The organism is Salinivibrio sp. IB574, from assembly GCF_001996205.1.
Classification (GTDB): Bacteria; Pseudomonadota; Gammaproteobacteria; order Enterobacterales; family Vibrionaceae; genus Salinivibrio; species Salinivibrio proteolyticus.
Genome location: NZ_MUFN01000028.1, coordinates 1 through 46982, shown reverse-complemented (window position 1 = coordinate 46982; position 46982 = coordinate 1). Strand labels below are relative to the sequence as shown.

The following is a 46982-nucleotide window of genomic DNA, read 5'->3' as shown; positions in this document are numbered from 1 at the left end:
AATTTATCAAATACATCCTTGTATTTGACCCTGACGGGCCGCACTGAAGTGCATTAAATTTTGTTCCAGACAAAATTTTGCTTGGCGACCATAGCGCTTTGGACCCACCTGATTCCATGCCGAACTCAGTAGTGAAACGAAGCAGCGCCGATGGTAGTGTGGGGTCTCCCCATGTGAGAGTAGGACATCGCCAGGCTTGCTTTCTTGTTTTCAGATTTTTTGAAAAAATCTGAAGGCAAAAACGAATTGAAGTATCAAAGCAGATTGACGTAAGACTTTGGTAAAGCGTTTTCGCTGATATAGCTCAGTTGGTAGAGCGCACCCTTGGTAAGGGTGAGGTCGGCAGTTCAAATCTGCCTATCAGCACCAGTATTTTCTTGGCGGCCATAGCGTAACGGCACCACCTGAACCCATGCCGAACTCAGAAGTGAAACGTTGCTGCGCCGATGGTAGTGTGGGGTCTCCCCATGTGAGAGTAGGTCACTGCCAAGAGTTATTTTTAAGCCCTCCGCATTCGCGGAGGGCTTTTTCGTTTTTACGTATTGTCCTTCCATACCGATTCCTTTCTATTCTCAATAGAGTATTGCTTTATCCCACTTGATTATTGCTTGAGCTCCATAATGGGCTGCGTTATGTTATTAGATATCTGGACGTCTAAACATCTCTAGGAGGCAGTGATGCCGATTAAAATTCCGGACCAACTTCCCGCGACCAATATTCTGCGGCGTGAAAATATCTTTGTGATGACAGAAACGCGCGCGGTAAGCCAAAACATCCGTCCGCTGAAAGTCCTGCTTCTAAATCTGATGCCAAAGAAAATCGAGACAGAAACGCAATTTATGCGCCTGCTCTCTAATAGCCCTTTGCAAGTGGATGTTGAGCTTTTACGGATAGACAACCGACCAAGCAAGAACACGCCGACTGAACATCTTGATACCTTCTATCGCCAGTTTGAGGCTGTGCGGGGGCGTAACTTTGATGGTTTGATTGTGACAGGCGCGCCTCTCGGCTTAGTGCAATTTGAGGACGTGATTTACTGGGAGCATTTACAGGATGTGATGAATTGGGCACACCAACATGTCACCTCCACACTCTATATCTGTTGGGCAGCGCAAGCAGGATTAAAGCTACTTTACGATTTGCCTAAGAAAACCCGCAAAGAAAAGCTATCAGGTGTTTATCGCCATCAGGTAAATAGGGAGTTATCTAAGCATCCGCTATTACGCGGCTTTGATGATAGCTTCTTAGCGCCTCATTCACGTTATGCAGACTTTTCTCCCCATTATTTGGATGAACATACCGATCTGGATATCTTAGCCACCTCTAATGAGGCGGGTACGTATCTGGCCGCGACCAAAGATAAGCGCAATGTGTTTGTCACTGGGCATCCTGAGTATGATGCGCATACCTTGCATGATGAGTATCACCGTGATTTAGAGGAAGGGATGGAGCCGGTGATCCCCATTAACTATTATCCGGATGACGATCCTTCTCAGCCACCGTATGTGAGCTGGCGCAGTCACGGGCATCTGCTGTTTGCGAATTGGCTGAACTATTGTGTCTATCAGCAAACCCCCTTCGACTTGGATACATTTTCAGCGTCTAACTTTACGCTTGATGAATAATAAAGGCGCCATCTGGCGCCTTTATGATAGACAAAGGAGCGGAGTTCATTGAAGGCGCTTGTCCATCTCGTCTTGAGCTGCGTTTGCTTTATCAACCATGCCGGTCATGGTTGAGCCTTGTACCAAAATAGAAAACACCACCACCGCGTAAGTCATCACCAAAATCAGCTCTCTGACATCGATTTGTTTTTCTGGGACCACAATAATGCCGGCTGGTACCGCCATGGCCATGGCCAAGGCGAGGCCTCCACGCAATCCTCCCCATGTGAGAATGCGCACAGCCCACGGGTTATATTCGCGAAAGCATCGGAAACCGAGATAGCAGGCTTTGACACTCAAATAGCGAGCCGCTAGCACTAAAGGCACGACACAACCCATTACAATCCAGTCCTCTTCATGAAAGGTGATTTGCAACAAGCTTAAGCCGATGAGCAAGAACAGTAAGCTGTTAAGAAATTCATCGACCAGTTCCCAGAAATGGTCGAGGTGATCTTCACTCTCTTTGGAAAAGCCAATAAAGCGGGTCCAGTTACCGATCATGATCCCGGAGACGACCATTGCCAGTGGTCCGGAAACATGCAGCATATCGGCGAGCACATAGCCTGCACTGGGAATGGCTAAAGTGAGTAACAGCTCCATGGAGTGATCGTTAGTGGCACAAATCAAACGGTGAAAGGCATAGCCTAAAACTAGGCCGTAACATATGCCGCCAATCGCTTCTTGCGCAAACAGCGACAGGGTGCCCGCCAAGGTTGGGTTTTGGTGTCCGAATGCGAGGGTGAAAATAGTCACAAACACCACCAAGCCAAAACCATCGTTAAACAACGACTCGCCTTCGATTTGGGTGGTAATACGCATGGGGGCATGTAATTTTTTGACAATCGCAAGCACGGCAATGGGGTCCGTGGGTGAGATCAGGGCGCCGAAAAGTAAGCAGTAAATATAATCAAATTGTACCCCAATCAGTTGGAACACGCCCCACACACCAGATCCCACTAAAAACACGGAGATCAGTGTCGCACCGAGTGCAAGAGTGGTGATTTCCCATTTTTGGTCTGAAAACGAAGGCAGTTTGACGCCCAGCCCTCCAGCAAAAAGTAGAAAGCCAAGCACGCCCTCAAGGAGAAACTCCTCAAAATGAATATCCCCTAAGGTTTGCGCGGCAATCGCCTTTAGAGGCAGGGCTTGATACTGACCGGCAATCACTATCCCTAAAGACAGTAAAAGTGCACCCGCCGTGATTGCGATGGTGGTTTGGACGCGGCTAATTTTACTGTTAATAAACGCGATGATAATGGCGGCAGCGGCCATAAAGCTGAGGATAGCGTAGGTTGACATACATCATTCCTGATACGGCTAGGGAGTGGAAAAAAGAGTTACAAAATATTAATAGAAATCGCTTCCAAAACGAACAGCAGATTTGAAATAGATCAATATTAATTCATTTAAATAGACGTCTAGATTTCCATTTTCGCTGTGGTAGGATGAAATTATCGCAATGAGGAAGATGATAAGCGTAATGAGTATGGACCGACTGACACAGCAACTGCGCGAACGTATTTTGGTAATCGATGGTGGTATGGGCACCATGATTCAGGGGCTAGGGCTCAATGAGGCCGATTATCGTGGCGCGCGTTTTAAAGATTGGCACTGTGATGTAAAAGGTAACAATGACCTTTTGGTGCTGACTCAGCCCGATAAAATCGCTGCCCTACATAGTGATTATCTGGCTGCGGGCGCGGACATTATTGAAACCAATACCTTTAACGCCACCCAAATCGCGATGGCCGATTACGACATGCAAGCGCTGAGTGCGGAAATCAACTTAGCGGCCGCTCGGCTTGCGCGTGAGGTTGCTGATACGTGGACGGCGAAAACGCCAACTAAACCCCGCTTTGTCGCGGGTGTGTTAGGGCCCACTAACCGAACGTGCTCGATCTCACCGGATGTGAATGACCCGGGCTTTCGCAATGTCAGTTTTGATCAGTTAGTCGACGTGTATGCTGAGTCTACCGAAGCCCTCATTGAGGGCGGTGTAGATATCATCATGTTGGAGACCATCTTTGATACCTTGAATGCCAAAGCCTGTGCGTTTGCGGTGGAGAAGGTCTTTGATGCTCGTGGTTCACGCCTGCCCATTATGATCTCTGGCACTATCACTGATGCATCTGGGCGTACCTTATCCGGACAAACCACCGCCGCTTTTTATCACTCGTTGCGTCATGTCGAGCCACTGTCTTTTGGCTTGAACTGCGCGCTCGGGCCGGCGGAATTGCGCCAATACGTTAAAGAGCTGAGCGACATTTGTGAGGGCTTTGTCTCTGTCCACCCGAACGCGGGGTTGCCCAACGCCTTTGGCGAATATGATCTCTCTCCTGAACAGATGGCGACGCACATTGATGAGTGGGCGGCATCTGGCTTTATCAACTTGGTCGGTGGCTGTTGCGGGACCACCCCCGAACATATTCAAGCGATCAGTGATGTTGTTGCGACGCATCCTCCTCGCCCCTTGCCGGCTCATCCCGTCGCCTGTCGCTTATCTGGACTCGAGCCACTCACCATTAATGCCGATAGCTTGTTCGTTAATGTGGGTGAGCGCACCAATGTGACCGGCTCAGCACGCTTTAAACGTTTAATCGTTGAAGAGCAATATGACGAAGCGCTTGAAGTGGCATTGCAGCAAGTGGAAAACGGCGCCCAAATCATCGATATCAATATGGATGAGGGTATGTTGGATGCCGAAAAGGCCATGGTGCGATTTCTCAATCTTTGCGCGGCCGAGCCGGATATCGCCCGTGTGCCTGTGATGATTGACTCCTCCAAATGGGAGGTGATTGAAGCTGGCCTCAAGTGCATTCAAGGGAAAGGCATCGTCAACTCTATTTCGCTCAAAGAAGGAGAAGAAGCCTTTCTTCACCAAGCACGTTTGGTCCGTCGCTATGGTGCAGCGGTGATAGTGATGGCGTTTGATGAGCAAGGACAGGCCGATACTCAGGCACGAAAAGTAGAAATCTGTACGCGGGCCTATCATCTTCTGGTCGAGCAAGTCGGTTTTCCGCCGGAAGACATTATCTTCGATCCCAATATCTTTGCGGTTGCCACCGGCATTGATGAGCACAATAACTACGCGGTCGACTTCATCAACGCCGTGGCTGATATCAAGCAAACTTTACCGCATGCCATGATCTCGGGCGGGGTCTCAAATGTGTCGTTTTCGTTTCGAGGCAACAACCCCGTCCGTGAGGCTATTCATGCGGTGTTTTTGTATCACTGCATCAAAAATGGCATGGACATGGGGATCGTCAATGCGGGCCAGTTAGCCATCTATGATGATTTGCCTGAATCGCTTCGCTTGGCAGTAGAAGATGTGGTGCTCAACAAAGATGATGGCGCCACGGAGCGTTTATTGGAGATCGCCGACAGCTATCGTGATAGTGGTGAGAGCGAAGTCGCGGAAACCGCGGAGTGGCGCAGCTGGCCAGTGGAAAAGCGGCTGGAACATGCACTGGTCAAAGGCATTACAGAATTTATTGTTGAAGATACCGAGCTGGCTCGCGCGGCAGCGAGTAAACCCCTAGAAGTCATTGAAGGCCCGTTGATGGCAGGCATGAACGTGGTTGGGGACTTGTTTGGTGAAGGCAAGATGTTCCTGCCTCAGGTGGTGAAGTCGGCACGGGTGATGAAGCAAGCGGTGGCCTACCTTGAACCTTACATCAATGCAGAAAAGCAGCAAGGGCAGACCAATGGCAAGATCCTGCTCGCCACCGTCAAAGGCGATGTACACGACATTGGCAAAAACATTGTTGGCGTGGTGCTGCAGTGTAATAACTTTGAGATTATTGATCTCGGTGTGATGGTGCCGACCGATAAGATCCTGTCGGTGGCCCGAGAAGAAAACGTCGACATTATTGGTCTGTCGGGTCTGATCACCCCATCGTTAGATGAGATGGTGAACGTGGCGAAAGAGATGGAGCGACAAGGGTTTGATATTCCTCTGTTGATTGGCGGTGCGACCACCTCCAAAGCCCATACCGCGGTGAAAATTGAGCAGCATTACCATGCGCCCGTGGTCTATGTACCCAACGCGTCGCGTGCGGTTGGGGTGTGCTCCTCGTTATTATCCGAGACGCAGCGACCTGATTTTGTCGCGCGTTTGGCCAAAGAGTATGACACTGTGCGTGAGCAGCATCAGCGTAAAGCGCCCCGCACGCCACCGGTGACCTTGGAGCAGGCTCGCGATAACAAGTGGCAAACGGATTGGGCAAACTATATGCCTCCGCAACCGGCGAAGCCAGGCATCCATGTTTACGATGATGTCTCGATAGCGACCTTACGTCAGTATATCGACTGGACGCCTTTCTTTATGACGTGGTCTCTCAGTGGCAAATTCCCCGCGATTTTGGATCACGAGCTGGTGGGGGAGGAAGCCCGTCGCTTGTATCAAGACGCCAATGCTTGGCTCGATCGTTTCGAGGCAGAAGGCTTGGTAGCGGCAAAAGGGGTGTGTGGCCTCTTTCCTGCCAATAGCGTGGATGATGATATTGAAGTGTATACCGACTCGTCACGACAAACGGTGAGCACGATATTGAATCACTTGCGTCAGCAAACACAAAAGCCGCGTGGTGCGAACTATTGCTTATCAGACTTTATTGCGCCGAAAAGTAGCGGTCAGGCGGATTGGATTGGTGCGTTTGCGGTGACAGGCGGCATTGGTGAGTCTGCTTTGGCGGAAGAGTACAAAGCGAAAGGGGATGACTACAACGCGATCATGATCCAAGCGGTGGCGGATCGACTCGCAGAAGCCTTTGCGGAATATCTTCACCAGCAAATTCGGATCACCTTGTGGGGGTATGCGCCCGATGAGACGCTTGATAACGACGCCCTGATCCGCGAACAATACCAAGGGATCCGGCCAGCGCCAGGTTATGCCGCCTGTCCTGAACACAGTGAGAAAGGCAAGATTTGGCAATTGCTATCGGTAGAAGCGCATACGGGGATGACACTTACCGAAAGCTATGCCATGTGGCCGGGCGCGTCGGTTTCGGGTTGGTATTTTTCCCATCCAGAGTCACGTTACTTTGCGGTAGCGAAAATTCAAAACGATCAACGTGATAGCTACGCGGCACGTAAAGGCTGGTGTCTTGAGGAAGCTGAAAAGTGGCTAGGCCCTAATCTTAATGCCTAACCGAGAAAAGCCAGCGCGCGCTGGCTTTTCTTTTGGGTGTTACTCAAAAAGCTGTGTATGTAAACGCTGCACTACCTCGGTGGCACTGTCGTCATCAACCACCATACAGACATTGTGATTACTCGCGCCATAACAAATCATGCGCAAGGTGGCGGTATCTAAGGCGTTAAATACCGGCGTCACCGCCCCCGGAGTATGACGCATCTCATTACCAATTAAGGCGACCACGGCCAAGTGTTGGCAAACGTCAACATGGCACAAGGTCGAGAGTTCCTCCAAGGCGGCATCAGGCAAACGGGGCACCTCACCTTGTGTATTGGTTTGATCGAGCGTCAAAGACACACTGACTTCGGAGGTAGTGATCAGATCGACGGAGATCTGATAGCGCGCTAGGATCGCGAAGACGTTGGCAAGAAAGCCATACGCTTGGAACATCGTCAAACTGGTCAAGGTCACCATGGTTTGATTTCGGCGTAACGCAATGGCGCGGAATAGGGGGGATGATTCCGCGTGTTCTCGGATCCAAGTCCCGCCTTTTTCCGGCGCACAGGCCGCCCCGACAAAGACAGGAATATGCTGGCGTACCGCGGGTAATAGCGTGGACGGGTGGAGCACTTTGGCGCCAAACGTCGCCATCTCCGATGCTTCACTAAAGCTGATCTCAGCAATAGGACGTGCTTTGGCAGCGAGGCGTGGGTCGGTAGTATAAATGCCCGGTACATCGGTCCAAATCGCCAAGCTTGTTGCCCCGAGCGCTTCGGCAAACAAAGCGGCACTGTAGTCGCTGCCTCCTCGGCCAAGAGTGGTCGTTCGTCCTTCTTTGTCGGCACCGATAAATCCTTGGGTCACGAGAATGTGATTGTCTAGCTGCGCATTCAAGCGCTGACACTGTTGCTGAGTCAGGGCGATATCTGGAATAGCGTGACCAAATTGGCTATCCGTTTTCAAATATTCGCGGGCATCAATCCGAGCTGCTGGCAGGCCAAGGTGGACGAGCAAGCGAGTAAACAGGTGCGTAGAGGTAAGCTCGCCACAGGCAACCAAGGCATCGGTAAGCGCTTCGCTCGGGGCCTCACAGGCTTGCTCACTCAAGGAGATAATCTGCTGGTGGAGCGTTCGCACTGCTTCTTGGGTGTGATGACAAGCGGGCAAAGCTGCCAGTATTTGCTGGTGGATAGCGTCTATTGCATCCAGTGTGTTTTGGCGTAAGACATCGTTTTTTATGCCTTGGGCTAAGGCGACAAGATGGTTGGTGACGCCGGCACATGCGCTAATCACTACAAAACGGGTCTCGGGGTGGCGCATAATCACTGCGGCACTTTGTTGCATGGCGGCAAAGGTGCCAACACTGGTGCCGCCAAATTTAGCGACTGAAATAGATGGTAACGGGTTCACGTCCTTTTCCCCTTTTGAGCTCGTGCTCATTGATTCAACATATTTAAAAGTCAGTGGGGAACATCAGAAGTCACGTCGCAAACGCGAGCAAAAAGGAAGAGCAAACGGCAGGCATTCTGCCAGAAGCGCTCCACCTGTCTGTCCAAATGGATGACAAGTGACAGCCTGAAGGATTCAGCCTTCATGGCCGGCGGCTCCTTACCCTGTCGGAACCCCCTCGGCATCGCCTCCCCTGATTATCACGCCTTGGAGTAGGGCTCCGCGTGATAACTGCCTSAGTGATGCACCTCTTCTGTATGTTCGGCCATGTGTTGATCCACATGGTGAGTGGTTACATTACGGGCGCTGGTGAGTGGTTGTCAACCGCCAATTGAGTTGCAAAGCGACGATCAGGCACCTATGTCGCTGCTATCCGCCACCTGTTGAATATGCGCTCTAGCACGTAAGTTCGCAATGTGACAATGGGGCGATGAACACAAAGTATGCTATAACGGAAAGCGCAAATTTAGCAGACACAAGGATAGGTTATGGCAACTTCAATTTCCGATATCCGCTCATTTCAGCCGATAGAGCGCACCCTGATGGGCCCTGGCCCGTCTGATATTTCTCCGCAAGTGTTGCAGGCGTTGAGTCGTCCGACGTTGGGACACCTCGATCCCCTTTTTATTGCGATGATGGATGAGGTCAAACAGCTCTTACAATATGCCTTTCAGACCGAGAATCCGTTTACCATTGCGGTCTCTGCCCCCGGGAGTGCAGGAATGGAAGCGTGCTTCGTTAACCTTGTAGAGCCCGGTGATACCGTGATTGTCTGTCGCAATGGGGTGTTTGGCGACCGAATGCGAGAAAACGTTGAACGCTGTGGTGCACACGCGGTGATGGTTGACGATGCATGGGGCGAGCCTGTCAGCCCTGAAAAGGTGGAAGCGGCATTAAAAGCGCACCCAGAAGCTAGCATCGTCGCGTTTGTTCATGCTGAAACCTCCACGGGCGCTTGCTCAGATGCGCAAACACTGGCGACGCTGGCGCGCGAGCACGGCTGCCTTACCATTGTTGATGCCGTAACATCACTTGGCGGTGTACCCTTGAAAGTCGATGAATGGCAACTTGATGCGGTCTACTCTGGTAGTCAGAAATGCTTGTCATGTGTTCCGGGCCTATCGCCGGTCACCTTCTCAGCGCGTGCCGTTGAAAAAATGCAAGCGCGCACCCACAAGGTGCAAAGCTGGTTTCTCGATCAAAGCTTAGTGCTGGGCTATTGGAGCGGTGACGGCAAACGCAGTTATCACCATACTGCACCGGTCAATAGTCTGTATGCGTTACATGAATCATTGCTCAAGTTATATCAAGAGGGAATTGAGAACGCTTGGCAGCGTCATCGAACCATGCATCAACGCTTAAAAGCGGGGTTGGACGATTTAGGTATCCGCTTTGTGGTGGATGAGCCTTATCGCTTGCCGCAATTSAACGCGGTGTATATCCCGGATGGCGTCGATGATGGCGCGGTACGCCAACATTTGCTCAACACCTATAACCTCGAAATCGGTGCTGGCTTGGGCGATCTCGCTGGTAAGGCATGGCGAATTGGCTTGATGGGTTACAGTGCGCGTGAAGAAAACATCGCGCTATGCTTAAAAGCACTGGGCGACGCACTGCGCTAAGCGTACGTTATTCCGGCGGAGTGCGCATCGGTAAGGTGTGGCGAGTGGTCCACACCTTGGCGGCTTGCGGAAACAAATATCGCGCCTCTTGCTGAATATCGCGTGCCCGCTGCGTATCGCCAATTTGCAGTGCAATCTGGTAAGCATGCTGGTAACCCGTAAACGTGGGGTGTTGTGCCACATGCTGCAGCCATAGGTGCAGGTGCTGGTGGCGCTCGGCATCCGACAGTGTCTCTAGGGTGTGCTGAAAGTGCTGTTCCGCGAGCCCTTGGGTGAGTTTGCTTTGCCACCATGGATGTTGCTGGTAGAGCGCAATACGCTGAGAGGTTAATAAAGAGTCACGCAGGTAGCGATTGGCTAAATACACCGATGATAGGCACAACAATCCCACCAAGATCATTACAGTGACAATACTGCGTGTCGCGATACGCTGCCCATATTCGGCGGTAGAAAATGTGATTCGTTGGTATTTGCTGGTTAAATTATCCAGCCAGTACAGCCACATGAGCAGTAAAATACCGTTAAACCACTGCGTACCGCTGGCCGGATAGATAAGCAAGCCAGTGAGTGGCGGAAGCACGAGCGCAACGAGCATACGCCGCGTGCCTGAAGGGGCGCGGATAATGCGAAGCGCCAGTGGCAGTATCACCGCAAGATACGCCAGTGCTATCACAAGCCCACCTTCCAATAACCACAATGCTAGCGCGCTCGGCAATTTCACGGGGCCAGTGTGTCCCGGATGTGCCGCCGATGCGAGCAGTAGAGTCGTTTGTCCATGACCCATGCCAACGCCAAAAAAAGGCGTTTGTTGAAATTGCTGCCATGCAAGCCACAGTGCGCGTTTGTCTTGAGGCGTGAGCCATTGCCAGCTTTCTTGCCCGGTCAGTCCGAACACCGCGAGTAACGCACCGGCAGACATGGCGGCCAGCCACGCAAGATGCTGGCGCCGCGTCGCAAAGCGACTGAGATAAACTTGTTGCAAGGCAATGGCGCAAAGGGCAAACAGGAGCAGTAGCGGTCGTCCTTGCATGGCAAGCACGGGCAGGATAACCACTGGCGTGAACACCAACACGCTTTGCGTTATGGGATGGCGGTAGCGGTTACTTGGCTCTCGGGCGAGCAGATAAGCCGCCAAACTTAGGCCGGTGAGTAATAACGCATGGGTCACGGCAGCGGGTAAATGCGGCACCCAATGTTCAAACTTAAAAGGCGCTATGCCCGGTGGCGATTGGTTGCCTAAGACGGAAAGGATGGCCAACCAAGAGGCAAGCATCAAGACGGCCAGTAGCTTTTGTCGCTGGGCATGATTAAAAATAAACTGCTGTAAGCTGGAGAAAAAACCGAGGCTGAGAACCAATGCGGCGATGGCATAGCCGCTATTTAGCGTTGCCGCTTGCGGATAAAGATATGGCACACTGGCACAGAGCGTGGCGGCCACTAACGCCCAGGTTAAGTGAGTGACGCGCCATGTGTGCTGTCGCCACACTTCCAGTCCGGCAAACCCCAATACCAAGCTAAGCGTGAGTAACGACAGAGCGGCAGCAGGATGGCGAATACCCACCAACGGCAAGTCGACCGAATACAATGGCAAACAGATCAGCCATAACGCCGCCAGTGCCCCTAAAAAGGGCACCGTAAGCGGTTTTCGTTTCACTCGGTGGGTGGGTAACGCCTGTGTCATTATCGCTCCAACATGGGCTTCAAGAAGTGGGCCGTGTGGCTACCAACCACATTGACGATCTCTTCTGGCGTACCTTGAGCAATGATTTCACCGCCGCCGTTACCGCCTTCAGGTCCTAAATCGATGATCCAATCTGCGGTTTTAATCACATCTAGGTTATGCTCGATCACCACAATGGTGTTGCCCTGTTCGCGTAAGCGATGCAACACATTCAGCAACTGCTGAATATCATGGAAGTGCAAGCCGGTTGTCGGTTCATCAAGGATATATAGCGTTTTACCGGTATCGCGCTTAGATAGCTCACGGGCCAGTTTTACCCGCTGTGCTTCGCCGCCTGATAAGGTGGTGGCGGCTTGGCCTAGACGAATATAACTCAGACCGACATCCATCAACGTTTGTAGCTTACGCTTGATAGCGGGGACGGCGTCGAAAAATTCACGTGCGTCTTCGACGGTCATTTCCAAGACTTCATCGATAGTTTTGCCTTTATAGCGCACTTCGAGTGTTTCGCGGTTGTAGCGTTTCCCTTTACACACATCACAAGGCACATACACATCGGGCAAGAAGTGCATTTCTACTTTGATCACCCCATCGCCTTGGCAGGCTTCGCAGCGACCGCCGCGTACGTTAAAGCTAAAGCGACCCACTTTATACCCGCGTGCCCGAGCCTCTTGCGTGCCGGCGAAGAGCTCACGTATCGGCGTAAAGATCCCCGTATAGGTGGCTGGGTTTGAACGTGGAGTACGCCCAATGGGGCTTTGATCAATATCGATCACTTTGTCGAAATGTCCTAACCCGTCAATAGACTCGTAAGGCGCGGGTTCGGCGGTGGTGGCACCATTGAGTTGCTGGTGGGCCACTTTAAAGAAGGTATCGTTAATTAATGTCGACTTTCCTGACCCAGATACGCCGGTGACACAGGTGAATAAGCCTACGGGCAAGTGTAAATCGACATGTTTTAAGTTGTTCCCTGTTGCACCTTTAAGCACCAACATTTTGTCGGGATCTCGAGGGCGACGGGTCTCTGGAACGGCAATCGCCTGCTTGCCGCTGAGGTACTGTCCGGTTAGCGAGTTGTCATTGTTGAGAATATCGTCGAGGCTGCCCTCGGCCACGATTTGTCCGCCGTGAGCACCAGCGCCTGGACCAATATCAATCACATAGTCGGCGGCGCGAATGGCGTCTTCATCATGCTCGACCACAAGCACGGTGTTTCCGAGATCGCGTAAATGCTCCAGCGTATCGAGTAAGCGTGCGTTATCTCGTTGATGCAAACCAATGGAGGGTTCATCAAGCACGTACATTACTCCGACCAGGCCAGCCCCGATTTGACTCGCCAAGCGGATACGCTGTGCTTCCCCGCCAGAAAGCGTATCGGCGCTTCGTGACAAGTTAAGATAATTAAGCCCGACATTGACCAAAAAGCGTAATCTGTCATGGATCTCCTTCATGACTTTTTCGGCAATTTTGGCACGTTGACCCGATAAGGTTAGTTGTTCAAAAAAGTCGAGGGCTTGTTGAATGCTCAGCTCGCAAATTTCAGGTAAGTTGCGGCCATCAATAAAGACATGGCGTGCTTCCTGACGCAATCGTGACCCGCCACAGCTTGCACACGGTTTAGTCGCAATGTACTTAGCCAGCTCGTCACGTACCGCATTAGACTCGGTATCACGGTAGCGACGCTCCATATTGTTGAGGATCCCCTCAAAGGGATGTTTGCGCACACGAATATCGCCCCGATCGTTGACGTATTTAAACTCGATCTCTTTCGGGCCTGAACCGTAAAGCAGAATGTCTTGAATGGTGCCAGACAGATCTTGCCAGGGCAGCTCGAGATCAAAGTCGTAGTGATCAGCGAGTGAGCGTAGCATCTGAAAGTAGTAGAAATTGCGTCGATCCCAGCCTCGAATCGCCCCACCGGCGAGGCTGACCGCAGGGTTCTGAATAATCCGTTTAGGATCGAAGTACTGTTGTACGCCTAAGCCATCACAGGTGCCGCAAGCGCCAGCCGGATTATTAAAGGAAAACAGGCGTGGCTCTAACTCTTGCATGCTGTAACCGCAGTGCGGGCAGGCAAAATTGGCAGAGAAGATCAGCTCTTCGCCGTCGCCATCCATCCAGCTGATCACCGCGCTGCCGCCAGTGAGCTCGAGAGCAGTTTCAAACGATTCCGCTAAGCGTTGCTGTTGATCTTCACGGACTTTAAAGCGATCCACCACCACTTCAATGGTGTGTTTTTTATGTAGTTCGAGTGTCGGTGGATCGGACAGATCGCAGACTTCGCCATTAATACGTGCGCGAATAAAGCCCTGTGCGGCAAGGTTTTCGAGAGTTTTAACGTGCTCGCCTTTGCGGTTTTTGATAATCGGGGCGAGCAACATCAGTTTGCTGCCCTCTGGTAGGGCAAGCACTTTATCGACCATTTGGCTAATCGTCTGAGCGGCCAAGGTCACATCATGGGTCGGACAGCGAGGCTCCCCGACCCGCGCATACAGCAAGCGTAAGTAATCGTACACTTCGGTGATGGTACCCACGGTTGAGCGCGGGTTATGCGAGGTTGATTTTTGCTCAATGGAGATAGCGGGGGACAAGCCTTCAATATGATCAACGTCGGGCTTTTCCATCAAAGAGAGGAACTGGCGCGCATAAGCCGACAAAGACTCAACATAGCGACGTTGTCCTTCTGCATACAAGGTATCAAAGGCTAAAGATGATTTGCCGGATCCAGAGAGCCCGGTGATGACAATCAACTTATCGCGGGGAATAGTTAGGTTGATGTTTTTGAGGTTGTGCGTACGCGCGCCTCTGACGTCGATATTATCCATTGTTATCCTACTTCTCAGTCAGCTCACTTATTGGTCACCGGTGCCCAGTATCGCACAGACGGCGCTGTGACCAAACAAAAAAGGCTGTATATTTACACAGCCTTTTGCCAAGGTGGAAAGTCCTTACGTCGAGACGCAACGCAGAGCGGGGATTACGGGTTTTTAACCGTGGCTTCGTCTTTGTTTTTGCCGCCTAAGTAGAGGTTTTGATAGCAATGATTAGTGGCTTCGATAAAGCCTTCCACGCTGCCACAGTCAAAGCGCTCCCCTTTAAATTTATAGGCCAACACACATCCGGCTTGCGCTTGCTTGAGCAAGGCGTCAGTGATTTGCACTTCACCGTTTTTGCCCGGTGGTGTGTTTTCGAGCAGTTCAAAAATATCAGGGGTTAAAATATAACGGCCGATAATGGCTAAATTGCTCGGCGCTGTACCCGGGTCAGGTTTTTCCACCATGTTGTCTACGCGGAAAAGGTCATCTTTGATCTCTTGCCCGGAAATAACCCCGTATTTATGGGTCTCGTCTTCGGGTACTTCTTCCACCGCGACGATAGAACAGCGAAATTGTTTGTATAGCGCCACCATTTGTTTAAGCACGCCATGCCCCGGGTTGATACACAGGTCATCCGCCAGCACGACCGCAAATGCTTCATCACCCACCAGTTCACGACCGGTTAAAATGGCGTGTCCTAAGCCACGCATTTCATGTTGGCGAATATAGGTAAACGAGGCTTTTTCGATAGTGTTACGGATATCATCCAACAGCACTTCTTTGTTGGTGCCGCTGATCTGATGCTCCAGCTCATAGTTCTTATCGAAATGATCCATGATCGCATGCTTACCGCGACCCGTTACAATGCACATGCCGTGGATGTCCGCTTCAAGTGCTTCATCAACACCGTACTCAATCAATGGTTTATTGACGACAGGCATCATCTCTTTGGGCATGGACTTGGTCGCGGGTAGAAAGCGCGTACCATAACCGGCGGCGGGGAACAGACATTTGTTAATCATCTTGGATCCTTTATTCGTCACTGATGTGGCCATACAGGCCGCAGCGTGATTTACGTGAATGGCAATCAAATACACCATCCACAGCAATAGGTTATGCATTATTTTGCTGGGCGACGCGCAGGGAAGCAAGCCGCGATCGCTCCAGTATAGCGAAACGCACGCCCTCACTCATCGCTCACCCAGACTCTGACGACATGAATATGCGTTAGTTCACACTCTTTACCCATGCTCACGCGAGACAGAGTTAAGAGGCTGAGCAAACTTACGGGTAGTGGCGACTGAAAGCCGATACAAAGTCGGATAGCTTTGTTTGTGGCAAGGCATTGATTCCAGCCGCGCCTTCTCGTCCTCCGCCAGTGGCAAATTGTTGTGCGAGAGCCACTGCGCCTAGGGGACGGTTTAAGGGGGCGCGAATGCTAACCATCCAGTCTCCATCCGGTGTTGGCGTTAATACCGCGTGAGCTTTATCGGGCGATTGGTTGGCAAGCTGATTGCCGAACATGCCGCTGATACGCCGTGCCCAAGGCGCATTGGGTAGTAGATAGACGGCACCACCGGCATAGTCATACTCGGCAGTAAGTTGTTCTGCATGAGCACGATCGGTTTGGTATCCCTCCGCTAGCGCCATCACGATATCTGGATAGGCTTGCATAAAGTCGTCAGGCGTTTCAAATCCGGCCATGTGGCGATAAAGCACCGCAGGCGGCATGAGTAGATCATCCAAACTGGCACCATAACTGTTGTAGTTTAGATACACCCCTAAGCGCTGTAGGCGGTCGCGCGTGGCGGCATCGATCTCGCTTTGCTTCACTAGGGCGTCAGCACTGCGGTTCAGGTTGTCACCGTACGCGCCCACGAGCGCCCAATGACGATATTGGCCACCGAGTAGGGCGTCAATGATCAGCGCGGTACAGGTATTCGATGCAGTATGAATGTGCGCATCCAATAACGGCGAGGTCGGAAGCGGCCCACTGTCATGGTGGTCTGCATAAAAGACGTTGGCTCCCGCCTGCAATAAGGCCTCTAAGGCAGGACGGTTTTTTGCCATCGAGATATCAAACACATTGACCTGTTCGGTCTCAACTGGGACGTGTTGCAACAACGCAATATCCCGCTTCACACCAGTGATAAGGGTGGTATTTTGAGGATAAGCGAGGCGCCACTGTACCAGCGCGGTTAGCCCGTCGGCATCGCCATTAAAAACATCAAAGGCCATTTGCGACTTCCTTATTGCAAAAACGGCGCGAGTGCGCCGTTGGGATCGGGAGGATGTATTCGCGATTAATCATCGTAACTGTCAGGACCGAGTTCGAGCCCGACCGATCCGATTAACGATAAGTTGTTTTTCGCCCAAAAAACAGCTTGTACGCGATTTTTTACATTTATCTTTTTGAAAACATTATACAAATGTGATTTAACCGTGTGCTCGCTGACCGAAAGCGCATTGGCAATATCTTGATTCGATGCGCCTGTGACCAGATGCCGTAAGATTTCTTGCTCACGGTTGGTGAGCACGATGGCTTGTTCATCGATAGTTTGCTGATAATGCTGTTGATAGTAGTGAATCAGCGCAGCCATTTTGTGGCGGGGGAGCCAATATTCTCCCGAGAACATCTTCTCAACGCCGTAGCACAGATGGCTTAGCTCATCGTCTTTCTTAAATACCCCTTTAATAAAGGGCCAGCTTGCCAATTCCYTCGCGGTAAGATCATGGGCATTGAGGAGAGCAAACACATGCTGATCAGCATACGGTGTGAGTGCATGTTTAAGACGCTCGGTGGCGGTGTCGTCAAAGGCACTTAAATCAATCAGGACTAACCCAGAACGCTCGGTAAGCTTTTCGTGAATCGTATCTGGACTCACGAGTTCAACGGTGCCGCGGATTTCTTTTTCTAAACACGCGATCAATGCAGAGACAGACATGCTGGGCTGAGAGATGAGAAGCAGTGTGTAAGAATCGGACGTGGTTTCTGCCTTGCTCATAAAGTTCCTACTTATCTGACGTAAAGCGTGCTCACCGATGTGCGTATTATTGCATAATTCAGCGCAGAGAGGCGCTCACGCGGGGACTTTACTCAGTCTAAACTATTTTTGTTGTCTACGTATATGTAAGCGTATGACCGTTCTTAGGTTCGCAGCGTGAATGCAGAATCTGGAACCAGATCGCGTGGAAAAGCATCGAACCTCTTGGGCGCTCGTGCTAGACTTCGTGTTTATTTATCCAGTAGGCGAAAATGTTTTCGCGTGTAACAAGAGTGGGAGTCACCTATGGCCAGCCGTGGCATAAACAAAGTCATCTTGATTGGTAATTTGGGCAATGATCCGGAAATCCGTTATCTCCCGAACGGTGGTGCAGTGGCGAACTTAAGCCTAGCGACCTCGGAGTCATGGCGCGACAAGAGCACTGGCGAGATGCGTGAAAAAACCGAATGGCACCGCGTGGTTCTGTTTGGTAAGACCGCAGAAGTGGCTGGCGAGTATTTGCGTAAGGGCTCGCAAGTTTATATTGAAGGGCAGCTGCAAACGCGCAAATGGCAAGATCAAAGTGGTCAAGACCGCTACTCAACAGAAGTGGTGGTGCAAGGCTTTAACGGCAGCATGCAAATGCTTGGTGGCCGTGCCGGACCAGGTCAAGGTCAGCCAATGCAGCAGTCGCAGCAACAAGGTGGGTGGGGCCAGCCTCAACAGCCACAAAACAACTTCAACCAGCAGCCGCCTCAGCAGCAAGCAGCGCCGCAATCTCAGCCACAATCGCAACCTCAGCAGCAGTACAACGATCTGCCTGACTTTGACGACGATATTCCGTTCTAAAAAACGGTTTACTCGACAAGCGATAAGCCCCGTTGTTACGGGGCTTTTCTTTATCTGATGAACTTAAACGCCGGGGCCGGCTTTGAGGAAATGTGGCAGTTGTGTCGGCGTTGGACACTTTAGCTGCCCCATGACTTGCGTCATTTGTTGTTTGAGCATTTCAATTGCGTGCTCGCCACCATGATGCCCCACGGCGCCGCACGCGTAAACAAAGGTACGGCCCAGTAAGGTAAAGTCGGCTCCCATGGCCATGGCCTGCGCAACGTTGCCACCGCTTTGTACGCCGCTGTCTAGCAACAGCTTAATTTTATCCCCATAGGCCTTGTCGATAGTACGAATGGTATCGAGCGGCGATTCGCCGATGTCTAACTGACGGCCTCCATGGTTGGATAGCACCACCCCATCAGCGCCTAGGGCAACGGCCTGAGCGACGTCTTCAGGATTGACCAGTCCTTTGAGAATCAAGGGGCCATCCCAGTTGTCACGGATCACTTTCAGGCTTTCAAAATCCACTGCACCCATCACGGTATTGTTCATAAAGTTTGCCAACTCGCTGGTGGGCATGTTCTTCGGCATGTAGGGTTTGAGGGTTTGCATTTCCGGAACCCCCGCCAGCAAGGTATGCCAACACCAGCTTGGACATTGCATCATTTGTGCAATATTGCGTAGGTTCATTTTGGGTGGCATGGCTAAGCCGTTTTTGATGTCGCGAGGGCGATAACCAAAGGTTGGTACATCGACGGTGACAAGGAGAACCTTGTAGCCTGCACGCTTAATGCGGCCCATCAGATCTTCGCGGATCTTGGCATCGGTTGGGTTATAGAGCTGATACCACGCCGTGCCCTCAGAAATGTCGGCAATAGTTTCAAGACTTGCCGACGACACTGTGCTGAGTACGTAGGGCACATTGGCTTCCAGTGCGGCTTTGGCAAGGATTTCAGGCGCTTTAGGCCACATCAAGCCTTRTAAGCCAACAGGCGCAATGCCAAAGGGCGCGGCATAGCGGTGGCCAAAGAGCTCAACGGATAAATCAATGTCAGGGGTGGGAGCCAAGAGATCAGACTGTAGCTTGACGTCTTTAAAGCGATCAAAATTATGAGCGAGACCGATTTCGTCGTGGCATCCACCACATAAATAATCAAAGGCAAAGGCGGGAATACGCTTTTTGGCCGCACGTTTGAGTGCCGGTGTGTCGGGATATTTAGGATTGTAGTAAGACATGGATCTCGCGTCCGTTTTGTGAGGTGAGTAAAGACCCTTACCTTAGCGCGGCAGTTGTTATCGATATATAGACAAAAAATAAAATACTTTTTCCAAAATCGCGCAAAGCCGCGCATGCGCTATCGCTTTTTAAGCCGTGACATTCCCTCAGATATACAAGTTCTTAACTTTTTGCTTGATAAAATCGATAAATAATTTGGTCTTGGTATGGTTATAGTCCAACTTTGGATAGTAGGCATAGGCAGATGTGCGGGGCTGTTTCAGCGTTGGTAAAACGGGGACCAGTAACCCTTGATCGAGCTCTTTTTGGACGGTGCCCGCGCCGCCAAGAATGATCCCCATCCCGATCACAGCCGCACTCACCAGCGCTTCGGGATTGGGAGAGACAAAATTACCGGATAACTGCAAGCGCGTTCCGTCTTCAAAAACACGTTCTTGAGGTTGGTGTGAATTGCCATATAGCAGGACGTTGTGTTCGGTCAGTTGCGTGGGTGAGGTGATCGGCGCGTGACGAGCGAGGTAACTGGGAGCGGCGAAAAAGCCGGGCTGAAAATCAAACAGCTTGGCTGCGATGTAGCTGGCTGAGTTGAAGTAGTCGAGCTCACGGCTGATCACCACATCTAAATTCAGATCGGGCAATTGGCCGGGAGTTAGCGTGGTCAACTCGACTTTGATTTTCGGATAGATCTCAAGAAACTCAGCAATAAAGTTGACCAAGAAGCGGTTCCCTGTCACCAATGGCGCACCGATACGCAGGATGCCACTGACTTCGCCAAACGTGGATGCGGTCTCGCTGACCAGCTGTTGCCAATCATCCACCCACGCTTTGGCGCGTTGATAAAACAGATCGCCAGCATCGGTCATCGATAGGCTTCGGGTGGTGCGCTTTAACAGCTGCACACCCAGCTGGCTCTCAAGCCAGCTTAACCGCTTTGACAGTGCAGAACTTGAGGTGTGTAACTTGGTGGCGGCTTGTGCCAAAGAGCCTTGTTCAACCACACAGATAAAGCTTTGCGTGCAGGTAATCCAGTCCATGAAACCTCTTAATAGTGAAAAAGGTGATAACCAATCGTCAGACAAGCATTCACATTATGATAACCAAGCCTGATAATACCGACTACTCGACCATCAAGGCGACCTGAATCAGCAGAGAATCATGGAAAGAACAGCCAACGCCCTCAAAGTTAGCGGCATGAAGCTTACCAATCGATTAGTGGCGTTTGTCACCCTGATTGTGGTGTGTGCGATTTTTGTCTTATTTATCGGTGGGGCAATTAGCTTTCGTCAATTAGGTATCGATTTTATCTCACACTATGTGGATGGCATGGTGGAGGTGATCGATCAGGAAATGGCCACCGAGCAACGGGACAACCAGTATTTTTCTCGTTGGCTGCCTAAAATGCTCAAGGCGAGTGATGTCACCTCGCTGACCATCTACTCCGATGCGGGCATCCTTTATCAGTACGAGCAAATTCATTATCAAGCCCCGACCACGCAACAAGCGATTACCCGAGACATTCCGCTGGCGAACAATCCCGGCTTTGCTGTGAAGCTGACCTTTGTGCCCCCGTATGCGGAGTTTGCCTACTCCATTGGGCCACTGTCTTCACTTTCCGCGGCCATTTTGGTGATTGTGCTGGGCTTGGCGTGGGGGATCCAATGGTTACGCCGCCAGCTTTATGGCAGTGAGGTCTTGGAGCAGCGAGGGCGCTTAATCTTAGCTGGCAGGCTTGATGAAGCGCAACATGGCGATGCTCACGAGTGGCCGATTCCTGCCAGTGCCGCATTGACGCAATTAATCGAGGAATTGAAAGAAGCCCGCCAAGAGCGAAGTCGCTTTGATACCTTTATTCGCACCAATACCTTCCTTGATCAGCTGACTGGGGCGGCGAACCGGGTCATGTTTGATAACCGGTTGCACACGTTAGCCAGCGATGATGCGAGCCAAGGCAGCTTGATTTTAGTGCGTGTCGCCGATTGGGAAGACTTGCTGGAACAGCAGGGTCAAGAAGGCGCTGATGCGCTGATTCAAGGCATGGGCAGTGTGTTATCGAATGCGATCCAACGTTTTCCTGATGCGGTACTGGCTCGCTACTTTGCCTCGGATTTCGCCATTCTGTTGGTTAATCAAGCAGGGGAAGAAGTCCATCCCTTTTTGTCTCAACTTACCAACGCCCTCAACAAACTGAGCCCGCCGGACACACTGGATGCCGACAACTGGTTCCATATGGGAATGACCTCATTTGGGGCGGGAGAGCGTCGAGGTCGTTTGATGGATGAAGCCGAGCGTGCGCTGCGAGCGGCCCAACTGGAAGGGCATAGTGGCTGGTCGCAATTTGACAAAGACATTCGCCGCTTAGACAAACGCGGCAGTGTGCGCTGGCGTACGCTGTTGGAGTCGGTGATGGCGGGGGAAGGACCGATGCTGTATCGCCAACCTGTCTATGCGCGGGATGGCAAAACCCGTCTTCACTATGAACTTTTAGGTCGGATCAAAGACGAAAATGGCAAGGTGTTAAAAGCCTCTCGATTCTGGCCTGGGGTCGAGTTGGTCGGTATGGATGTGGTGTTTGATAAAGCGACGGTGAGCCGTGCGCTGTGGTGGTTAAAAACCGCTGATCATATCGACAATTATGCTATAAATGTAAGTGTTCACTCACTTTGCCAACGCGAATTTGTGATTTGGTTGCGTGATGCGTTATTGCAAACACCCCGAAGTATCCTCAATCGTTTGTTGGTGGAAGTGTCTGAAGGTGCCTTAGTGGCGCAATTTGACGCGGCGCGCCCTTGTTTGAGAATGATAGCCGCGTTAGGGTGCCGACTCGTGGTCGACCAAGCTGGTCGAACAGTAGTGAGCACTCACTATGTAAAAGATATTCAGCCAGCGTATATCAAGTTACATCGTAGCTTAGTGCGTAATATTCATCAGCGCCCTGAAAACCAATTGTACTTACGCAGTATGCTGGGGGCGTGTGAAGCCACTACCACCGACGTCTTGGCAGTAGGTGTGGAAACGGATCTAGAGTGGCAGGTAGTCAAAGAGCTGGGCGTCGTGGGGGGACAAGGGCGCTTACTCGGTGCGGAAATGTCGCCTCATCCTGCGCAAAAGAAACGCCGCCGCTGGGGGAAACGATGACAACAGAGGAGAATCAAGTGAATCGCAAGCAGCAACAGGCAGGGCGAACATGGCTCGAATTTATTCTTCTGTTGTGTACCTTAGGTTTGCTTGTGGTTGTTGCGGTGCCCAAATTCTACGATTATGAGGCGGATGCGAACGTGACGGCGTTGAAAGGGCTAAAAAGTGCCATTGATAATGTGATGGTGCAGACCTATGAACAAGCGCAAGCCTCGAATATCGCGGATCAGCCTCGCGGGACTTTAACGGTCGAAGGCGCCACCATTGACGTGCAATTTGGGTATCCAGTAGCCAGTGACTTACCGCAATTAATTGGTGTACTCAAAGAAGAAGAGCGCTGGCTGCCCAAGCCGCATGACAGCCAAGCCGGCGTCGATTACGTGTGGGTCTATCATGATAATCCCGCACCGTCTTGTTACCTCAGTTATTATGAAGCAACGCCGACACAGCATGCGAAGACCGAATTAGTCATCCGTCCCTCTTGCCAAGAGGCACCGATGTCGCAATAGCAAAGTGGACAAAATAGGAAGCTGGCATGTTTTTCGATGAAAAAATCATCAAAATGACAGCGCAATGAAAAAAAACTCAGATCTCATTCAGGTTTACAGCGCCGTATCTTGCCGCTTACCGTGCGCGTTGATACATTTAGCTCAATTTGTCTGATTTCACAGCTTGCAGGATTAACCGACCATCATGTTTAAGAAACTTCGCGGGATGTTTTCCAACGATCTATCGATTGACTTGGGAACCGCCAATACGCTGATTTACGTAAAAGGACAAGGCATTGTTCTTGATGAGCCTTCTGTTGTTGCCATTCGCCAAGACAGAGCAGGTTCGCCAAAAAGTGTGGCTGCTGTGGGTCACGACGCCAAACAAATGCTGGGTCGTACGCCTGGAAACATTGCGGCCATTCGCCCGATGAAAGATGGTGTGATTGCCGACTTTTATGTGACTGAGAAAATGCTGCAGCACTTTATCAAATCGGTACACGATCACAGCTATATGCGCCCAAGCCCGCGTGTGCTGGTCGCTGTTCCTTGTGGTTCGACCCAAGTTGAACGCCGTGCGATTCGTGAGTCAGCACTCGGTGCGGGTGCTCGTGAAGTGTATTTGATTGACGAGCCAATGGCGGCGGCGATCGGTGCAGGCCTGCCGGTATCAGAAGCCACAGGTTCGATGGTGATCGATATCGGCGGTGGTACCACTGAAGTGGCTGTGATCTCGCTAAATGGTGTGGTGTACTCTTCATCAGTACGTATCGGTGGTGACCGCTTTGACGAATCCATCATCAACTACGTGCGCCGTAACTACGGTAGCTTGATTGGTGAAGCGACCGCAGAGCGCATCAAGCACGAAATTGGCTCGGCGTATCCGGGCGATGAAGTGCGTGAGATTGAAGTGCGTGGTCGTAACCTCGCTGAAGGGGTGCCGCGTAGCTTTACTCTGAACTCGAATGAAATTCTTGAAGCGCTGCAAGAGCCGCTGACCGGAATTGTTTCAGCCGTGATGGTCGCGCTAGAACAATGTCCACCTGAGCTAGCGTCTGACATCTCTGAGCGCGGTATGGTGATCACAGGCGGTGGTGCGCTGCTGCGTGATTTGGACCGTTTGCTGACGGAAGAAACCGGCATCCCTGTGGTGGTGGCAGAAGATCCATTGACCTGCGTGGCACGCGGTGGCGGTAAAGCGCTTGAAATGATTGACATGCACGGCGGCGACCTCTTTAGCGAAGACTAAGGTGATCGTGCCAACAAACAGGTTGTTTTCATCATGAAACCTATGTTTGGCAGAGGCCCGTCTCTGCAACTACGCCTGTTTTTCGCTCTCTTACTATCAGTCAGCCTTATGCTGGCTGATAGTCGTCTTGACGCCTTTGCTGGCGTTCGCTATTTCCTCAATACACTGGTTGCACCGCTGCAATATGCGTCGAACGTTCCAAGGGACACGCTAGATGCGTTGGTGACGCAGTTTCAATCTCACCGGCGTCTAGTGGCCGAAAATGAGGCGCTGCGTACGCAAGTATTGCGCCTTGAAAGTGATCAGTTGTTGTTAGCGCAAACAGAGCGCGAAAACCAACGCTTACGGGAGTTACTCGGCTCGCCGTTTGTTCGCGATGAGCGAAAAATGGTCGCTGAGGTTATGGCGGTCGACTCCGATCCCTATAAACATCAAGTGATGCTGGATAAAGGGCGCACCAATGGTGTTTACGAAGGCCAACCGGTGATCAATGAGCACGGTGTGGTGGGGCAAATTGCCTATGTGGGCGCGCACAATAGCCGGGTGCTGCTATTAACCGATCCTACCCACGCGATTCCTGTGCAGGTAATGCGCAATGATATTCGAGTGATTGCCTCCGGGCGGGGTTCGACAGCGTATATCGGCTTGGACAACATTCCGAGCAGTACCGATATTAAGGTCGGTGACAAGCTGGTCACGTCGGGATTGGGCGGTGTTTTTCCGGAAGGTTATCCGGTGGGCACGGTGACGGAGTTTTCGTTTGACAACAAACGGCCATTTGCTCAGGTCAAGGCAACGCCGGCGGTGAAATTTGATCGTCTCCGGTATTTGCTGTTGGTCTGGCCGACGCCTGAGCAAGCGGATCCTGAGCAAGATAGCGAACAAGCAGGCTCTCAACCCGAGGATGCCGTGGCATCTAACGAAAAAGGAGAGTCGCAATAGTGGCAAATTCAATATTTCGCGGTCATCTGGTGATTTGGCTGACTTTTATTGCTGCACTTATCTTACAAGCAGCGCCTTGGCCTGGCGAACTCGCGCCTTTTCGACCATCGTGGGTGTTGCTGGTGACCTTCTACTGGGTGTTGGCTTTGCCGCACCGGGTCAATGTTGGCACGGCACTCGTGCTGGGCTTGCTGTGGGACCTGATGTTAGGGTCAACATTAGGGGTGCGCGGTTTAATGATGGCGATCTTGGTCTATCTTGTCGCGCTCAACTTTCAACTTTTGCGCAACATGTCTTACTGGCAACAAGCGTTGCTACTGTCGCTGTTAACCCTCGCGGGAAAGTTGATCGAGTTCTGGGCGGAGTACCTCGTCTCTGACGTACAGTTTAATCCAGAGCAGCTCTGGGCAGGTGTGCTTAACTTTATACTGTGGCCTTGGCTTTTCTTGCTGCTCCGCCGGGTGCGTCGTCGTTTTGCAATTCGTTAGAGGGATATCATGAGCATTGATTTATATCTGGCCTCAGGCTCACCGCGACGCCAAGCGTTGTTGACTGATATGGGCATCAACTTTTCGCGGGTAGTGGTGGATGTTGAAGAACAGCAAAAAGCCGGTGAATCGCCTTATGCTTATGTGTCTCGTTTATCACAAGACAAAGCACGTGCGGGAGTCGCAAAAACCGGTGGTCATTTACCTGTATTAGGCGCCGATACGATCGTCGTCGATGGCGAGCAGGTACTGGAAAAACCGCGCGATGAAGCGGATGGGGCACGTATGCTCAAACAGCTATCTGGCCGTGAGCATCAAGTGATGACGGCGGTGACCGTTGCCAATGCGATGAAGCAAGTGACCACTGTGGTAACAACACGGGTGTGGTTTCGTGAGTTGACCGATGACGATATTCGCGCGTACTGGCAATCGAAAGAACCTATGGATAAAGCGGGCGGCTACGCCATTCAAGGCCTTGGCGGCAAGTTTGTTACCCGTATCGACGGCAGTTATCACGCGGTCGTTGGTTTGCCATTGTATGAAACCGAGCAGCTGCTCAAGCAATTTATGGCCTGAACAACCGTCAGGCCCATTTTTGAGATGTCGGGGAAACCATGAGTGCGGAACTGTTAATCAATGTCACACCTAGCGAAACGCGGGTGGCGATGATAGAAGGTGGCAACCTTCAAGAAATCCATATTGAGCGAGAAGCGAAGCGCGGCATCGTAGGCAATATCTACAAAGGGAAAGTGAGTCGTGTCTTGCCTGGGATGCAGGCAGCCTTTGTCGATATTGGCTTAGATAAAGCGGCTTTTTTGCACGCCTCGGATATCGTGCCGCACACTGAGTGTGTCTCTGAGAATGAGAAGCAGCAATTTCAAGTGCGCGATATTTCTGAATTGGTACGCCAAGGACAAGACATTGTGGTTCAGGTGGTCAAAGACCCCTTGGGCACCAAAGGCGCTCGTCTGACCACGGACATCACTCTGCCGTCGCGGTATCTGGTCTTTATGCCGGGCGCGTCGCATGTTGGCGTGTCACAGCGTATCGAAAGTGAAGAGGAGCGCAGTCGTCTAAAACGTATTGTCAGTGACTATTGCGATGAGTTGGGCGGCTTTATTATCCGCACCGCGGCTGAAGGCGCGACGGATAAAGAAATGGCGCAAGATGCAGCCTTTCTAAAACGGTTGTGGAAGAAGGTCTTAGAGCGGCGCGCACGGTATAAATCAAAATCCATGCTCTATGGTGAGTTGGCATTAGCGCAGCGTATTGTGCGTGATTTTGTTGGCACCGAGCTGGATTTGATTCGGGTCGACTCTCGTCAAGCATATGATACATTGGAAGAATTCACCTCTGAATTTGTCCCCGAGCTTGCCGGCAAGCTTGCTTACTACGATGGTCAGCAACCGATTTTTGATATGTACGACACCGAAAACGAAATCCAGCGCTCGTTGGAACGTAAGGTGGAGTTGAAGTCGGGGGGCTATTTGATCATTGATCAAACCGAGGCCATGACCACCATCGATATCAATACCGGGGCCTTTGTTGGGCGCCGTAACCTTGATGAGACTATCTTTAATACTAATGTTGAAGCAACACGGGCCATTGCTCGTCAACTGCGTCTGCGTAATTTGGGCGGTATTATTATCATCGATTTTATCGATATGAGTACCGACGAACACCGCCGCCGCGTGTTGCACTCGCTGGAACAAGCGTTAAGTCATGATCGGGTAAAAACCAACATTAATGGCTTTACCCAGCTCGGCTTAGTGGAAATGACCCGCAAACGCACGCGCGAAAGTATTGAACATGTGCTGTGTGGCGAGTGTCCAACGTGTGAAGGCCGAGGCTCGGTGAAAACGGTAGAAACCGTCTGCTATGAAGTGCTAAGAGAAATCACTCGGGTGAACCGTGCCTATGATGCCGACAAATTTGTGGTATATGCCTCGCCTGCTGTGGTGGAAGCTTTGGTAGAAGAGGACTCCCACTTAGTCGCAGAGCTTGAAGTCTTTATTGGCAAGCAAGTAAAGGTGAAATCCGAGCCTTTGTATACCCAAGAGCAGTTTGACGTAGTAATGATGTAATCCATGACCTGGGCCGCGAAAATTGGACGCTGGTTGCTAGCTGGCGTCGTGAGTCTTATTCTGTTAACCGCCGTCTTTATTGGCGGTTTGCGCTTTTTATTGCCCAACGTGGATATGGTGCGTGAGCCGCTACGACAATGGGTTAGCGAGCAAACGGGCTTTAGCGCGCGTCTTGGGACTATTGCTGGCCAATGGCGCAACCTTACGCCGTCATTGCAACTCAATCATGTCGCCTTGACCACCAGTGATAACAGCCCGCCATTACTGACCGCAAACCACATTGATCTAAAATTGGATGTTTTTGCGAGCCTATCCCGCCGTCAACCGGTGTTTTCCCATGTTACCCTCGATGGGCTGACCTTTAACAGTGGTCAACTGCCCGATAAAAAAGATAGCACCGGGGTACGTGAGCGCCTTGAAGATTTGTTTTTAGCTCGCCTTGGCCAGTTCTCTGTCACCAACGCTCGTCTTGTTCTTGTCACACCTTCATTGGCGGCGCAGACGCTGAATATTGATAACTTGTTGTGGCGTAATCAAAATGGTCAGCATCATGCGCAGGGCACCATTGGGATTGCGGGGACAGAGCTGGAAAAAATCCGCGTCAATGCGGCCTTTACCGAGACCGACGGGTTGGACTCGCTCAGTGGTGATTTTTATCTGGCTAGCGAAAACATGGATTTGGCACCGTGGCTGATGAAGCGCTTCACGCCGTCAGTGACGATTGACAATGCGCGCTTAGATGCCAATGCATGGCTGCGGGTTGAGAAAGGCCAAGTGGCGAATGCCTTGCTGGGTGTCGATACTTTGGCTTTGACGTGGCGCGATCAGCAAGGGGCCTCGCAGCAATGGGCGCTCAAAGACAGCCGCGTGCAACTGCAGGCAAGAGAGGACCAGCAATGGCGTGTGGATAGCGATGGGGTTTGGGTTCAGCAAGGGGATACCACGCTGCCGGCGCTCAATCAACTATCTTGGCAAGGAAACGTGTCCAACTGGCAGCTGAATGCCCGTCACATTGATATCGCGGCATTACGTCCGTTAGTTGGATTGTTGAGCCAATCTGACCGTCAGCATCAACTGATAGACGTCCTTTCACCGACCGGTATGGTGGACTCGCTGGCAATGAGTCAGTCCCCTGATACGCCGCTGCGCTATCAAGCCTCTTTCTCTGACATTCGCGCCAATCAATGGGGCTATTTCCCGGCCTTTGAGGGGTTAAATGTCACCGTGTCCGGTCAGGGACATCAAGGCAAGGCGACCTTAGCATTAGGGCAACAATCACTCCCCTATGGTGATTTTTTTCAAGCGCCGTTACCGCTTGAGCATGGGGAGGTGACGGTGCAATGGGCGGATCGTGGCGATACTTTGACGGTTTGGAGTGATGCGATTGCCCTCCAAGCGGCAGACTTGGCGGCGCGCGGCGCGTTTCGCTTAGACATTCCTGCACAAGGTTCACCGTTTCTGGCGCTCTATGCTAACGCCGATGTGCACGATGCAGGCCAAACGGGGCGCTATTTACCCATCCGTGCGATGCCAGATTCACTCACCGATTACCTCTCTCGTGCGATTCAAGGCGGGCAGGCGCAAGGCAGTGACATTTTATGGTTTGGCGCGTTAAATGCGTTTCCGTACCGTCAACATGACGGTGTCTTCCAAGCGCGAGTGCCGCTGCGCCAAGGCGCATTCAGTTTTAATACCGCATGGCCTACTCTGACCGAGTTGGATGCTGAGCTCTTGTTTGAAAACGCACGGCTAACCATTCAGGGCGATCATGTACGTCTTGGCGATGCGATCAGCCGTCAGGTTCGCGCCGATATCGCGGATATGGAGGCGCCGGATAGCACATTAACCCTAGCGGCAGATTTATCCGCCACCGGGGATGCGGTCCGTCGTTATATGTTGGCGACCCCACTCGTCGACTCAGTGGGCGCGGCGTTGACGCATGTTCAAGTTAAGGGATTGGTAGATGCCAATTTAGCGCTCGATATCCCTCTCGACGGCAGTCAGCCGCACGCCACAGGTGAAGTGCGCTTTGCGGGGAACCAAGTGCTGATTCAGGCACCGTCCATGCAACTGGATAATGTCGCAGGTAGACTGCGCTTTGACGATGATACTATCCGCACTCGGGCGCTGACGGCCCAATGGCTGGGCCAGCCCATCAAGGTCGATTTTGACGGACAAACCGATGCGGCAGGTTATCAGCTGGATCTTAATCTGGATGCGGACTGGGACGTCGCCCCTTTGCTGGCTCAATTGTCGTTACCGCTCGAGGATTATCTTGCTGGTGGTGCCCGTTGGCAGGCGACCTTGGGCCTGACGCTGCATGACATCGGTTTTGACTACCAACTGGGTGTTGATATCGACACCACGCCTTTGCAGTCAACATTGCCCGCGCCACTGGCTAAACCGCGTTGGTCAACCGGTAGCGCCTCGCTGGCGGCAACGGGCAACAGCGAAGGGCTACAAGGGCGAATTCAGTTACCGGCGGTTAGCTATCAAGCGCGTATTAATACCCAAGGCGATCGTCCCGTGATCACTGCAAGCCAATGGCATGTGGGCGAACAGGCCACCTCACTCTTGGCGACGCAAGGGCATCGGTTGGATATTGACTTGGCACAGCTAGATATAATGCCGTGGCGTGACCTATGGCGTGACGTGACGCCGCAATGGCCACAAGGGCACAGTGATTTTCCGACCTTACCGGTGCCCACTAAAGTGAACGCACGCATCGCTCGCTTAGATGCCGACAAACTGAGGTTTAATCAAGTGTCTCTTGCTGTGCGCAAAAAGCCACAAGGATGGGACGCCTTACTCGGGAGTAATGAGCTTAGCGGCCGCGCCCAGTGGCCGACGGGAGGACGCTTAGCGATCGATGTCGATCATTGGCATATCAATATGATCGCCGATACCGCCGAAAACGATCCTAATGCGCCCCTGTTCGCACCGGTGGACAGCCGAGCCTCTGCCGCTGACAAGGCGCTATTGGCGGCGGTGCCATCCACCTATATATTGATCAAAGATTTATGGCTACAAGGCTATCGACTTGGGCGAGTTTCTGCATCACTCGACAAGCAAGAAGAACGCATAGACTTAACCTCATTGACCATCGAGAGCGGTCAAAACCAAGCGGCGGTAAGCGGCAGTTGGTTAATCGATGAGGATCAGCGCAATCAAACGGCGCTCTCCATACAGTTAAATGGCGATAGCACGTCGGATTTAATGGGGCGCTTTGGGGTCAGCGGTGGGATCCAAGATGCGCGTTTTACCTCGCAAGCGGATATCTCTTATGGCGGACTGCCGTGGCAAGCGGATATCACGAGTTTAAATGGTGAAGTCCGTGCCGATATCCAAGATGGTTACATCAGTGGCGTCGGGGGAGCGGGAAAACTGCTGGGCTTATTTAGCTTGGATTCTATTCTACGCAAAATCCAACTCGACTTTTCTGGCGTATTCGAAGATGGGCTGGCGTTTGATGACATTACGGGCCGTGCGGTGATCACAAATGGCGTGGTCGTGACCGATAATATCCGCATGGATGGATTAGCAGGTGATATGGTTATCAGAGGTATCGCTAACTTGGTCAGCAACCAAGTCAACGCGGATGTGCGCTTTACGCCAGATATTACCTCTGGGATCCCTGTGCTCAGCGCGTTTGCTGTTACGCCACAAACGGCGCTCTACGTATTGGCCGTCACCACGGCGATTTCGCCGGTTGTGGATGTCTTTACACAGGTTCGCTATCAAGTCACTGGGCCGATTGGTACGCCTGACATTCGGGAAATTTCCCGTAATCAAGAGGCGCTAACCTTGCCCGCCGATGCCACGGAACGATTGCGCCAACAGGCAGAACAAGCCAAGGAGTGAGCATGATGAAAGTCGGCATCATCCAGATGAATTCGGGCGCCGATCCGGTGCAGAACATGGACGTACTGCAAACCAGTTTGCAGCGGTTGCATCAACAAGGCGTCAAACTGGCACTGACGCCAGAAAATGCCTTGGTATTTGGTGACAAACAAGATTACCAACGGCATGCCGAGCCGTTAGGGCATGGCCCTATCCAGCGCCAACTGGCAGAAATGGCGCACCAATTCGATATCTGGCTGGTGGTGGGGGCCTTTCCGATCCAAAACGACAATGGCCGTTTGAGTAGCGCAAGCTTGGTGTTCGACAATGCCGGACATTTGCGAGGTAGCTACGATAAGCTCCATATGTTTGATGTGGAAGTGGCGGATGCCCATGGACGTTATCGGGAGTCGGACTACTTTCAAGCCGGTGATCAACTTGCCACCGTGGACACGCCATTTGGTTGCTTGGGGTTAAGCATCTGCTATGACGTGCGTTTTGCGCCGCTCTATCATGCGTTGCGAGCGCAAGGCGCCGATATTTTAACTGTGCCGGCGGCGTTCACGCGCGTCACGGGACAGGCGCACTGGGAGGCATTGCTGCGCGCCCGCGCGATTGAAACCCAATGCTGGGTGATTGCTGCCGGGCAGTGTGGTGAGCACAGTAAAGGCCGTCAAACGTGGGGGCATTCGATGATTATCGACCCTTGGGGGCAAGTGGTCGCGTCACTAGGGGACGACCCCGGTGTGACGTGGGCGGAGCTTGATCTGAGCATCGGTGAATCCATTCGCCGTAAAATGCCGGTGCTCGACCACGCTCGGTTGCAAACCCAATTGAAATAGCGCACCCTCGGCGCATCATCTTTTTATCTTTGGCTAGTATAAATAGCCTCAACCAAGAGTAAGCGAATGAGTCTGGAACAGGTCGAAGAAACCTTATTGCGCCCTGCGGGGATCAGTGAGTCGCATCTCCAAGAGACACTGGCTCACCTGAGTGGTCGTCAAATTGACTACGGCGACGTTTTTTTCCAATCAACGTGGCACGAGTCGCTCGTCTTGGAAGATAGCATCATCAAAGACGGCTCGTTCAATATCGATCGAGGTGTAGGTGTACGCGCTATCACGGGTGAGAAAACCGGGTTTGCCTACTCGGACCAACTTAACGCTGATGCCTTGATGCAAAGTGCGACCGCCGCACGCGGGATTGCACCCAAAGGTGGGCAGGGTCAAGTCAGTGCCTTTCGCACGGTTCGAGGTGGTCAATACTATGGCCCGCTTGATCCGCTCGGTAGCCTAACCCGCGAGCAAAAAATCGCATTGCTGAAAGAAATCGACAGCTACATTCGTGCCAAAGAGCCGCGAGTGAAAGAAGTCAGTGCCAGTATTAATGGCTTGTACGAGCAAGTATTGATTGCCGCCACGGATGGAACCTATGCCGCGGATATTCGCCCTCTAGTCCGTTTGTCTGTGTCTGTGCTCGTTGAGCAGGATGGACGCCGTGAGCGGGGAAGTGCCGGAGGCGGTGGCCGTTATGGTTACGAGGTGTTCTTGCAAGAGCAAGACGGAAAAAGCACGGCGCTACAGTTTGCTGATGAAGCGATTCGTTTAGCGCTGGTAAACTTGCGTGCAGAAGGCGCCCCTGCTGGCACCATGCCTGTGGTGTTAGGTGCGGGTTGGCCGGGCGTACTATTGCATGAAGCGGTCGGGCATGGCTTGGAGGGCGATTTCAACCGTAAAGAATCGTCTGTCTTCACCGGCAGCCTCGGTGAGCAAGTGACCTCACCGCTTTGCACCATTGTTGATGATGGCACGATGGCGGACCGTCGCGGCTCGCTCAATATCGATGATGAAGGCGTGCCGGGCCAATATAACGTCCTGATCGAAAACGGGGTGCTTAAAGGCTATATGCAAGATAAGCACAACGCGAGCTTGATGGGAGTGGCACCGACCGGAAACGGCCGTCGCGAATCTTACGCGCATTTACCCATGCCTCGTATGACCAATACCTACATGCTGGGTGGCGACAGTACGCCGAGTGATATTATTGCTAGTGTTGAGCACGGTTTGTATGCGCCGAACTTTGGTGGCGGACAAGTGGATATTACCTCGGGTAAATTTGTGTTCTCGACCTCTGAAGCCTATTTAATTGAGAACGGTAAAGTTACCACGCCTGTGAAAGGGGCCACTTTGATTGGCAGTGGTATTGAGGCGATGCAACAAGTGTCGATGGTGGGTAATGATCTCGCGATTGACCGAGGCGTCGGCGTCTGCGGTAAGGCAGGGCAAAGTGTGCCGGTTGGCGTGGGTCAGCCAACGCTGAAACTTGATGCCATGACAGTGGGTGGCACGGAGTCATAAACAAACACGCCAGTGGAGAACACTGGCGTGAGGTTTTACAGGCTTTGGTCGTAAAAGCCTTTAATGTATTGGAAGATCTCGCGATAGGCCTTGGGCGGCTTGTTTTGTTGTCGCTCTTTTTTAGCCTGACGGGCAAGCTGGCGTAAGCGTTGGCGGTCGGCCTCTGGATACTGCAACATCACATCGTTGATAGCGTCGTCGCCTTCATCGACAACACGGTCGCGCAGCTTTTCGAGCTTATGCAGCTCAGCACTCTGTTGCGCGTGCTTGTTTTGTAGCTTATCCAGCGCCGCTTGAATCGGCTCAGGGTCGCGAGAGCGCATGAGCTTGCCGACATATTGCAATTGGCGACGACGTGCTTCGTTTTTTAAGCGTTGTGCGTCAACAATGGCGGTGTATAAGTCGTCGTCGAGTGGAAACTTTTCCAACACGGCAGGCTTGAGCTTAACCAGCGCTTCGCCAAGCTCTTGCAGGGCGAGCATATCGCGCTTCATCTCGGATTTACTCACCCAGATGATTTCTTCCTCTTCCTCCCAAGGAGCAGGTTTATTTTTACGGCCCATGTTCAACCTCAATGAGAATGTGCAATGACACTTATGTTAACAAGAAACGCGCACAAACGCGGGCTTTTTTGTCACCGGCTCGCGTGGCCCCGTATTCCAAATTCGAATTTTAATCAGAAAGGTCAACTATGAGTGTAAAACAGCAGGTCGCGGAGCAAGAGCAACACTTACGCCAAGCCGTCAGCCGTGCGTTGGACATGGCCGCGCAACGCAGTGATGCCGCAGAGGTAGCGATCACCAAAAGCACAGGGATCAGCGTCACGTCACGCATGGGTGAAGTGGAGAACGTAGAGTTTAATCGCGATGGTGCCTTAGGAGTGACTGTCTACTGCGATCAGCGCAAAGGTAGCGCATCCACGACAGATCTGTCCGAGCGTGCGATTGCTAAAACGGTCGAAGCCGCGTTGGAAATTGCCAGCTATACCTCACCGGATCCCTTTGGTGGCCCAGCACCAAAACACTTAATGGCCTTTGAGTATCCCGATCTTGATCTGTTTTACCCTGACGAGCCAGAGCCCGATGCTGCAGCCGCATTAGCCATTGAGGCGGAACAAGCCGCGTTAGGTTATGACTCGCGTATCAAATTCAGTGATGGAGCCAGTTACGACAGCCATTACGGAGTCCGTGTGTATGGCAATAGCCACGGCATGCTAGGCAGTTATGCCTCCAGCCGCCAGGCGCTAAGCTGCTCGGTGATCGCGGAAAGTGCCAATGGCATGGAGCGCGATATGAGCTACACGGTTGCGCGCGATAAAGCCGATTTATGGACCCCAACCTCAGTCGGTATCGAAGCGGCAAAACACGCGGTAGCGCGCTTAGACCCACGTAGTCTGGCTACGTGTGAAGTCCCCGTGATGTTTGATGCCAGTGTGGCGACCGGCCTGTTTGGTCATCTGGTGATGGCGATCAGTGGCTCTGCGTTATATCGCAAATCATCCTTTTTACTGGATAAAAAGGATGAACAAATCTTCCCTAACTGGCTCACGATCAATGAGTTACCCCACGTACTTAAAGGGTCGGCCAGCTCGCCGTTTGATAGCGAAGGGGTCAAGACCCAAGACAGACGCATCGTGGAACAAGGGGTATTAAAAACCTATCTAGCGACCAGCTACGCGGCTCGCAAGCTCGATATGGAGCCCACTGGCCACGCTGGCGGTATCCATAACTGGTATGTCAGCCACACCGGCCAAGATGCTGATGCCATGCTGAAAACCTTGGGCACCGGTCTGTTAGTGACTGAGTTAATGGGGCAGGGGGTGAATCCGGTCACTGGCGATTATTCGCGCGGCGCTGCGGGTTTTTGGGTGGAAAACGGTGAAATCCAATATCCAGTCAGCGGCATTACCATCGCGGGGAATTTAAACCAGATGTTCGCCAATATTGTCGCAATCGGCACAGATATTGAAACGCGCAGCCAAATTCAAACCGGCTCAATCATTATTGATGCAATGAAAGTGGCTGGCGAATAATACCCATCATTTCTTCCCTTAGGGCGCCGATTGGCGCCCTTTTTAGTTTACTGCCATGCTAATAGCTGTTAGTCGAGCAGCGAGGGAGCGAGGCATGAACACAAGGCCGTTGCGTGATCTGATTGGAGCGCGTGTATTGGGCGTGCTAGGCACGTATTCCACCCCAGAGAAAATGGGCAGTATGGCGGTGTCGATTTGTGGCGTGGAGCCGCTCAGTGATACCCGGTTGCGCACGATTTTTGCCAAAGGACATCAATTGAAAGACGGTCAATGGGTCACGTTACATCTCGATAACCGCACTGGGGTGAGTGATTATGATGCCGACCTTAAGGTGTATCGTTTGTCGTTTAAGGGCAAGGTGATTGCCACATCCGCCTTTGAGGTCATGATTGATGCGCTCGAATATCAGGTGGCCTATGGGATGGGCGTGGTGAAGTCTTATCAAGCCCCTGATTATGCTTATCCGTTAGATACGCGTCGGACCGTGGCGTTACCCACTACACCTTTATCGCAAGTCCCGGCGATGGATGACAGTGAGTATGATAATAAAATCGGTGTGCTTTTGACCTATGCACCGAGTCAGCCACATACGACGGTGATGGCGTTTTTATCGTCGGTCGAGGATGACATCTTCTTTATCACCTTTCCCAGCACTTTCAAATCGTTGCTGCTAAAACGCGACAACCGCTGTTACTTTGCGATTGATAGCCGTGCAACTTTTACCTTTGAACAGGCGATTGAATGGAACTACAGCATTATTCGCGGCGAGGTTTATACCGTACCTAAACCGTCGATGATGTTTGATGAGATACGAGAGCGTTTTGTGGCGAAAAACCCGTGGGAAGTGGGCTTTTTTAGCCATCCTGAGGTGGAGATGTACCACCTGAAGGCAGCCAATGTGGTCTGCCCTCGGATGGCATTGGATTAGCGAGTTTTATTGGCTCATCAATAGCGCAATGAGACCCACACCTAAAATCAGGCGGTAAATCACGAACGGTAACATGCCCACACGGGTGACCAGCTTTAAAAACGCATGAATACACGCATAGGCGCTGACAAACGAGACCAAAACGCCAACCCCAATGGGGGCAAACTCAACCGGCACTGGGCTGGTGGCCAGCTGTAAGCCCAGATACGATCCGGCGAGGGTGATGATCGGAATCGACATCAAAAATGAGAAACGCGCGGCGGCTTCTCGAGTGTAGCCTAGCATTAACGCAGCGGTAATGGTGGCGCCCGAACGTGAGGTGCCTGGGATCAAAGCAAGTGCTTGAGCGATCCCGATAAACAGCGCACGCGATCGGGTGGTTTGGTACTCATCGCATTGTTGACGCGCATGGCGGTCAGCCCACCAAAGCAGTGCGCCAAATAGTAAGGTGGTAGCGGCAATCACCCACGCTGAACGCAGGTAAAGCTCAATTAAATCTTTAAGAAATAGGCCAGCCACGCAGGCGGGAATGGTCGCCAATACGATCATCCAAGCCAATTGACTATCCCGGCTGTGTTTACCTGTGAACGACGCGAAAAAGGCACCTAACAGCGACACAACTTCACGGCGGAAATAGCCAATCACCGCGGCAAGTGTGCCGACATGAACGGCCACATCGAAGGCTAAGCCTTGGTCGGCCCAGCCAAAAATCTGCGATGGCAAAATGAGGTGGGCGGAGCTAGAAATGGGCAAAAACTCAGTCAAGCCTTGAATAAGGGCAAGGAAAAAGGCTTCAAACATGCTCATGGTAATGATTATTCCTTCAAATACGCAGGGGTCTCGATAGGCCATAGTGGCTGGGCTTGGTCAAATTGCTGCCAAAGCTGCGCAAATGTTCGTCCATCCCCGGGGATTGCTTGATCGGGACACAGTTCAGCGAGCGGCCAAAGGGTGAATGCAAATTTATAAATATCGTTGCGCGGTAAGGCCGGTCCGCTGGACTGACACTGATCGCCAAAGGTCAATAAATCGATGTCCAAGGTACGATCGCGATACTTAACGTCGTCGCGCTGTCGCCCATATCGACTTTCGATATCGCGTATGGTTTGCCAAAAGGTTTGCAGATCGAGTGTGGTGTTGAGCTCAGCGATAAGGTTATAGAAATTCGGCCCTTCAAAGCCGACGGGTTCGGCCTCAAAAATGCGCGAAAAACGGCAGTGTGGGTCTAAGGCTCGTAACGCTTCAACTGCAGCTTGAATATGCAGGTCGCGATCGATGTTTGAGCCAATACTGACTAATGCTTTTGTCACCGTGTGCCTCGCTCTATCACTACGCCAACATTACGCGCTTGGGCGACGGCGCCAGGTTTGGCCACACGCACTTTTACCCAGCTGACGCCAAATTGTGACTGGATTAGCGCGGCGACCTCTTCGGCGACCCGCTCGATGAGCGCACAGCGGCTGGCTTGAACATGTGCAATCACAGCCTCACTGACACTGGCATAATCCAGCGCTAAACTGACATCATCACTTTGGGCGGCGGGACGATTGTCGTGCGCCATTTCGATATCAAGTACCAACTTTTGTTGGATGGTTTGTTCCCAATCGTAGACACCGATGGTGGTCACAACGTCGAGTTGTTCTATAAAGACGGAATCCATGTTTTTTCACACTCCGTGACAGGTCGGATACCACTGTGGTAAGAAAGCCCGTATTATCGAGCTTATCGATTGACACTTGGATGCGCGATGCGTTCCGATCCATGTTGCGTCTAATCAAGATCGTGGGCGCACTATAGCAACGAATGCAGCACAAACTCTAGGAATTTCACATGACTGCACTGGCCATTGCCATCATCATCGCTGCCTATTTGCTCGGCTCTGTTTCCAGTGCGGTGCTGGTGTGCCGGGCCTATGGTCTGCCGGATCCTCGCGAACAAGGGTCTGGAAATCCGGGCGCGACCAATGTGTATCGCCTTGGCGGCCGCACGGCCGCGGCATTGGTCTTAGTGTGCGACATGCTCAAAGGGACGATCCCCGTTTGGCTCAGTTATCTTATCGGGATTAATCCGTTTTTGCTTGGATTGATTGGCATCGCCGCCTGTCTTGGGCACATCTATCCGGTGTTCTTTCATTTTCGAGGCGGCAAAGGTGTAGCGACGGCGCTGGGTGCTATGGCTCCGATAGGACTCAGTCTCACCGGCTTGTTAGTGCTGACTTGGGGAGTGGTGTTGGTGATCACTGGCTATTCGTCATTAAGTGCTATCGTCACCGCCATTTTGGCACCGCTTTTCACTTGGTGGATTAAACCGCAATTTACGATGCCAGTGGCGATGCTTTCTTGCCTGATTTTATTTCGTCACTATGAAAATATTCGTCGCCTACTCGATGGCGAGGAAAAGCCCATTGTACTCAGGCGCTGGCGACGTTAACGGACGTAAAAAAGCAGCCCAAGGCTGCTTTTTTGCATCATTTAGTTAGGGATGGCAAGGTATCAATTGGCCAGCGAGGCTGTGCCTTCACCCCCAGTCCCATATGCTCCCCGTTTTTGAGTCGCTGCATCCCCGCATAGGCAATCATGGCGCCGTTATCGGTACAGAACTCGGGACGTGGATAGAAAACATCACCGCCCAGTTTGCGCGTGAGGGTGTCGAGTTTATCGCGTAAATGACGATTCGCGCTAACGCCGCCAGCAACCACTAATCGATTCATGCCACATTGCTCTAACGCTCGCTTACACTTGATTGCCAGCGTATCCACCACTGCGTCTTGGAAGGCATACGCGATATCCGCACGGGTTTGCGGATCATTGTCATTGGCAGCAATGGTATTCGCGGCAAATGTCTTCAAGCCGGAAAAGCTGAAATCGAGACCGGGGCGATCGGTCATCGGACGCGGGAAGGTGAAGCGACCGTGGGTGCCGTTTTCTGCCAGTTTTGACAGTAAGGGGCCACCGGGATAATCAAGATTCATCAGCTTCGCGGTTTTATCAAACGCTTCACCGGCTGCGTCATCAATCGACTCACCAAGAATGCGGTATTCGCCAATGCCTTTTACTTCGACTAACAGCGTGTGTCCGCCGGAAACGAGCAACGCCACAAAAGGAAAGGGAGGAGGTGTGTCTTCTAACATAGGTGCAAGTAAGTGGCCTTCCATATGATGCACTGCCACCGCTGGCACTTGCCATGCGTACGCCAGGCTGCGACCGATGGTGGCACCGACCAGCAGGGCACCGACTAATCCAGGACCGGCGGTATAGGCCACGCCATCGATATCCGCGGGTGTCAGCTGTGCCTCTGCCATCGCTGCTTTGACTAACGGCAAGGTCTTTTTAACATGATCGCGAGAGGCTAACTCAGGGACAACCCCGCCATAATCGGCATGAAGCTTTACCTGACTGTAAAGTTTATGTGACAAAAGCCCGCGTTGATCGTCGTAGATCGCCACGCCAGTTTCGTCGCACGATGTCTCTATGCCTAAAATTCGCATCATAACCTCAGGAAAACAGCCGATAGATTGAACGCTTAGGATAAATGAGCACGCTGAGCGTGAAGACCGAAGCGAGAAGACGTTGCCAGCACAGGCTGGCGGTGCGCGCAATCTTACATGGCTTGGAAGTAATTCGCCAGATGTGCTTTACAATGCCCCCCTATTCGGATTAGAATTTCGCACCATTTTTAATCAAGGCTGGCCAATAATTCGCCAGCGATAACTGATAACCCCTGAGGTGAAAGGCACATGCCAGTAGTTAAAGTACGTGAAAACGAACCATTTGACGTAGCATTGCGTCGCTTTAAGCGCTCTTGTGAAAAAGCAGGTATTCTTTCTGAAGTTCGCCGTCGTGAGCACTTCGAAAAGCCAACTACCGTTCGCAAACGCGCTAAAGCCGCTGCTCAAAAACGTCACCTGAAGAAGTTGGCACGCGAAAACCAACGTCGCGTACGTCTGTACTAATTTAGTCAGATTAGGTAGGTGCTATGGAATTGCTTGAACGTCTAAAAGATGCCCAAAAAGCGGCGATGAAAGCGAAAGACAAGACGCGTCTTGGTACGATTCGCCTTCTGATGTCAGCCATTAAACAGCAAGAAGTGGATACCCGTCAGTCATTGAGTGACGAAGACATTCTTGCGGTGCTGACAAAAAGCGTAAAGCAGCGCCGTGATTCCGTAGCCCAATACCAGTCAGCCGGTCGTGATGACCTTGCCGATGCAGAACTCGCAGAAATTGCAGTGATTGAAGAATTTCTTCCTCAACCACTGAGCGAAGCAGAGGTCGATGCATTGGTAAAAGCTGCCGTTGAAAAAACTGGCGCAGCCTCCATGCAAGACATGGGCAAGGTGATGGGGGTACTAAAACCTCAAATCCAAGGTCGAGCTGATATGGGAAAAGTTAGCCAACTCGTGAAAGCGAATTTAAGCTAAGTTTTTCCAGACCTTACAACAAGCCGTGCTTTCCGTAATGGACGGCGCGGCTTGTTTGCTTCTCTCCCTATAAATTTCAGGTTATGGCAGGCAGAATCCCGCGCGCATTCATTGACGACTTGCTCTCACGTCTCGACATTGTTGAGATCATAGACGCACGGGTCAAGCTCAAGAAAAAGGGCAAGAATTACAGCGCCTGTTGTCCGTTCCATAACGAAAAAACGCCTTCATTTAGCGTTAGCCAAGAAAAGCAGTTTTACCACTGCTTCGGATGTGGTGTGCACGGTAATGCCATCGATTTTGTGATGGAATTTGATCGATTGGAGTTTCCCGATGCGATCGAAGAGTTAGCGAACACACTGGGTTTAGACGTGCCCCGTGAACAAGCGAATGGCGGGAATCTCAAACAACGTGGTTTATCCGGTGAAGTGGTAAAACAGTTTGGTATTGGGTATGTCCCTGATCATTGGGATACCATTAAGCGACGTTTTGGTCGTAGCCAAGCGGAGCAACGCCAGCTGGTCACCGCCGGCATGTTGATTGAAAACGACAATGGTCGCAGTTATGACCGTTTTCGTGGTCGCGTGATGTTTCCTATCCGCGATCGCCGAGGCCGTGTGATTGGCTTTGGTGGCCGGGTGTTAGGGGATGGCACCCCGAAATACCTGAACTCGCCAGAAACGCCGATCTTTCATAAAGGTCGGGAGTTGTATGGCTTGTATGAAGTGATGCAACGTTATCGCCACCCTGAGCGTATCCTCGTGGTTGAAGGCTATATGGATGTGGTGGCACTGGCACAGTTTGGCGTCGATTACGCTGTGGCCTCGCTGGGGACATCGACTACAGGGGAGCATATGCAAACCCTGTTTCGGCAAAGTAGTACTATACTTTGCTGCTACGATGGCGATCGGGCAGGCCGAGAAGCGGCATGGCGGGCGATGGAACAAGCACTGCCTTACATGACTGATGGCAGACAGCTCAAGTTTATGTTTTTGCCCGACGGTGAAGATCCGGATTCGATGATCCGCCAAGAGGGTAAAGAAGGGTTTGAACAGCGGTTGAATGAGGCACAAACCCTCTCCACCTTTATGTTCACCACTTTGCTTAAGCAAGTCGACACCAGCAGCCAAGAAGGCAAAGCCAAGCTGGCGAACTTGGCGGTGCCTTTGATTGAAAAAGTGCCCGGAGATACGTTACGCCTTTACCTGCGTAATACGCTGGGGCAGAAATTGGGCATCATGGATGACCATCAGCTAGAGACCTTGATCCGTCGCCAAGGACAGCCCGTTAAAGTACATGGGCAATCAGAGATTAAGCGTACGCCGATGCGTGAGGTGATTGCGTTACTGGTCCAGTACCCGTACTTGGGCCAAGAAGTACCGCCGTTGCCGTCAGCGGAGTCGATTGATTTGCCCGGTTTGGCGTTACTCAATCCGATCCTTGAGATCTGTCGAGCGCGCCCCAATATCACTACCGGTCAGTTGCTAGAGCACTGGCGGGGGACAAAACAAGAAGCCTTGCTGGCGAGGTTAGCCGGCTGGGATCTTTATATTGACGATGATAATGCGTCAGAACTTTTTTGCGATTCACTGGATAAAATACTCGCCCAGTGTGTCGAACAACAAATAGCCAAGTTGCAAGCGAAGTCAAATACCGTCGGCTTATCAGTCGAAGAGAAGCGGGAACTGATGCTACTGATACAGAGCCAGTCCGTTTAGAAAGTAGCCAGCAAAGGCGACATTTGTTAAAATTGGCGGTTTGCGTTTCCGCATACTAAATTCTTCACTCAGACCCGAAGTTGGATATCGTCTATGGATCAAAATCCGCAGTCACAGCTAAAGTTGCTTGTCGCAAAAGGCAAGGAACAAGGCTATCTGACCTATGCCGAAGTTAACGACCACCTCCCGGAAGACATTGTCGATTCCGACCAGATAGAAGACATCATTCAGATGATCAATGACATGGGCATCCAAGTGGTAGAAGCCGCGCCCGATGCTGATGAATTGATGATGTCTGAGACCGTGGCCGACGAAGACGCGGTAGAAGCCGCAGCGGCAGCGCTGTCCAGTGTGGAAAGTGAAATTGGCCGTACCACCGATCCTGTGCGCATGTATATGCGTGAAATGGGCACGGTAGAGCTTCTGACCCGTGAGGGTGAGATCGATATCGCCAAGCGTATCGAAGACGGCATTAACCAAGTACAGTGCTCGGTGGCGGAATACCCGGCCTCGATTGCCTCACTGCTTGACCAGTTCGATAAGGTGGAAGCGGAAGAGCTACGCCTGACTGACATCATCTCTGGGTTTATTGATCCAACCCAAGATGACATGGCCCCGACCGCCACCCACATCGGCTCTGAGCTGAGTGAGAAAGAGCTCGAAGAAGAAGATGACGACGACGCTGATGACGACGACGATGATGATAGCGAAGAAGATGTCGGTATCGATCCTGAGCTTGCACGCGAGAAGTTTAGCGAGCTCCGTCGTACGTATTCCAATATGGAAGCGGCAATCAACCAGTATGGTCGTTACGATGACCGCACTAAAGCGTCTATCGAAGAGCTGTCGGAAACCTTCAAGCAGTTCCGCTTGGTGCCTAAGCAGTTTGATCGTCTGGTTAACGAAATGCGCCAGACCATGGACAAAGTGCGTACCCAAGAACGCTTGGTAATGCGTCTGTGTGTCGATCAGGCCAAAATGCCGAAGAAAACCTTTGTGCAATTGTTTGCCGGTAACGAATCATCCGATGCATGGATTGATGAAGCGCTGTCATCCGGTAAGCCGTATGCAGAGCGTGTGGCGCGTTACGAAGAAGATCTGCGTCGTTGTGTGCAGAAATTGAAAATCATCGAAGAAGAGACGGGCCTGTCTGTTGAGCGTATCAAAGACATTAGCCGTCGCATGTCTATCGGTGAAGCGAAAGCACGCCGCGCGAAGAAAGAGATGGTGGAAGCCAACTTACGTCTGGTTATTTCGATTGCTAAGAAATACACCAACCGTGGCTTACAATTCTTGGATTTGATTCAAGAAGGTAACATTGGCTTGATGAAAGCGGTGGATAAATTTGAATATCGCCGTGGTTATAAGTTCTCAACCTATGCGACTTGGTGGATCCGTCAGGCGATTACTCGCTCGATTGCAGACCAAGCCCGGACGATTCGTATTCCGGTGCACATGATTGAGACCATCAACAAGCTTAACCGCATCTCGCGTCAAATGCTTCAGGAAATGGGCCGTGAGCCACTGCCTGAAGAGTTGGCGGAGCGCAKGATGATGCCGGAAGATAAAATCCGCAAAGTCCTCAAGATTGCGAAAGAGCCAATCTCAATGGAAACCCCTATCGGTGATGATGAAGATTCACATCTGGGCGATTTCATTGAAGATACCACCCTTGAGCTACCGATGGACTCAGCGACGTCTAACAACCTGAAAATGGCGACCAATGACGTATTGGCCGGTCTGACACCGCGTGAGGCAAAAGTGCTACGTATGCGCTTTGGTATCGATATGAATACTGACCACACGTTGGAAGAAGTCGGTAAGCAGTTTGATGTTACGCGTGAGCGTATTCGTCAGATTGAAGCGAAAGCGCTGCGTAAGCTGCGTCACCCAAGCCGTTCAGAGACATTACGTAGCTTCTTGGACGAGTAAGCGGTAAGCGTTTTGCACTGCCCAATAGAAAGGCGAGCCAATGGCTCGCCTTTTTTAATCGCGGTCAGATTAGGTAATAAACAGGGTGGCAAGGCCAAGAAAGGCAAGGAGTCCAACCACATCAGTAACGGTAGTTAATGCCATGCCACCGGCCAGTGCCGGATCAATATTGTATTTTTTTAACAGAGTCGGGATAGCGACCCCAGCAATCCCAGCGATAAATAAATTCATCATCATCGCACCGGCAATGATCAGCCCAAGCTCAAGATTCCCTTTCCATAGCACCACGACGCCGCCAATAATCATCGACCATACCAAGCCATTGATCAGTCCGACGGTGGCTTCTTTGGCGAGCAGCCAGCGTGTGTTGGAGTCACCAATGTGACCCACGGCTAACCCGCGAATAACCAAGGCAACGGTTTGATTCCCTGCTACACCGCCCATCGAAGGGACGATGGTCATTAACACCGCAATCGCTGCCATCTTATCAAGCGTGCCTTCAAACATGTTCGACACGGAGGCTGCGGTCAATGCCGCGAGCACATTGATCCCCAGCCAGATACTGCGACGACGCGCACTTTTAAAGGCGGGCGCAAAGGTGTCTTCCTCATCGTCCAGACCGGCCAAGCCCATCATCGAGTGCTCGGCATCTTCACGAATAATATCGACCACATCATCGATGGTAATACGGCCGACAAGGTGATTCTGTTGGTCGACGACGGGGGCTGAAACCCAGTTACGACGCTCAAAGAGGCTCGCCACATCGCCATCGTCCATGGTTACGCTAATGGCTTCATCCGGATCGTCCATAATGTCGACCACTTCCGTATCCGGTTGGTTAACTAACAAGGCGGCAATGGGTAGATTGCCAATCAGTCGGCCATTCGGATCAATCACATAAAGCGCATCTGTGGTATCGGGTAGCTCGCCTCGCATGCGCAGATAACGCAGCACGACATCCACAGTGACGTCGCCCCGAATCGTGACCACGTCGGTGTTCATCATCCCGCCCGCAGAGTCCTCCGGGTAGGAGAGCGCTTGCTGGATGCGCGCGCGGTCTTGTGCGTCCATCTCCGCCAGCACATCTTGTGAGACGTCTTGAGGCAAACTACGCAGTAGATAAGCGACGTCGTCGGTTTCCATCCCCTCGGTGGCGGCGGCAAGTTGCTCAGGCGCCATACGCACCATGATGCCGTCTTTCACATCCTCAGACAGCTCATCGAGGATTTCACCTTGGTCTTCGGGATCCGTCAGTTGCCAGAGAACTAAACGGCCTTTGGGCGGCGAGGCCTCAAGAAGGTGGGCGATGTCTTCCGGCTCCATGTCTTCCAACATGCGGCGCACGCGGACAAACATGCCTTGTTCCAGCAGTTGGCTAACTTCTTGTAGCCGTTGGTGGGTTTGATTGCTTTGTTCTTGTTCTGTCGTTTCTGCCATAGGCAACATCCCCCATTGCAATGTCTGAAATTCTAACGCAATCAGGGGAGTCTGTCGCATGACAAATGGGTTGCGTGTCAGTATAAGAAAGGAATTGCGTGCTGGTCAGCGCAGTGGGCGGTTAACTTTCTTCGTCAAATCCGGCATCGAACAGCGCTTTTACCGCGTTTAAAGCCGGTTCGGCTTGTGGACCCGTCGCGGTGAGAGTGATGGTTTGTCCTTGAGCCGATTCCAGCATCAGCATTGCCATCACACTATCGGCCGTGGCGCGCTTATCGCCACTTTGCAGCTCAATGGTGGCGTCGTAGGCTTGGATCAGCTCAACCAGCTTCATGGCGGCGCGCGCATGTAAGCCCAGTCGGTTACGCACACACACATCCGTGTGCAGGGTGGTCATGACGATTGCTCCAAGGTGCGGTGACGAATCTGCACTTTTTCGCCGAGCTCCGTGAAATAGTCAGCCAGATATTGCGCTATATACACAGAGCGGTGTTTACCGCCCGTGCATCCAATTG

Annotated in this window: 37 protein-coding genes, 1 tRNA gene, 2 rRNA genes, 1 pseudogene and 1 riboswitch; of the genes and pseudogenes, 24 read left to right on the top strand and 17 right to left on the bottom strand. The window is 51.9% G+C overall.

The window, feature by feature from the left end:
* Window positions 1-80: 80 nt before the first annotated feature.
* From rrf (BZJ17_RS13475) to metA, 4 genes are all read left to right on the top strand, one after another.
* Window positions 81-196, top strand: a 5S ribosomal RNA gene (gene rrf / locus BZJ17_RS13475).
* A 97-nt stretch (window positions 197-293) separates the two neighbouring features.
* Window positions 294-369 (top strand) — tRNA-Thr (locus tag BZJ17_RS13470).
* Between the two features lie 7 nt (window positions 370-376).
* Window positions 377-492, top strand: a 5S ribosomal RNA gene (gene rrf, locus BZJ17_RS13465).
* 185 nt (window positions 493-677) lie between these two features.
* Window positions 678-1625: a homoserine O-succinyltransferase gene (metA, locus tag BZJ17_RS13460; protein WP_077457974.1), complete on the top strand. Its 948-nt coding sequence runs from the start codon at window positions 678-680 to the stop codon at window positions 1623-1625.
* Between the two features lie 45 nt (window positions 1626-1670).
* On the opposite strand, the gene BZJ17_RS13455 is transcribed toward metA, so the two are convergent.
* Window positions 1671-2963 carry a sodium:proton antiporter gene (locus BZJ17_RS13455; protein WP_077641072.1) on the bottom strand — a complete coding sequence of 431 codons (1293 nt, stop codon included), beginning with the start codon at window positions 2961-2963 and terminating at the stop codon, window positions 1671-1673.
* Between the two features lie 169 nt (window positions 2964-3132).
* On the opposite strand from BZJ17_RS13455, the gene metH reads away from it, so the two are divergent.
* A complete protein-coding gene (gene metH, locus BZJ17_RS13450; RefSeq protein ID WP_108743825.1) occupies window positions 3133-6810 on the top strand; it encodes a methionine synthase in 3678 nt (1225 codons plus the stop codon).
* Window positions 6811-6849: 39 nt separating this feature from the next.
* Here metH and lysC read toward each other — a convergent pair whose 3' ends face one another.
* Window positions 6850-8235 carry a lysine-sensitive aspartokinase 3 gene (gene lysC, locus BZJ17_RS13445; protein WP_077641071.1) on the bottom strand — a complete coding sequence of 462 codons (1386 nt, stop codon included), beginning with the start codon at window positions 8233-8235 and terminating at the stop codon, window positions 6850-6852.
* Window positions 8236-8320: 85 nt separating this feature from the next.
* Window positions 8321-8505: riboswitch (Lysine riboswitch) on the bottom strand.
* Window positions 8506-8732: 227 nt separating this feature from the next.
* Between lysC and BZJ17_RS13440 the strand changes: the two genes are divergently transcribed.
* The gene (locus BZJ17_RS13440) at window positions 8733-9866 is read left to right on the top strand and encodes an alanine--glyoxylate aminotransferase family protein (protein ID WP_077641070.1); all 1134 of its coding nucleotides are present in this window, start codon (window positions 8733-8735) and stop codon (window positions 9864-9866) included.
* Window positions 9867-9873: 7 nt separating this feature from the next.
* On the opposite strand, the gene BZJ17_RS13435 is transcribed toward BZJ17_RS13440, so the two are convergent.
* From BZJ17_RS13435 to BZJ17_RS13415, 5 genes are all read right to left on the bottom strand, one after another.
* The gene (locus BZJ17_RS13435; protein WP_077641069.1) at window positions 9874-11547 is read right to left on the bottom strand and encodes a hypothetical protein; all 1674 of its coding nucleotides are present in this window, start codon (window positions 11545-11547) and stop codon (window positions 9874-9876) included.
* Window positions 11547-14372, bottom strand: coding sequence for an excinuclease ABC subunit UvrA (uvrA, locus tag BZJ17_RS13430; protein ID WP_069588194.1), 2826 nt, complete (start codon window positions 14370-14372; stop codon window positions 11547-11549). Before uvrA ends, BZJ17_RS13435 begins: the two co-directional genes overlap by 1 nt.
* Window positions 14373-14524: 152 nt before the next feature.
* Complete coding sequence (galU, locus tag BZJ17_RS13425) at window positions 14525-15385, bottom strand: UTP--glucose-1-phosphate uridylyltransferase GalU (protein WP_069588192.1); 861 nt, start codon at window positions 15383-15385, stop codon at window positions 14525-14527.
* Window positions 15386-15647: 262 nt separating this feature from the next.
* On the bottom strand, window positions 15648-16601 hold the full coding sequence (locus tag BZJ17_RS13420; protein ID WP_077641068.1) for an acetyltransferase: 954 nt from the start codon (window positions 16599-16601) through the stop codon (window positions 15648-15650).
* A gap of 65 nt (window positions 16602-16666) precedes the next feature.
* Window positions 16667-17368 (bottom strand): LuxR C-terminal-related transcriptional regulator, encoded by a 702-nt coding sequence (locus tag BZJ17_RS13415; RefSeq protein ID WP_077641067.1) that lies wholly within the window; start codon window positions 17366-17368, stop codon window positions 16667-16669.
* Window positions 17369-17653: 285 nt separating this feature from the next.
* On the opposite strand from BZJ17_RS13415, the gene BZJ17_RS13410 reads away from it, so the two are divergent.
* Window positions 17654-18196 (top strand): single-stranded DNA-binding protein, encoded by a 543-nt coding sequence (locus tag BZJ17_RS13410; protein WP_069588185.1) that lies wholly within the window; start codon window positions 17654-17656, stop codon window positions 18194-18196.
* 63 nt (window positions 18197-18259) lie between these two features.
* Here the strand turns inward: BZJ17_RS13410 and BZJ17_RS13405 are convergent, their stop codons facing one another.
* Both BZJ17_RS13405 and BZJ17_RS13400 read right to left on the bottom strand, forming a co-directional pair.
* Window positions 18260-19417, bottom strand: a complete 1158-nt coding sequence (locus BZJ17_RS13405) for an alpha-hydroxy acid oxidase (RefSeq protein WP_077641066.1) — start codon at window positions 19415-19417, stop codon at window positions 18260-18262.
* A 147-nt stretch (window positions 19418-19564) separates the two neighbouring features.
* On the bottom strand, window positions 19565-20452 hold the full coding sequence (locus tag BZJ17_RS13400) for a LysR family transcriptional regulator (protein ID WP_077479477.1): 888 nt from the start codon (window positions 20450-20452) through the stop codon (window positions 19565-19567).
* A gap of 121 nt (window positions 20453-20573) precedes the next feature.
* Between BZJ17_RS13400 and csrD the strand changes: the two genes are divergently transcribed.
* The 10 genes from csrD (at window position 20574) to tldD (ending at window position 34001) form a co-directional block, all read left to right on the top strand.
* Window positions 20574-22553, top strand: a complete 1980-nt coding sequence (csrD, locus tag BZJ17_RS13395) for an RNase E specificity factor CsrD (RefSeq protein ID WP_069588180.1) — start codon at window positions 20574-20576, stop codon at window positions 22551-22553.
* Window positions 22550-23062 carry a hypothetical protein gene (locus tag BZJ17_RS13390; protein WP_077641065.1) on the top strand — a complete coding sequence of 171 codons (513 nt, stop codon included), beginning with the start codon at window positions 22550-22552 and terminating at the stop codon, window positions 23060-23062. Before csrD ends, BZJ17_RS13390 begins: the two co-directional genes overlap by 4 nt.
* Before the next feature lie 184 nt (window positions 23063-23246).
* Entirely contained in the window at window positions 23247-24290 is a 1044-nt protein-coding gene (locus tag BZJ17_RS13385; RefSeq protein WP_069588176.1) for a rod shape-determining protein, read from the top strand.
* Between the two features lie 33 nt (window positions 24291-24323).
* Window positions 24324-25232, top strand: a complete 909-nt coding sequence (gene mreC / locus BZJ17_RS13380; RefSeq protein WP_069588174.1) for a rod shape-determining protein MreC — start codon at window positions 24324-24326, stop codon at window positions 25230-25232.
* Complete coding sequence (mreD, locus tag BZJ17_RS13375) at window positions 25232-25720, top strand: rod shape-determining protein MreD (protein ID WP_069588172.1); 489 nt, start codon at window positions 25232-25234, stop codon at window positions 25718-25720. The genes mreC and mreD overlap by 1 nt, the downstream gene beginning before the upstream one ends.
* A gap of 6 nt (window positions 25721-25726) precedes the next feature.
* Window positions 25727-26296 carry a Maf family protein gene (locus tag BZJ17_RS13370; protein ID WP_096630698.1) on the top strand — a complete coding sequence of 190 codons (570 nt, stop codon included), beginning with the start codon at window positions 25727-25729 and terminating at the stop codon, window positions 26294-26296.
* A 38-nt stretch (window positions 26297-26334) separates the two neighbouring features.
* On the top strand, window positions 26335-27804 hold the full coding sequence (rng, locus tag BZJ17_RS13365) for a ribonuclease G (protein ID WP_069588168.1): 1470 nt from the start codon (window positions 26335-26337) through the stop codon (window positions 27802-27804).
* Window positions 27805-27807: 3 nt separating this feature from the next.
* Entirely contained in the window at window positions 27808-31665 is a 3858-nt protein-coding gene (locus BZJ17_RS13360) for a YhdP family protein (protein ID WP_077641064.1), read from the top strand.
* A 2-nt stretch (window positions 31666-31667) separates the two neighbouring features.
* Window positions 31668-32486: a carbon-nitrogen hydrolase family protein gene (locus tag BZJ17_RS13355; protein ID WP_077641063.1), complete on the top strand. Its 819-nt coding sequence runs from the start codon at window positions 31668-31670 to the stop codon at window positions 32484-32486.
* Between the two features lie 66 nt (window positions 32487-32552).
* A complete protein-coding gene (tldD, locus tag BZJ17_RS13350; RefSeq protein WP_077641062.1) occupies window positions 32553-34001 on the top strand; it encodes a metalloprotease TldD in 1449 nt (482 codons plus the stop codon).
* Between the two features lie 35 nt (window positions 34002-34036).
* Here the strand turns inward: tldD and yjgA are convergent, their stop codons facing one another.
* The gene (yjgA, locus tag BZJ17_RS13345) at window positions 34037-34564 is read right to left on the bottom strand and encodes a ribosome biogenesis factor YjgA (protein WP_069588156.1); all 528 of its coding nucleotides are present in this window, start codon (window positions 34562-34564) and stop codon (window positions 34037-34039) included.
* A 128-nt stretch (window positions 34565-34692) separates the two neighbouring features.
* Between yjgA and pmbA the strand changes: the two genes are divergently transcribed.
* Together pmbA and BZJ17_RS13335 are read left to right on the top strand one after the other, a co-directional pair.
* On the top strand, window positions 34693-36033 hold the full coding sequence (gene pmbA / locus BZJ17_RS13340; RefSeq protein WP_069588153.1) for a metalloprotease PmbA: 1341 nt from the start codon (window positions 34693-34695) through the stop codon (window positions 36031-36033).
* A gap of 94 nt (window positions 36034-36127) precedes the next feature.
* Complete coding sequence (locus BZJ17_RS13335; RefSeq protein WP_077641061.1) at window positions 36128-36961, top strand: hypothetical protein; 834 nt, start codon at window positions 36128-36130, stop codon at window positions 36959-36961.
* Between the two features lie 6 nt (window positions 36962-36967).
* Here BZJ17_RS13335 and BZJ17_RS13330 read toward each other — a convergent pair whose 3' ends face one another.
* The 3 genes from BZJ17_RS13330 to folB are packed head-to-tail and all read right to left on the bottom strand — an operon-like array spanning window position 36968 to window position 38621.
* Complete coding sequence (locus BZJ17_RS13330) at window positions 36968-37768, bottom strand: undecaprenyl-diphosphate phosphatase (protein ID WP_077479466.1); 801 nt, start codon at window positions 37766-37768, stop codon at window positions 36968-36970.
* Window positions 37769-37776: 8 nt separating this feature from the next.
* Window positions 37777-38271: a 2-amino-4-hydroxy-6-hydroxymethyldihydropteridine diphosphokinase gene (gene folK / locus BZJ17_RS13325; RefSeq protein ID WP_077641060.1), complete on the bottom strand. Its 495-nt coding sequence runs from the start codon at window positions 38269-38271 to the stop codon at window positions 37777-37779.
* Entirely contained in the window at window positions 38268-38621 is a 354-nt protein-coding gene (folB, locus tag BZJ17_RS13320; RefSeq protein WP_069588147.1) for a dihydroneopterin aldolase, read from the bottom strand. Before folB ends, folK begins: the two co-directional genes overlap by 4 nt.
* 170 nt (window positions 38622-38791) lie before the next feature.
* Between folB and plsY the strand changes: the two genes are divergently transcribed.
* Window positions 38792-39391, top strand: coding sequence for a glycerol-3-phosphate 1-O-acyltransferase PlsY (gene plsY, locus BZJ17_RS13315; RefSeq protein WP_069588145.1), 600 nt, complete (start codon window positions 38792-38794; stop codon window positions 39389-39391).
* Between the two features lie 37 nt (window positions 39392-39428).
* On the opposite strand, the gene tsaD is transcribed toward plsY, so the two are convergent.
* A complete protein-coding gene (gene tsaD, locus BZJ17_RS13310) occupies window positions 39429-40448 on the bottom strand; it encodes a tRNA (adenosine(37)-N6)-threonylcarbamoyltransferase complex transferase subunit TsaD (protein WP_077641059.1) in 1020 nt (339 codons plus the stop codon).
* A 249-nt stretch (window positions 40449-40697) separates the two neighbouring features.
* Here tsaD and rpsU point away from each other — a divergent pair, with 249 nt between their 5' ends.
* The 4 genes and pseudogenes from rpsU to rpoD all read left to right on the top strand — a co-directional run.
* A complete protein-coding gene (rpsU, locus tag BZJ17_RS13305; RefSeq protein WP_069588141.1) occupies window positions 40698-40913 on the top strand; it encodes a 30S ribosomal protein S21 in 216 nt (71 codons plus the stop codon).
* A 23-nt stretch (window positions 40914-40936) separates the two neighbouring features.
* Entirely contained in the window at window positions 40937-41380 is a 444-nt protein-coding gene (locus tag BZJ17_RS13300; protein ID WP_069588140.1) for a GatB/YqeY domain-containing protein, read from the top strand.
* A gap of 83 nt (window positions 41381-41463) precedes the next feature.
* Entirely contained in the window at window positions 41464-43098 is a 1635-nt protein-coding gene (dnaG, locus tag BZJ17_RS13295; RefSeq protein ID WP_077641058.1) for a DNA primase, read from the top strand.
* 63 nt (window positions 43099-43161) lie between these two features.
* Window positions 43162-45030, top strand: a pseudogene (rpoD, locus tag BZJ17_RS13290) (RNA polymerase sigma factor RpoD); the annotation flags it as partial.
* Between the two features lie 69 nt (window positions 45031-45099).
* Here the strand turns inward: rpoD and mgtE are convergent.
* From mgtE to BZJ17_RS13275, 3 genes are all read right to left on the bottom strand, one after another.
* The gene (mgtE, locus tag BZJ17_RS13285; RefSeq protein WP_069588135.1) at window positions 45100-46467 is read right to left on the bottom strand and encodes a magnesium transporter; all 1368 of its coding nucleotides are present in this window, start codon (window positions 46465-46467) and stop codon (window positions 45100-45102) included.
* Between the two features lie 121 nt (window positions 46468-46588).
* Window positions 46589-46864: an HPr family phosphocarrier protein gene (locus BZJ17_RS13280; protein ID WP_069588134.1), complete on the bottom strand. Its 276-nt coding sequence runs from the start codon at window positions 46862-46864 to the stop codon at window positions 46589-46591.
* Window positions 46861-46982: RNase adapter RapZ (locus BZJ17_RS13275; protein ID WP_277868804.1), on the bottom strand; the 122-nt coding region annotated here is incomplete at its 5' end. The genes BZJ17_RS13280 and BZJ17_RS13275, both read right to left, overlap by 4 nt.

Coding starts and splice junctions, on each gene's coding strand:
- galU (WP_069588192.1), bottom strand. CDS start 15,385: ATGATTAACAAATGTCTGTTCCCCGCCGCCGGTTATGGTACGCGCTTT.
- plsY (WP_069588145.1), top strand. CDS start 38,792: ATGACTGCACTGGCCATTGCCATCATCATCGCTGCCTATTTGCTCGGC.
- BZJ17_RS13435 (WP_077641069.1), bottom strand. CDS start 11,547: ATGACACAGGCGTTACCCACCCACCGAGTGAAACGAAAACCGCTTACG.
- BZJ17_RS13390 (WP_077641065.1), top strand. CDS start 22,550: ATGACAACAGAGGAGAATCAAGTGAATCGCAAGCAGCAACAGGCAGGG.
- pmbA (WP_069588153.1), top strand. CDS start 34,693: ATGAGTGTAAAACAGCAGGTCGCGGAGCAAGAGCAACACTTACGCCAA.
- uvrA (WP_069588194.1), bottom strand. CDS start 14,372: ATGGATAATATCGACGTCAGAGGCGCGCGTACGCACAACCTCAAAAAC.
- mreC (WP_069588174.1), top strand. CDS start 24,324: ATGAAACCTATGTTTGGCAGAGGCCCGTCTCTGCAACTACGCCTGTTT.
- metA (WP_077457974.1), top strand. CDS start 678: ATGCCGATTAAAATTCCGGACCAACTTCCCGCGACCAATATTCTGCGG.
- dnaG (WP_077641058.1), top strand. CDS start 41,464: ATGGCAGGCAGAATCCCGCGCGCATTCATTGACGACTTGCTCTCACGT.
- BZJ17_RS13280 (WP_069588134.1), bottom strand. CDS start 46,864: ATGACCACCCTGCACACGGATGTGTGTGTGCGTAACCGACTGGGCTTA.
- BZJ17_RS13410 (WP_069588185.1), top strand. CDS start 17,654: ATGGCCAGCCGTGGCATAAACAAAGTCATCTTGATTGGTAATTTGGGC.
- tsaD (WP_077641059.1), bottom strand. CDS start 40,448: ATGCGAATTTTAGGCATAGAGACATCGTGCGACGAAACTGGCGTGGCG.
- metH (WP_108743825.1), top strand. CDS start 3,133: ATGATAAGCGTAATGAGTATGGACCGACTGACACAGCAACTGCGCGAA.
- BZJ17_RS13400 (WP_077479477.1), bottom strand. CDS start 20,452: ATGGACTGGATTACCTGCACGCAAAGCTTTATCTGTGTGGTTGAACAA.
- csrD (WP_069588180.1), top strand. CDS start 20,574: ATGGAAAGAACAGCCAACGCCCTCAAAGTTAGCGGCATGAAGCTTACC.
- BZJ17_RS13385 (WP_069588176.1), top strand. CDS start 23,247: ATGTTTAAGAAACTTCGCGGGATGTTTTCCAACGATCTATCGATTGAC.
- BZJ17_RS13360 (WP_077641064.1), top strand. CDS start 27,808: ATGACCTGGGCCGCGAAAATTGGACGCTGGTTGCTAGCTGGCGTCGTG.
- rng (WP_069588168.1), top strand. CDS start 26,335: ATGAGTGCGGAACTGTTAATCAATGTCACACCTAGCGAAACGCGGGTG.
- yjgA (WP_069588156.1), bottom strand. CDS start 34,564: ATGGGCCGTAAAAATAAACCTGCTCCTTGGGAGGAAGAGGAAGAAATC.
- BZJ17_RS13335 (WP_077641061.1), top strand. CDS start 36,128: ATGAACACAAGGCCGTTGCGTGATCTGATTGGAGCGCGTGTATTGGGC.
- folB (WP_069588147.1), bottom strand. CDS start 38,621: ATGGATTCCGTCTTTATAGAACAACTCGACGTTGTGACCACCATCGGT.
- BZJ17_RS13455 (WP_077641072.1), bottom strand. CDS start 2,963: ATGTCAACCTACGCTATCCTCAGCTTTATGGCCGCTGCCGCCATTATC.
- BZJ17_RS13300 (WP_069588140.1), top strand. CDS start 40,937: ATGGAATTGCTTGAACGTCTAAAAGATGCCCAAAAAGCGGCGATGAAA.
- BZJ17_RS13355 (WP_077641063.1), top strand. CDS start 31,668: ATGATGAAAGTCGGCATCATCCAGATGAATTCGGGCGCCGATCCGGTG.
- BZJ17_RS13420 (WP_077641068.1), bottom strand. CDS start 16,601: ATGGCCTTTGATGTTTTTAATGGCGATGCCGACGGGCTAACCGCGCTG.
- BZJ17_RS13330 (WP_077479466.1), bottom strand. CDS start 37,768: ATGAGCATGTTTGAAGCCTTTTTCCTTGCCCTTATTCAAGGCTTGACT.
- mgtE (WP_069588135.1), bottom strand. CDS start 46,467: ATGGCAGAAACGACAGAACAAGAACAAAGCAATCAAACCCACCAACGG.
- rpsU (WP_069588141.1), top strand. CDS start 40,698: ATGCCAGTAGTTAAAGTACGTGAAAACGAACCATTTGACGTAGCATTG.
- lysC (WP_077641071.1), bottom strand. CDS start 8,235: ATGAGCACGAGCTCAAAAGGGGAAAAGGACGTGAACCCGTTACCATCT.
- tldD (WP_077641062.1), top strand. CDS start 32,553: ATGAGTCTGGAACAGGTCGAAGAAACCTTATTGCGCCCTGCGGGGATC.